We start from the raw sequence: 57671 nt of genomic DNA on the forward strand, positions 1-57671 counted from the left end.
CCCCCGCGCCCCGCGCCCCGCGCCCCGCGCCCCGCGCCCCGCGCCCCGCGCCCCGCGCCCCGCGCCCCGCGCCCCGCGCCCCGCGCCCCGCGCCCCGCGCCCAAGATCCTCACAACATCAGGAATGTTGCTGCCTCCGAGACGCGCGAGACAGCAACATCCCTGTTTTTGCGCGGATCTCGACGGACCTGAACCCCGACCGACCCAGCCAAACCGACGTCGAAGCACCCTCTGACCTTCAGATCGCCCTCGAACCAGGATGTAGTGGCCACGAAGCGCCGGGAAGCCACTACATCCTGGTTCGAGCACGAGCTTCGTGGCGCGACCTCTGCGATCGGCGGGACCGGAGGCCCGGGGTGGCGCGGACCTCCAGTGCGCGCGAAACGCCGGACCGCCAGCGCGCACGAGACGCCGAAGCGAGCGGTGCACCGGGACGAACGGGCGAGCGGAAAATCGAGGCTGGCGGACGATCGGGGCTGGGCTCAGCCTGCGGTTGGCGTACCCGTTGCGGCTAGATCGGCCGAGACCTCGCCAGCGGAGGCGGGGTGGGACGTCACAGCAGCGACGGCGGGAGCGGCGGCAGGCACGACCGCGCCGGCGGAGGCGGCGGCAGGCACGACCGCGCCGGCAGACACGCCGGCGGCTTCGGCGCGGGCGCGGCGGGTACGGCGTAGGGCGCGCACGGCGAACACCAGGGCGGCGAGCCAGCCGGCGGCCAGCAGGGCGTAGATGGCGGGGCGGGTCGGGCCGTCCAGTTCGGCCGAGCGGATCAGGGTGCGGGCGTTCGTCAACACGATCACGCCGCCGACTGCCGCGCCGAGCAGTTGGGCGGGCACGATTCGCACCAGCCAGGCGGCCAGCGGGGCGGCGATGAGCCCGCCGATGAGCAGTGCGGCGACGGTGGGAAGCAGGAATCCCTCCGTACCCAGTCCGATCAGGAAGCCGATGCTGGCCGCGCCGGCCACGACGAACTCGGCGGTGTCCACGGAGCCGATGACCTTGCGGGGTTCCATGCGGCCGGAGACCAGCAGCGCCGGAGTGGCCACCGGACCCCATCCCCCGCCGCCGGTCGCGTCGACGAAGCCAGCCACCAGGCCCAGCGGGCTGAGGAAGCGGCCGCGGAGCCGCCCGCCGACCCGGTCGGTGCGCAGCGGTCGGGCAAAGCGGATCAGGAGGTACGCGCCGAGCGTGAAGAGGATGCCGGCCATCCACGGTGCGGCGGATTCGGTGGAGATCGAGCTGAGCACGGTGGCGCCCGCGAAGGCACCGATCGCGCCGGGCAGGGCGATGCGCGTCACGACCCGCCAGTCGACGTTGCCGAACCGCCAGTGCGCGAATCCGGCGGCGAGGGTGGTGCCGATCTCGGCCAGGTGCACCGAGGCCGAGGCGGCGGCCGGGGCGACACCGGCGACCAGCAGCAGAGTGGAGGAGGTCAAGCCGTACGCCATGCCGAGCGAACCATCGATCAGTTGCGCGACGAGCCCGACCAGAGCGAGGACCAACAGCTTGCGCACGAGCGCCCCCTGACTTTTCGGCATCTCCTATCGACTTGGTCGACAATGCGGGATGAGGCAGCCAGGGTCAAGCCCCTGATCGGTGGATGGGACGCGGATGGCCGGTGCGCCGGGTCAGCCGTCGGTGCCGCAGCGCCGGGACTTGGGCCTGCGCTGCCGTCGGTGCCGCAGGGCCGGCGCGCACACCCGGGCCCGCCGCAGACCAGGCGACGCGAACCCGGAACCAGGCCGGCGCGGGCACACCCAGACGCACCGCTGACCAGACGACGCGAACCCGGAACCAGGCCGGCGCGGGCACACCCAGACGCACCGCAGACCAGACGACGCGAACCCGGAACCAGGCCCGTGCGCGCTCGGACTCGCCGGATCAGCGGCCTGGTGACGTGGGCCCGGGAATGAGCCGGCGATCAGATCCAGGCGCGCGGGTCGGCCGCTAGCTCGGTGACGCGCGGGGGCAGGGTGCCGGCGGCCACGTCGGCGACGCTCACCAACTCCAGGATCTCCCGCTCGCTGGCCCGCAGCGCGATCCAGACCTCTTGCAGGGAGCGCGCCGGACCGTGGTAGCCGAGCTGTTCGGGGCGTTGCCCGCGGACGTGGGCGAGCGGTCCGTCGATCACCCGGATGACCTCGGCGAGGGAGATCTCCTCGGCGGGGCGGGCCAGCCAGTAGCCGCCCTCCGGGCCCCGCTGGGCGTGCACGATGCCGCCCCGGCGCAGTTGCAGAAGGATGCTCTCCAGGAACTTCGGCGGAATCTCCTGAGCGCGGGCGATCTGGTCGGCCGTGACCGGCCGGCCGCGCCCGGGGCCGCTGGCCGTGGCGGCAAGCTCGGCGGCCGCGCGGAGGGCATAGTCGACCCGGGCGGAGAGGCGCATGCCGGCAAGGTTAGTCGCTGGTCAACCGGGCGGGCGGGCGACCCTCGGCCGTTTGGGCACGCATCGATGGGAAGCGAGGCCGAGCGACCATCGTTCGGGCCGCCGCCGACCGCCTGTGGAGTACGTCATGATCGACCGCGCGGTGGCGGCCGAAATGCTGGTTCGGAGCGTCCCTATGCTGAGCGGGAGTGCGAATGTCTGGCCGTTTGGTCGGCCGCCAGCAACATATTGATAAACACCCGGGTGCGCTCGGGGGGAAGGCACCATGATGACCGATGTCGCCACACGCACCTGGGATGGCATGACCATCCCGGTCGCCGGCACCTATCTTCTCGATCAGGCGCACAAGCGGATCGGTTTCCTGTCCCGGCACATGATGGTGAGTCCGGTGCGCGGCGAGTTCGCTGAGGCCACGGCGCAGGTGGTGGTTGCGCAGGACCCGCTGCTCTCCTCGGTGACCGCCACCATCATGTCGGCGAGCATCACCACCGGGAGCGTCGACCGGGACACGCATCTGAAGAGTGCCGACTTTCTCGACGTGGAGCGCTTTCCCACCCTCGAATATCGAAGCACCGGAATCAAATGGCAGGGCAACGAGGACCCCATATTCCAGTGGGCTCGGTTGCGCAACCACAGGTTGGGTGGACGAGGCCGGAGTCACATTGTTCCGCCGCAGTCCGAGGGCATTCCCGGGCGATTCGTCCTCACCGGCGAGTTGACAGTGAAGGGGATCACCCGGGCCGTCGACCTTGAGGTGAATTTCGGCGGCGCCCGTCAGGATCCGTACGGGCAGAACATCTTCGGATTCAGCGCGACGGCCGACATGAACCGCGAGGACTACGGCCTGCTGTGGAATGTCGCCCTGGAGAGCGGCGGGGTGCTGGTCGGCAAGTCGGTGCGCATCGAGATCGCCGGGGAAGCCATCCACCAGGCCTGACCACCACCAGGCCTGACCACCACCCCCGTCAGACCCCTGGCGGGAACCGGCGACATCCGCCCGGCAGCGGGACGGGCCGCGCCCTGGCGGGGGGGTGAGCGACAGCGTCAGGCGCCGACGCGGCGTAGCAGGCCCTCCTGGACGGCGCTGGCGATCTGCTGGCCGTCCGTGGTGAACATCCGTCCGGTGGCCAGCCCGCGTGCGCCGGACGCCGACGGGCTCAGGCAGTCGTAGAGGAACCACTCGTCGGCCCGGAACGGCCGGTGGAACCAGAGCGCGTGGTCCAGGCTCGCGCCGACCAACCCGCCCGGCCCCCACACCTCCCCGTGTGCGGCGAGCACCGAGTCCAGCAGGGTGAGGTCCGAGGCGTAGGTGAGCGCGCAGGCGTGCAGCAACGGGTCGTCGGGCAGCTTGCCGTCGATGCGCATCCAGACGCGCTGGTGCGGGTCGGCGGGCCGGTCGCCGGGGCGGACCCAGCCGGGCTCCCCCACGTAGCGCACGTCGATCGGTCGCGGGATCTGACCCCAGATGCCCAGCCGTTCGGGGTAGCGGGAGAGCCGGTCGGTCATCGTCGGTACGTCCTGCGGCGGGGGGACGTCCAGCGGGGCGTTGGCCTGGTGGTCCAGACCCTCCTCGGCCCGCTGGAACGACGCCGACATGAAGAAGATCGGCTTGCCGTGCTGGAGGGCTACCGCGCGGCGGACCGAGAAGGACCGGCCGTCGCGGATGTTCTCCACCTCGTAGGCGATCGGCTCGGCCGGGTCGCCGGGGCGGACGAAGTAACCGTGCAGCGAGTGCACGAACCGCTCCGGGTCGACGGTGCGGCCGGCGGCGACCAGGGCCTGGCCGGCGACCTGGCCGCCGTACACCCGTTGTGGGCCGACCGGGGGGCTCATCCCCCGGAAGGTCATCTCCCCGGTCGGGTCGAGGTCGAGCACCTCCAGCAGCTGGTCCACCGCCGCCTGGCCGACCGCGACCCGACCGTCGCTCACTGCAGGGCCCGCGCCGACGCGGCGTCGACGAGCGACCCGAGCTGGTGTACGCGAAGCGTGTTGGTCGAGCCGGGGGTGCCGGGCGGGCTGCCCGCCACGATCACCACGTAGTCGCCGGGGTTGGCCCGGTCGAGGCCGAGCAGCGCCTGGTCGACCTGGCGGAACATGTCGTCGGTGTGCTGCACGAACGGCATCAGGAAGGTCTCCACGCCCCAGGTGAGGGCGAGCTGGTCGCGCACCTCGGGGACCGGCGTGAAGGCCAGCAGCGGCAGGTCGCAGTGCAGGCGGGACAGCCGTCGCACGGTGTCACCGGTCTGCGAGAAGGCGACGAGTGCCTTGGCGTTGATGGCCCGCGCGATCGACGAGGCGGCGACGGTGAGGGCGCCACCGTGGGTACGCGGGTCGTGCTGCAGCCGCGGCACCCCGATCGAACCGGCCTCGGTGGTGGTCACGATCTTGGCCATGGTGCTGACGGTGAGCACCGGGTACTTGCCGACGCTGGTCTCGCCGGAGAGCATCACCGCGTCCGCGCCGTCGAGCACCGCGTTGGCGACGTCGGACGCCTCCGCGCGGGTGGGGCGGGAATTCTCGATCATGGAGTCGAGCATCTGGGTGGCCACGATGACGGGCTTGGCGTTCTCCCGGCACAGCTGCACGGCGCGCTTCTGCACCAGCGGGACCTCGTCCAGCGGCATCTCGACGCCGAGGTCACCACGGGCGACCATGACGCCGTCGAAGGCCAGCACGATGGCTTCGAGGTGCTCCACCGCCTCGGGCTTCTCGACCTTGGCGAGCACCGGCCGGTACACGCCCTCCTCGGCCATGATGTTGTGGACGAGCTTGATGTCCTCGGCCGAGCGGACGAACGACAGCGCCACCAGGTCGACACCGAGACCCAGCGAGAAGCGCAGGTCCTCGGCGTCCTTGTCCGACATGGCGGGCACGCTGACCGCCACGTTGGGCAGCGACACGCCCTTGTTGTTGGAGACCGGGCCGCCCTCGGTGACGAGGCAGCGGATGTCGTTGCCGGTGACGTCGGTGACCTCGACGGCGACCCGACCGTCGTCGATCAGCAGCCGGTCGCCGGGCTTCACCTCCTGCGGCAGCTTGGTGTAGGTGCAGGAGACCCGCTCCTTGGTGCCGATGACGTCGTCGCCGGTGATGACGACCGAGTCACCGGTGCGCCACTCGTGGGGGCCGTCGGCGAACCGACCGAGCCGGATCTTGGGGCCTTGCAGGTCGGCGAGGACGGCGACCGGCTTACCCGTTGCCTCCGACGCCTCCCGGACCAGTCGGTAGACCGCCTCGTGGTCGGCGTGGCTGCCGTGGCTGAAGTTGAGCCTCGCCACGTTCATGCCGGCCTCGACGAGACCCCGGATGCGCTCCGGGGACGAGGTGGCGGGACCAAGAGTGCAGACGATCTTCGCGCGGCGTGTCACGCCCATCAGGCTAGTCTCTCCTTCAGGTCGGACTCGGGGCCGACCCCTTGCAGGCAGTGGAACAGGTGTCCAACGACGCGCGGCGCGCGTCGGGCCGGCGGGCGGAACCGCACCGGGAACGTTGTGGCGACGGGCATCAGCGACCGCGCGCCCGGAATCGTACGCCTCTGCTGACGTGCGCCGTCGGGGTGCTCCCGGCGGCGGGTCACCCCGACCAGTCCGGGAGCGGCGGACGGCGGCGCGCTCCGACCACCTCGGGAGCGGCGGACAGCGCTCGTTCCGGCCGCCTCCGGGGGCGGCGGACGGCGGCTCACTGCGGGTGCCCGGGAGGCGGCAGAGTGGGCACCGCGTGCAGCAGGTCGCGGGGGTCGTAGCGGCGCTTGGCGTGGCGCAGCCGCGCCCAGTTGGGGCCGTAGGCGAGCCGGACCCGGTCGGTCTCCTCCGGGGCGAGCAGGTTGGGGTAGCCACCGGGCAGGGCGTGCGGGGCGAGCGCCGCCGAGGTCCGGTCGGCCCACTCGCGGTGCGGGTCGGCCTGGTCGCCGGGCGCCCACACGGCGATGATCTCGGCCATCAGGTGGTCGGTGCGCAGCCCGAATGCCGTGTCGCCGGGTCGGACCCGGGTCGCCGCGCCGTGGAAGTGGTGTACGGCAAGCGCGGAGAACGGCGAGCTGACCTGCCGGGCCGCGTCGACGAGCGGGGCCACGGCGCGGTCGGTGAGCGCGGGCAACCACCGGGTCCGTAGCAGGTAGTGGTTGCCGTCGACCATCCCGCCGTCGAACATGCGCAGCGCGTCCGCGTACGGCATGGGGTTGATCTGGTCGACGATCGGGGTGCCGAGCGCGCGCAGCCGATCCATCCACGGCGCCCCGGCGGTCAGGGCGGGGCCGCTGTAGAACGGGCAGACGAAGATCACCGGCTCGCCGGCCGGGCCGGGTAGGAAGCCGGTCATCACGGTCAGCTCGTCCGGAGCATCGGCGACGAGCGCGCCGTAGCCGCCCAGCACTGCCGGCGCCTCGGAGAGCGCGAACATGATCATGCCGGCCAGGACGCCGGGCAGCCGGTGCGCGCGGAAGCGCAGCTCGGTGACGATGCCGAGGTTGCCACCGCCGCCACGCAGCGCCCAGTACAGCTCGGCGTCGTGCCGGGCGTCGGCGGTGACCCGGCGGCCGTCGGCGAGGACCACCTCCGCGCCGAGCAGACTGTCCAGGGCGAGACCAAAGCGCCCGCAGAGCGGGCCGTACCCGCCGGCGAGGGTGAGCCCGGCCATCCCCACGGCGTCGACCACGCCGGTGGGGACCACCAGGTCGTACGGGCGGGTGGCGGCGAGCAGCTGAGCCGCCGTGGCACCGCCGCCGATGGTCACCGTGGCCTCGTCCGGGTCGACCCGGACGGCGCGCAGCCCGGTCAGGTCGAGCACCAGAGCGCCGTCGCGCAGCGCCCGACCGGCCCAGTCGTGCCCTCCGGAGCGGACCGAGACGGGCAGGTGGCACCGGGCGGCGACACGGACCGCCCCGGCCACCTCGTCGGCGTCGAGGCAGTGGGCGACAAGTGCGGGTGTCCGGGTCGCCGCGCCGTTCCAGAGCCGGGTGGTGGCGGCGTAGCCGGGGTCCCCCGGCTCGTGCAGCCGGTCGCCGAGCAGGGCACGCAGTCGGGCGGTGGCGGACGCGACGTCGGGGGTGGGGGCGGAGGCCATGGCGACTCCTCGACCGGGGCCGACCCACGACACCGGGTACGCCCCGGCGGCGGCCCGCGCAGGGCGCGACGGTAGCACCGGCGGGCCGGCGAGCGCCGTCACCATCACGACAGCCGCCGATGGAACGGCGTCTCAGCTCCCCGCCTTGACCAGCGGGAACTCCAGGGAACCGGCCGGGCAGAGGAAGGTCAGCACCTCCACCCGGTAGAGCCCGGCCTGTACCGCCGGGTCTGCCTCGAGCACGCTGCGAACGTCGTCGACGCTGCCGGTGCGGGCCAGCCCGAACCCGATCGGCGGGTCGGGCTCGCGCGCCGGCCCGTCCACGGAGCCGGCGACCAGGACGATGCCGCGGCGCTGCAACGCCCGCATGTGCTCGGCGTGCTCGGCCTGCAACCGCTGGACGGTCTCGGCGGGTAGGGCCCGTCCGGCCGCGCCGGGATAGATCACGATGCACTCGTACGTGTCGAGCGCGAAGTTGACCTGCGGCACTCCCATGGGTGCTCCCTCCGCCGTCCCGCCGGAACGCACCGGCTCCGGCCAGCGTCGCACGGACACCCCGGTCGCATCGGGTGCTTCCCGGCAACTCGGCGCGGCGCGGCCAGCGCGTATCCGCGCCCACATCCGGCCGACCGTCGGCATGGCGGCGAGGTTCCGGGGGATGATCCATCGGTGGCGGGTGGGCTCTTCACGCCTGCGGCGTCCACACCCGCCACGACGAGATGATTGGGGATCGGCAATGGCGACAAATATCAGTGAACAGCCCGCGAAGGCGTCCGGCACGTACCGGATCGGTGGCGACGTCACCGTCAACCGGCTCGGTTACGGCGCCATGCAGATCACCGGCCCGGGTGTCTGGGGTGACCCGAAGGACCCGGCCGAGGCGGTCCGCGTGCTGCGCCGTGCGATCGAGCTGGGCGTGACGTTCATCGACACCGCCGACTCGTACGGGCCGTTCGTCTCGGAGGTGCTGATCCGCGAGGCTCTGCACCCGTACGCCGATGACCTGGTCATCGCGACGAAGGCGGGACTGAGCCGCTCCGGCCCGGGCGACTGGCGTGCGCTGGGCCGCCCGGAGTACCTGCGCCAGCAGTGTGAGTTGAGCCTGCGCCACCTCGGCCTGGACAGCATCCCGCTGTACCAGCTGCACCGGATCGACCCGAAGGTGCCGCTCGCCGATCAGCTCGGTGAGCTGGCCCTGCTGCGGGAGGAGGGCAAGATCCGGCACATCGGGCTGTCCGAGGTGAGCGTCGCGCAGATCGAGGAGTCCCAGGCGATCACCACGATCGCGTCCGTGCAGAACCTGTACAACCTCGCCAACCGCAGCGCCGAGGACGTGCTGGAGTACTGCGAGCGCAACGACCTCGCGTTCATCCCGTGGTTCCCGATCGCGACAGGTGAGCTGGCCCGTCCGGGCGGCCCGCTGGACGCCATCTCCACCGCGCACGGCGCGTCGCCCGCGCAGCTCGCGCTGGCCTGGCTGCTGCGCCGCTCGCCGGTGATGCTGCCGATCCCCGGTACGTCCTCGGTGGCGCACCTGGAGGAGAACGTGGCCGCGGCCGACGTGCGGCTCACCGACGACGAGTTCGAGGCGCTCGCCAAGGCGAGCTGACCGACAGGTCCGGACGCCGCCGGGTCGACCGGTGGCGTCCGGAGCCGGGCTCCCGGGCGGCGCTGGCTCAACCGGTGGCGTCCGGACCGGATTCCCGGGCGGCGCGCAGCGCCTCGGTCGCCTGGGCCAGCAGGCGGGCGGAGTCGGTCCGGCCGCTCACCTGAAGCTCCACTTCGGTGTCCCCGCTCTGGATCCGGATGCTGGCCTCGGTGCGCTGCTGGTCGACCCAGGACTGCAACAGGTTGAACAGCCCCGGGAGCAGGCCCTGGGCCAACACCGCGATGATCACCGCGTCGCTGAAACCCGGCCGGCCCCCGCCCCCGCCGCCCGCGCGGACCACCGGCCGGTACTCGGGGCGGCGATGGATCCAGGTCAGCAGGTCGACCGAGGCGGGCTGCCGCTGCCGGGGGTTGATGGTCAGCCGGACGGGCAGCCGGGCTGCGGCGTCGCTGTCGGTCACAGTCAGTCTCCCGATGAGTCGGCGGCGGGTCGGAAGGTCACGCTGTCGCCGTCGGCGGTGGCGACGCCGGCAACCGTCAATCCGTCCTCGTCCTTGAACGGTGAGCTGCCGCCGAAGTAGGTGGTGGTACCGCTGACCTGCACCTTGCCCTGGGTCTCGTACGGGGTGGAGACCTGCGCGCTGTTCGGGCCGGTGAGTTCGACGGTGAGCTTCGGGTACTCCAGGATCTTCCAGGTGACCTTCTGCGTGGAGCTGCCGTAGTAGCGGAACGGGCAGCCGGGTGGGGCGGCGACCGTCTGCTTGGCGCACTCGTCCAACCAGGCGCGTACCCGGGCCTCGACGGCGTCGATCGCCTGCGGCTTGAGCACCGGCGCCAGTTGCAGGGTGGCGGCGCTCGCCCCCGCGCCGACGAGCACCGTCGCGCTCGGCGTCTCGCTGAGCGCGCTGGACGGGCCGGTCGCGGTGTACCCGCCGGGCAGCAGCACCAGCGGAGGGCCCTCGGTGGCAACCGGCAGCTCCACCCCGTTGAGGCGTACCCCAGGGTCCGCGATCGAGGCGTTGAGCGGGGTCGGCCCACCGCTCACCCGCCAGCCGTGGAAGAGGCCGGCGGTGGTCTCGTCCTCGCGGCGCAGGGTGACGGTGCTGGTCTGGCGCGCGTCACCCAGCCGGTACGCCACGGTGGCGGTGGCGGTGTCGCCGTCGCGCTCCAACGAGCTGATCTCGACGTCGGTCGGTGGTTGGTAGCCCTTGCCGCGCAGCAGTTTGGCGAGCAGGTCCCGGTCGGTGCCGTTGCCCTGGTCGGTCAGGTGATCGAGGGCGGCCTCGCTGTCCCGGTCGGCGAGCGCGGAGAAGTAGCCGTCGACCGCCGCCTGCGGGCGGAAGAACGCCCACTGCACCACGCCGAGGCCGCTGGTGCCCAGGCAGGCGGCGAGGGTCAGGGCACCGACGAGCAGCCAGGTGCGGCGGGTGCCGACCGGGGCGGAGTCGTTGAACAGCCGGTCGACGGTGACGGGCGCGGTCGCACCGGCGGGCACACCGGCCACCGAGGCCCGCTCCAGCGCGTCGAGCCGCAGCTCGTGCGGTGGGTGGGTGGCGCAGACCGCCTCGTCCCAGCCGCTGCGGCCGGTCTCGAAGGACAGCCGCCGTTCCAGGATGCGCCGCATCCCGTCGACGTGCCCGGTGAGCACGGCGCCGAGGTCGGCCCGGTACTCGGCCGCGCGCACGTCGCGGGCGTGCAGCGGCAGCACCACGTACCGCATGGTGAGCAGCACCGGCCAGAAGAACACGAAGACCACGAAGTTGGTGGCCGGGTGCGGGAACGTCCGCATCAGCCAGGTCGGCAGGGCGTGCGCGAGGGTCAGCGGCAGGCCCACACCGCGGACGAAGGCGCTGGTGACCTCGTCGCCGGTGCGCCAGTGCACCAGCTCGTGGCTGAGCAGCGCGGCCACCTCGTCGTCGGGTTCGGTCAGCACGGCGGTGGTGACCACCACGTGCCGGGCGTACGTGCGGGCGTTGCTCAGGACCGGGTCGTCCTCCATCAGCAGCCGGGGCACGCTGGGCAGGGCGAGCCGTCGGGCGCAGTCGTCGAGCACGGGGCGCAGCCGCGCGTACTCGCGGCGACTGGGCTGGCGCGCTCCGGACACCACGAGCAGGCGCGGTTCGAGCAGCACCCGGTAGAGCGTGTAGAGGACCCCGATCAGCGCCGCCGCGACGACGGTGCCGATCAGGCCGGTGAGCAGCCCGAACGGGTCGTCGGAGACGCCCAGCCAGGGCAGCGCCAGCACGGCGAGGAAGCCGACCAGGAAGCCGATGGCGAAGCCGGCCACGCCGCCGAGCACCCCGCCGGAGCGGGTCAGGAACGCCTCGATCAGCGAGCCGATCAGCGGGGCGTCGCGCAGCACCTCGGGCACCTGGTCGTCGGCGCCGGTGCCGGCGGCGAAGAGCCCGACGACGGCGAACGAGAGACCACCCCAGAACGCCAGGAGCAACGCCACCGGCAGGTAGAACCAGGTGGCGACGAATGCGCCGAGCACGCCGCGCCAGTCCCGCAGGATCCCGGCGCGCAACCAGACCAGCGCGCTGGGGAAGCCCGGTGGACGGTCGGCGAACCCGCCGGCGGGCGGTGGGGTGTCGGCCGACGGCGGTTGGGCGGCCCGGACGTCGAGCTGCGGCACGGTCGGCGGGGTGTTCTCCGGCGGCACGGTGGGCGGCTCGCTCATGCGCGCTGCTCCCTCTCGAAAGATGGCGTCCACTGTCGGGAATGGACAGCCGGAGCAGGCTATCGAGCGCGTCTGATGTCTGCCACACCGTTTCGAGGGATCGTCGCGCACCCGACACTCTGCGTCGCGGACCCGGTGCGGCGGTCCCCTGCGGGACCGCCGCACCGGGAAGGGTCAGACCGCGAGGCAGTTGGGCCGCACCGGGCCGTCGACCAGGGCGCCCCGCACGATGGTGTACGCCGTGCCGTCGAGCACCAGACCGAGGTGCCCGACCACCCGCAGCGGGCAGTGCGACTGGATCAGCACGTTTGTGGCGCCGTCGTTGACCGCGGCGTTGCCGGTCGGCCGGACCAACTCGTCCTGGAGGGTGCGGATGGTGGTGTAGCGCACCGCGCCCGGGGTGTCGTCGCCGGCGTTGAGGTCGGCGAGGAACGCCGAGCCGATGGTCATCTGCTGGCAGGCCACCACGCCGGCGCAGCTGCCCAGGCCCAGGAACGCCACGATGTTTGCGACGTACGTGCCGTACTGCGGTGTGCCCAGGCTGACGTACCGGCCGACGGTGGCGGTGCCGCCGAGCCGCTTGAGGTAGTAACGGCTGACCAGGCCCCCTTCGGAGTGGGCGACGAGGTCCACGGTCGCCGCGCCGGTGCTGGCGCGCACCTGGTCGACGTAGCCGGCGAACGCGCGGGCCGAGGCGGGGATGTCACCCAGGCCCAGCCCGGGGAGTTGGTAGATGAAGGTGCGGTAGCCGTCGGCGCGCAGCCGGGCCGCGATCGGCTCGTACGCGACGGCGATGCCGCTGAGCCCACCGACCACGATGACGGGGTTGGCCGCCGCCGCGGCGAACGGCGTCGTGGTGGTGGTGGCCGGGGCGGGGTCGGCGGGGGCGGCGGTCGCCGTGGCGGTGGACGCGAGCAGCGCGGTGGTGGCGAGGGCCAGGACGAGGGCGGTCTTTCGGAGCAGCATGGCTGCACCTCCGGGGGGAGGCACCCGGCGAACCGGGCAGGTGGGTGGGGGTGTCCGGTCGACCGTGCGACGATCATGCCCGCTGTGATTCAGAAACGTCAATGACTTGTTACGCGCCGGTAACCCGTTGTTCCGGCGAGGGTGCAAACGGTCAAACCGCCACGCTCCATATCGGATGTCAAGGGTGGCTGGCATGCTGTGGCCGTGGCTGTCGACGAACCCACCGAGCGCGAGCTGCGGGTGATGCCCTGGTGGCTGGCCCTCATCGGCCTACTTGTCGCCGTCGCCCTCGGCTGGCTGGTGCTGGACCTGCTGCTCACCGAGGCCGACCGGGCCAGCCAACCGGACACCCGCGCCACGCTGCGCATCGACGCGATCCGCACCGGCCTCACCGTCGTCGCCGGCACCGGCGGCGGGCTCGCGCTGCTGCTCGCCGCCCGCCGTCAGTGGATCGCCGAACGCGCGCAGCGGCACCAGGAGAGCGTCGCCGTACGGGACCAGGCGCACCGGGACCGGGTGCAGGCGCACGCCGAGGCGGTGGCCGAGGCCGCGCAGCGCCACCAGGACCGGCAGTCCGGGGCCGTCGAGCACGACGCGGCGGAGCGCCGTCTGACCGAGCTGTACACCCGGGCGGTCGAGCTGCTCGGCAACGACAGCGCCGCGGTACGCCTCGGCGGCCTGCACGCCCTGGAGCGGCTCGGCCAGGACAACCCGGGGCAGCGCCCGACGATCGCGGCGGTGCTCTGCGCGTACCTGCGGATGCCGGCGCCCGACGACGAGCCGCGCGAGACGGAGGTCCGGCGCAGCGCGCAGCGTGTGCTCACCCGGCACCTGCGCGCGGACGACGCGGCGCACTGGCCGGAGCTGACGCTCGACCTGGCCGGTGCCGCGCTCGTCGACTTCGACGCCGCAGGTTGCACGCTCGTCGACGCGAACTTCACCGGGGCGGTGTTCACCGGCACGACCACCTTCGCGGGTGCGACGACGCGGGGGCGTCTCCTGCTCGGGGCGGCGGCCTTCGGCGACGTGGTCTTCGACAACCTCGCGGCGGAGGGCGAGGTGCTGCTCGACGACGCTCGGGTCGGCGGTGTTGCCAGCTTCGACGGGGCCGTCTTCGCCGACGGCCTGTCCTGCCGGCGGTCCGGTTTCACCGGCCCGGCCTCGTTGGGCCGGGCGACATTCGGTCAGCCGACAAGCTTCGACGCGACCCGCTTCGAGGATGCCGTGTCGTTCCGGGAGGCCGTCTTCGACGGCGCCCTGTCCATGGAGCACACCGAGTTCGGCAGGTCGGCCGGCTTCCACTCGGTCCGCTTCACGAACATGGCGCTGTTCCGGTGGACCGTGTTCGGCGCGGAGGCGCTGTTCGACGGAGCCCGCTTCCTCGACGCCGCGAACTTCGGCCGGGCCCGGTTCCACAGCATGGCCAGCTTCCGCGACACACAGTTCAACCGGCCGCCGCAGGTCGAGCAGGCCCGGGCGGTGGCCGACGGTGGTCACCGTTGGCCGGCGGGCACGACGCTGGAACCCCTCGACGACGAGTGGCTGCTGCTCGTCGACCGCTGAGCGGCCGGGTGGGCGTCGCGCCCGGCCGGACGGCTGGCGTCGCGCGCGGCGGGCCCGTCAGCGCGGCGGGGCCGTCAGCGCGGCGGGGCCGTCAGCGCGGCGGGCCCGTCAGCGCGGCGGGCCCGTCAGCGCGGCGGGGCCGGTGGGCGCAGGCCGTCCAGGGCCACGCCGAGCACCCGGTCGCGCTGCTCGGGTGACGGGAACTGGGCCATGGTGAGCCCACTGATCAGCCGCACCACGTCGTCGAAGCCGATGTCGTCGCGGACCACGCCGGCGCTCTGCGCGCGGCGCATCAGCGGCTCACCTGCGGAGAAGATCTCCGCCCGGCAGCTGGTGAAGATCTCGGAGTCGTGCAGCAACTGCTCGGCGAGCGCCCGCTTGGTGGCGACGTACGCGACGAAGCGGTGCAGCCAGGCGACGAGCGCGTCCCAGGGTGGCAGCTCGGACAGCCCCTCGGCGGAGTGGCAGAGCGCGCGGACCTCCTCGACGTAGACGGCCTCGAAGAGGTGCCGGCGGGTCGGGAAGTTGCGGTAGAGCGTGCCGATGCCCACGCCGGCCCGGCGGGCCACGTCCTCCAGGGAGGCGGCGGCGCCGTTCTCGGCGAACGCCTTACGCGCCGCTGTGATCAGGGCGTCGTAGTTACGCCGCGCGTCGGCCCGCTTAGGCCGCTGGGCGAAGACCTCGGGCGCCTGCCCCGCGCTGGTCATGACGTGCGTCACCTCACCCTGGTTGCATCCGGAGGCAACCCTCCGCTAGCTTAGTGGAGGCACCCCTCCGGAATCCCGGAGGCCTGCCTCCGGTTAGCTTACCCCGGGATCCGCCCGATCGCCGCCTGGCCACCCCGATCGCCCGGACCCGACAAGCCCGCCCGCCAGAGACGACGGGTGACACACCTCCCTCCGTACCGTTATCAGGAGTCTTCTCTCGTGGCAGTGACCTCCCGACGCAGCTCGCGTCGGCTCACCTTCACCGTGCTCGCGGCCGGTGCCGGGTTCTTCGCGATGCTCCAGTCGCTGATCACCCCGGTGCTGCCGACCATCCAGCAGGACCTGCACACCTCCCAGAACACCGTGACCTGGGTCCTGACCGCCTACCTGCTCAGCGCGTCGATCTTCACGCCGATCCTCGGACGCGTCGGCGACATGGTCGGCAAGGAGCGGATGCTCGTCGTCTCGCTCGCCGCCCTCGCCCTCGGCTGCCTGCTCGCCGCGATCGCGCCGAACATCGGCGTGCTCATCCTCGCCCGGGTCGTGCAGGGCATCGGCGGAGCGGTCTTCCCGCTCTCCTTCGGCATCATCCGCGACGAGTTCCCGGCCGCGCGGGTCTCCACCGCCGTGGCCGCCATCTCGGCGATCGTCGCCGTCGGAGGTGGCCTGGGCATCGTGCTGGCCGGCCCGATCGTCAGCACGCTCGACTACCGCTGGCTGTTCTGGATCCCGATGGTGGTGGTCGGGCTGACCGCGGTGGCCGCGCACCTGTTCGTGCCCGAGTCGCCGGTCCGTACCCCCGGTCGGATCGACTGGCGCGCCACCCTGCTGCTCTCCGGCTGGCTGGTCGCCCTGCTGCTGCCGATCAGCCAGGGTGCCGCCTGGGGCTGGACCTCCACCCGGGTGCTCGGTCTGCTCGCGCTCGCCGTGGTGCTGCTGGTCGGCTGGCTGGTCACCGAACTGCGGTCGACGAACCCGCTGATCGACATGCGGATGATGCGCCTGCCCGGCGTCTGGACCACCAACCTGGTCGCCCTGCTCTACGGCGCGTCGATGTTCTCCGTGTACGCGTTCCTCCCCCAGTTCGTGCAGACCCCGACCATCGCCGGCTACGGCTTCGGGGCCAGCATCAGCCAGGCCGGTCTGCTCATGCTGCCGATGCTCGTGGCGATGTTCGTCGCCGGCATCGTCGCCGGCCGACTCCAGGCCGTCTTCAGCGCGAAGGCGCAGCTCGCCACCGGCGCCACCTTCAACGTGGCCGCCTCCGCGATGCTCGCCGGCGCGCACGACACCCGCTGGGAGGTCGCCGCCGCCGGTGGTCTGGTCGGCCTCGGCATCGGCCTGGCGTTCGCGTCCATGGCCAACCTGATCGTCGCCAGCGTGCCGGCCAGCCAGACCGGCGTGGCGACCGGCATGAACGCCAACATCCGCACCATCGGCGGCGCGATCGGCGCAGCGGTGGTCAGCGGCGTGATCACCGCGCACCCCCAGGCCAACGGCCTGCCCCGGGAAGCCGGCTTCACGACGGGGTTTCTCGTCCTCACGGCGATCGCCGTGGCCGCCGCGCTCGCGGCCCTCGCCGTCCCGTCCGCCCGGCGGGCGTCGGCCGGTCGCCGGCCGTCCGCCGCGACGATCGTCGAGTCGGAGCTAGCCGGCGAGTTCGCCACGATGCCGGCGACCCGCTGACGAATCGTGTCGAGGCCCGGGTGGTTCGCCACCCGGGCCTCGACGTCTGCCGGAGTACGCTGGCCGTCTTCTTGCCTCATTGACCTCGGGATGCGCCCATGTCCGACCTGCTGACCGCCGACCGCATCGAGGAGATCGGTGCGCTCGGCTTCGAGAGCCCCGACCCGGCCGCGCTCGTCGCCGAACTGGTGAGCGCCGTCGACGAGGGGCGGGTGGCGGATCCCGCCGACACCGGCTACGCCCTGCTGGTCGCCGTGGACATCCTGGAACAGGCCGGTGACCTGGCCGACGCGCTCGCCCTGGCCACCCGCGCCATCGCTGAACAGCCGGACGACAACGCGTACGCCCGAGCGGTGCGCGGCGGCCTGCTGCTGCGCAACGGCCGCTCCGACGAGGGCATGGCCGAGCTGACCGCCCTGCGTCCGCTGCTGGAGACCGACCCGGCAGCGGTCTACCTGATCGACGAGCTGGCCGAGTCCGGCCGCGGCGACACGGCGGTGGAGTGGCTCACCGGCGCGCTGGACGCCATCCTGGAACGGACCCGGACCCAGCAGCACGCCTCCGAGGACGCCCAGGACGAGGCCGCCGCGATGATCTACGGCCTGGCCCAGCGGCGGCACGACCTGCGCGAGGAGCAGGGCCTCCCCCACGACGAGTACGACAACCTCGCCGACCGGTTGCGCGCCGCGAGCAACCACGCCCTCGATGCCCTGGACGACGGTCCGGCGACGCTGCTGTTCTGGCCGAAGGCGGAGTTCGACGCCCTGCTGGTGCGGTGGCCGGCGATGGCCGACAGCCACCCGCCCACCTGGGACGAGCACCGCATCACTGTCGAACGTGCCCTCGTCGAGACGTCCGCGCGAGGCGGCACCGACCTGGGCCTGGTCAACGGCACCGTCGACGGTCTGGCGGCCTTCGCGGAACGCGCCGGCAGCGACCCCACCGACGAGGAGACCCTCGACGAGTACGCCGACAGCCTCGACGACGCGGGCATCACCTCATGGCCGCCGGGCCGCAACGACACCTGCTGGTGCGGCTCCGGCGCCAAGTACAAGAAGTGCTGCCTGCCCCGCTCGCGCGGCTGAGCTATTGCGGGACGGCGCTATTACGGGACGGCCACCGCGGCGTCACGCCGTTAGGCTCGTCGTATGACGACTGCCGGACAGCACGAGACGATCGAGGACAGCCCGGTCGGCTGGGTCGCCAGCCACATCCGGCGCTACGTGCAGACCGACGGCGCGGACGGGGGCACCTTCCACGGCGTACCCTCGCTGCTGCTCACCACCCGCGGACGCCGATCGGGCAAGCTACGCCGCACGGCCCTGATGTACGGGCGCGACGGCGACAACTACGTGCTGGTGGCGTCGAACGGTGGTGCGGCCAAGCACCCCGCCTGGTACCTGAACCTCAGCGCCGACCCGGCGGTGGAGATCCAGGTCGACGCCGAGCGGATCACGGGCCGGGCCCGGACCGCGACCGGCGAGGAGCGCGCCCGGCTGTGGCCGGTGATGACGAAGGTCTTCTCGACGTACGCCCGCTACGCGAAGGGGACCGACCGCGAGATCCCGGTCGTCGTCATCGAACGCGAACCCGTTAGCGATTGATGCCTTTCAGTGCCAGCGAGGGCTAGGGTGACCGTAGGCAAGCACCCCACTCCAACAAGGAGGCCGTCGTGCGCCGCATCATCACCGCTACTGCACTACTCGGGCTGACACTCCCCGTCATGCTGGGGCCGACGTCGGCGAGCGCGGCCAGCACCGTCGAGGTCACGTCGGCGAAACTCGTCGCACGCGGCGTCGCTGTTGACATCACCCTCACCATAAACTGCGATGCCGGTCGATCCGGTGGCGTGGAACTGAGTCTGCGTCAGCGCTCCGGCAACAACGTCGCGTACGGCAGCAGCTCGACGCCCCTCACCTGCACCGGAGCAGCGCAGGCCGTGACCGGCCGGGTGTACGCGGAGACCGGCGGCTTTGCCTTCAACCGGGGCGTGGCGCTCGCCACCGCGATCATCGGGCTGTGTAGCGAGGTCGAATGCGACTACTCGCCGCGCTTCGAGGACGAGGTCCGCGTCACCCGCTGATGCCCGTTCCCGCCGCCACCGCCGTTGCGCGACGTCGTGCGCATCGTCATCCCCGCGAGCCCGGGCACCCTCTCGGCGGTTCGGAGGATTTCGGGACGTAGCCTAGGCGGTTGAAGCGAAAGAACCACCAAGAGCGATGGCCTCGGGGCTTACCCGTTCTCTGCGCGTTGGACTCGGCGCCTCGGCAGCACTCTGGTCTCGGAACGCAGGAGACAGACCGCTGGCGCTGGGCGTAGCGGCTGCTGCTTGGCTTGGTACTGCGGGTCGCAAGGTGACGCCGGCTGCCGCGGGTGGCTGGTGGATTACGCTGCCACCACCCGGGGTCAGTTTCCCAGCGCTCGGACCTTGGCGATCGTCTCCTGCACGTGTTGCTTGGCCGGGTCGCCACCCTGGGACGCCTGCGCAAGCGCCTGACGGTACGAATCGATCATGCCGACCAGTGGACCGGCGGCCACACCTTCCAGCGCACCGGCGACGAGTGCTCGCGCTTCGGCCGCGTCCTGGGCTGCCGCCGCCGTCTTGGCCTTCGCCTCGTCCAGCTTCTGCGACGCCGCCGCCAGTCTCGCGATGATCTGTGCTGCGCTCACGCGTACCTCCCCGTGGTCGACCATCGCCTCCGCCACCGCACCGGCAGAGACCACATGGGAGCGTACGAGATCTGCGCACCCAGCGCGACCGGCCGCTCGCTCCCCCGTCACCATGGTGGCGGTGGTCGCCCCCCACCAGCAGCTCCGGCAAAGTGTGCCGACCGAACCCCGACCAAGTCTCTTGGTGACCGAGATCTTGGACAGTTTCCGTCCGCACGGAACGGAAACTGTCCAAGATCTAGAGTAAAACCACGAGATTGGGACGCTTCAGCGCTCAGCGACGAACACCCCGACGCCACCAACGCCTTCCACCAAGCCCTCGATCTTGAGCGCGTTGATGGCCTGACGAACGACGATCGCCGAGACGTCGTGCTGACGGCACAGTTCAGATGTCGAGGGCAGCTTGTCGCCCGGCGCAAGTTCGCCGGACTTGATCTGAGCGCGGATGCCGTCGGCGATCAGCGCCCACTTCGCTTTGGCGGGCATTGGTGTCTCCCAGGTCTGCCCTGCCATTCGATCACGATGGAACGCTACGACGCGACCGGGCGCGACGTCGACCCGGCGCTGGCCGAGGCGCTGGTGTGGGCGGCGCTCGGTGAGCGTCCTCCCGTGCCCCACAACGCGGCGGCGATGGTCGCGCGGACGGTGCTGCTGCTCGGCCTGCTCGAAGACGAAGGTCTGACCGACCGCGAACTCGACGAAGTCCTGGTGGCCGCCGCACTCGCCGCCGACGACTCGAAGCACGGCACGGATCCCCAGCAGCTAGGCGCACCGACCGGATCCGACCGGCGGTGAGCGCCACCGGGTGGATGATCGACACGAGATAGCCGAAGTCGGGGTGTCCCGCTGGCACGGACACCCCGACTTCAAGAAGCCCGAGTTGATCATGCCCGCCGGCCGGCCGCCAGCGGGCCAGGCCGTCGACCCGCCGGCGGGCCAGGCGACGGGCCAGGGCGGCGGGCCAGGGCGGCGGGCCAGGGCGGCGGACCAGGCGGCGCGCTACGCCGACGGCGGGCCGTTCTGTGCCCGGGTGATCAGGTCGTGCAGGGGCTTGGTGCCGCTGCCGACCATCACACCTGTCACGACGGCGTCGACCCAGACCGCGACCCCGTTCCAGTCGCCGCCGGCGACCGCGTGCAGGACGTAGAACCCGCCAGCGCTCGACGCCACGGTGGCCATCCCGCTGGCGAGGCCCCACGCGACGATGGTGCGGTTCGCCTTCGCCCGCGCGACCTTCGCGGTGGCGACGGCGACCGCCGCACGGTCGGTGTCGGTGGGGCCGCCGATCCGACTGTTCACGTCGGTCACCGTCTGGGAGAGCGCGGCTTCGGCGGCGCGTCCCGGCAGCCACCGCGAGAACGGTTCGAGGATTCGCTCCACCGCTGCGGCGAAGACCAGCAGGGTGAGGAACACACCGGTGGTGTCCTCGGGTTGGATCTTCGCCGCGGACGCGCCGCTGCGCCAGATCGCCCAGCCGGCGACGGCGCCGACGGCGATCAGCCCGAAGCCGGCGACCACCGCTCCCGGACCGGCCTGCTGCGTGGCGGCGACGACCGACTGCGCGGGCTCCTGGTCGGAGCGGGGCGCTGCCGCTTCGGCGTCGACAGTCGGCGCGACGGCGGTCCCGCCCCCTGTCGACAGCGGCTCACGGTAAGTGGACGTGTTTACCTGCAACGTTCTGACCAACCTTTCGACCTACCGCTCGCCGGGGGTCGCCGCACCCCCGGGCCGCTCAGAGGCGGGCACCCGGGCGTGACGAACCGGTGTCCGAGGCGAGCGGATGACGCACCTGCTGCGCTCGGGGCGCGAGACTACGGCCCCCGGCGAACACAGTGGACCACCGGGGTGGGCGGTAACCGGCATGATCGACACGGGTTGCAGGATGTCGAGGTGTCCCGCCGGCTTGGACACCGCGATCTCCGGGAAGCCGAGTGGATCGTGTGCGAGGCCAGCCGGGCGGGGTCAGCGCAGGCCGCGCACCATCAGCAGGTAGGCGCAGTAGGCCATCGGCACCACCAGAAAGCAGATCAGGAACCCGAGCGGCAGGTACCGCGGTGGGGTGCCGGCCACCATGGCGGGCCGCCCCCACCGGCCCAGCACCAGGTACCCGCCGAAGAACGCCACCGCCGGCAACCCCGCGCAGATCCACGCGCCGAGGGTGAACCCGTCGACCAGGCCGACCCCGGAGGCGAGCACCAGCATCAGCACGAGCACCCCGGCGGCGGCCCCGCACCCGGCGTAGACGGCGACCGCGCGGGCAAGCGGCGACCACGTCGGCAGCAGCGCCGGCCGCTGCGCCAGCAATTCCGCCTGCTGGCCGTGCCGGTCGGCCTCGTCGGCCATCCGCCGGGCCAGCTCCAACTCCACCACCGGGTCGGCCACCGCCGCACGCTGCGCGGGCACCCCGCCGCCCGCCGGGCTCACCGCCGTCGGCAGCGCCAGCCGCGCCTCCCCCGCCGGCAGCCGGGGGTACGCCCCGACCCCCGACCGCCCCGGCGCGCCGGCTGCGCCGTCGGGTTCCCCGTCCCCGGTTCCGGGCACGGTCGGAGCGCCGGCAGCGGAGGGCGGGGCGGGCCAAGCGGTCGTCTCGCCCGACTTCCCCGTCTCCTGACCCGCGCCGGGGCCAGGCCAGGCGGCGGTCCCACCCGGCGATCCCGTCCCCGGACCGGCGTTCGGGTCGGGAGGAGCGGCGGGTGGTTGGTCGATGCCGATGGCTCGGCCGAGCTGGTCGAGGCGCTGCCCCTGGGCGGTCAGCCGCTGCTGGAGGTAGTCCGCCGCGGCGTGCAGGTCACGGCGGCGCGCGGACTCGGCGGCGGCGTGCTGTTGGCCGGCGTGGTGCTGCGCGGAGAGTTGTCGGGCCAGCGCCGCGTACTCCTCGAAGGACACTGTCACCGCTCCCCGTCCGATTCGGGCCCGTCGCCGACGAACGGCACGATCAGCCGGATGCGCTGGTCGTGCCTGTCGATCAGCAGCGCCCGGTCGGGGCGGGGCGTGTAGGCGAGGTCGTGCGCTCCGAGGTGCAGGGCCAGCTCGGCGCCGGGCACGTTGAGCGCGACCAGGCAGGCGACGTCGTCACGGTTCTGGGTGCCGCCGAGGTCGTCGGCGAGCCGGCGCAGCCCTCGCCACCAGCCGAGCAGGTGCACGCCGTGCCCGGGGCCCTGGCGCAGGACGGTCCGCAGGTCGTCCAGGCCGGAACGGAAGGTGCCCGGGTCGCTGGCCCCGAGGACGGGCGCGGCGGCGTCCACGCCGAACACCACCAGGTACTCGCGGCCTGCGGGTTCGGCGGCCAGCGCGGCGATCCGGTCGCGCAGCCCGGTCGCGTCGAGGCGGCGCACCGGGTGGCCGGCGGCGCGCAGCACGGCTTCGGTGTCGTCGGCGACCGGGTCGGCGGCACCGACCAGGCAGGCGAGCTGGAACCGGACGTCGCCGGGGGTGTGCTGGCGGGCCAGGCTGAGCGTGGCGGCGCGCAGCACGTCCGCGCCGGTCGGGGCGGTGCCCACCACGGCGAGGTGCCGGCCGGGGGTGGTGTCCATCAGGAACAGTGCGGTGGTGCCGTGCACGTCGACGGTCCGGCCGACCAGGGCCATCGGGCGTCGACCACCGGGGCGCAGCCCGGCGAACGTGCTGTCGTCCTCGATCCGCGCGGCCTCGTACCCCTTGAAGACCGCCGGTGCGCGCGAGCCCGGCGGGCGGGCCTGCCACAGCTCGTGGCGCAGCGCGGCGAGGTCCGCCGCGGCGGCATGGGCGTCGGGGAAGCGCAGCACAGTGTCGGCGCCCACCGCCCCGGCAGCGGTGTTGACCACCGCGGAGCCGATCGGCAGGGCCGCTGCGGTGTCGTTGAGCTGGTCGAGCACCCCACCGCCGCCGGGCAGCGCCACCCGCAACGCGAACTGCCCGAAGATCGCCTCGGCCCGCCCGTAGAGGGCTTCGATGCCGGTCATGCTCTGGCTGGCCAGCACCAGGTGGATGCCGTACGAGCGGCCCTTGCGGGCCAGCTCCTCGAGCAGGTCGACGGACTCACGGGCCAGCGCGTCGTTGCCGGCGAGCAGCACGTGGAACTCGTCGATGACCGTCACGATGCGCGGCAGGGGATTGTCCCGGGGGAGGTCGGCGAGCTTGGTGACCCCGTGCCGTTTGAGCGCGGTGGCCCGGCGCTGCGCTTCGCGGCGCAGCTCGCGCAGCACCGCCAGGCCGTACTCGCGGTCGGACTCGATGCCGACGGCACGCGCGTGCGGCAGCCAGGACGGGTCCCGGCTGGTGGGCACGAACTCGGTGAAGCTCACCCCCTCCTTGAAGTCGAGGAGGTAGAGCTGCAACTCGCCCGGCGAGTAGCGGGCGGCCAGCCCGTAGAGGACGTCGAGCAGGAAGACGGTCTTGCCGGCGCCGGTGCGCCCGCCGACCAGCCAGTGCGGGGTGGCGTCGTCGAAGGCGAGCGTCAGCGGGGTGTCGGCGGCCGCACCACCGCCGGCCCGGCCGATCACCGTCCGCAGACCGTTGCCGGCGGACTCGGCCCAGCGTCGTTCGGGCAGCAGGTCGGTGAAGGGCAACGCGTCGGCGCGGCGGGTGGCCGCGCCGAGGTGCTCGGCGAGCGCGCGTACCGAGGCGGGCGGCGGGTCGCCGTCGAGCAGCACGGGTGCGGCGAGCCCGCTGCCGTCGGCGCTGAACGGGGTGCCGGGCGGGTCGCCGACGTGCGCGTACCCCTGGTGGAGCTGGACCGCTGTGGTGCCGCCGAGCGGCGGCGCGGTCTCGCCGGGCTGCCGGGACGGGTGGCCGGCGAGCAGCACGCACACGGCGGCGGCCGGGCCGGCGTGGGTGAGCGCGGCGAGCCGGGCCAACTCGCGCGGCGGTGGTGCGGCGGTGGCGACCACCACAAGCAGGCGGCGAGCGGCCGGCCGGCCGTGCTGGGCGGCGCGGGCGTGCTGCTCGGCGGCGTCCAGCAGTGCCGCCACCTCGGCCTCGCCGGTGGCCGGCGGGTCGAGCACCCCGGCGTCGAGCAGTGGGCGCAGCGGGCCGAAGGTGGCGCCGAGCGCGGCGGTGTCGATGCCGGCGACCCGGACCTGACCGGGCGGCGCGGTGGCGACCAACCGCAGCACCAGAGCCCGCAGCAGCCCGGCGACCTGCGGGTCCCGGGCGTCGGTGTCGAGGGCCAGGTGGTGGCCACCGCCGAGCGGAACCAGCACCGGGAAGCCGCCGTTCGAGGTGGACGCCTCGCCGATCCGCACCGCGGCCGGCTCGTCAGTCAGCGGCGTGACGCCCGGGGCGGGCGTCGCCAGGGCGGCGCCGAGGCGGGCGAGGCGGGCCACCAGGTCGTCGGCGCCGACGGGCGCGGCGGCGGTCGGTGCCGCCCCCAGGGCGCCGCGGGCAGTGTCCAGGTGCGCCCGAGCCGCCCGGTGGGAGTTGACCGCCTGCCCGTACGCCGACGCGAGCCTGCCCACCCTCTGCCCCCAACGCCACGGCCGCCTGGTCCCAGGAACCCTAACGGACGCCGGCGGCACCCGGACAGTCCTGCCAGGACGTGTCCCGCCGGGTTGGTCAGGCGGGACCGCACACCGCCGGGCCGGACGCGTCGGCCGCCCCGCACCGGAACACCTCCACCGGCGCCGTCGACACGTCGGGCACCTGCTCCACCCGCATCAGGGCCAGCCGTTTGTCGACCGGCTCCCCCGAGTCGGGCGTGAACCGGATCAGCCCGGCCACCCCCGGGTAGCCCTGCCCGGCGTTCTGCCGGAGCACCTCGGCGTGCACGCCCACCGGGTTGACCGAATCCGGTTCCCAGCGTTGCCGGGGGTTGGCGGGGTGCAACCGGGCGGCGAGGCTCTCCACCGCCCGGACCATCATCATCGACGCGTCGTAGGCGAGGCTGACCCGCTCGCCGACCTGCTCCTCGGAGCCGGGCCGGCAGCGGGGCGGGTCGAGCAGGTCGTCGGCCTGGATCCAGGACAGGAAGCTGGCCCGGGCGTCGTCGCGCCGGTCCTGGGCGGCCCGCAGCAGCGCGCAGGTGGCCAGGGACGCCTTGGAGACGTACGTGACGGGCAGGTTGCCGGGCGCGGCGGCGCGCAGCCCCGGGTTGGCCATGTACCTGTTGACCGAGTCGTCGGCGACGAGGTGTCGGGGTGGGTTGCCGCCGCACTCGCGCAGCGCCCGCAGGAAACCGTCGAACTCCGACCACCGGCCGGCGTAGAAGAGCAGCCCGGGGTAGCCGCACTCGTCGGTCAGCCGCTGCCCGGTGCTCCACTCGTCGAGGCGGGTGATGCGGGGGCCGAACTGTTTGCGGAGATCGTCGACGAGGGTGCCCACGTAGAGGTCCTCGGTGAGCGAGCTGCCCTCCAGGAAGGTGTAGAAGACGTGCGCCTCGTCGACCTTCAGCACCTGCCGGGCGTACGTGTCGACGAGCTTCACCTGATCCTTGTTCGGCGCGGAGATCTGCAGGTAGAGGCGGGAGTTGGCGTCCATCTTGTCGGCGGAGAGCGTCGGGGCCAGCACCGGCAGGCCGACCCGGTTCAGGTCGCGCAGCGCGCGGGCGGTGCTGCTCCGGCTCTCCACCAGCCCGACCACGCCGAGCACCGTGGGGTCGTCCCGGGCCAGCTCGGCCAGCATCGCCACGGCCCGGTCGGCGTAGGTCATCTGCCGGCCGCCGTTGGCCACCACGATCCGCAGCAGCGCCGCACCGCCCGCGCCGGCCGACTCCTTCAGCAGCGCGTACTGGGCGGTGGCCATGCCTTCGAGCTCCTCCCGCTCGGAGACGTACGACTCCTCGTCCGCGCGGGTCAGATTGCCGGTCAACGTGCCCAGGTAGACGAGGGTCAGGAGGGGCCGTCGTCGCTCGCTGCGCTGCCAGACCTCCTCGGCGGCGCGGTTCTGCGCGAAGATGCGCTTTTGGACGGTGCGCAGCCGCTCCTGACCGGGGTCGTTGTTGAACACCTGCCTGGCGCTGTCGCTGTAGCCGACACACTCGCCGCTGCCCATCACCTCGACCGACACCTGGCCGGTCAACGAGGGGTGACAGCCCAGCCCCCACCGGCTCGTCACCCAGAGGCCGAGCGTCGCCACCAGCACCAGAGCGAGCGCCGTCGGCAGGAAGCGCCGCGACCACCACGGCGGGTCGGGCGCGGAGAAGGGCCGCAGGCCGCCACGGGACGGTGGGCCGGTGTCGGTCTCGTCGGGCCGCAACGCCACCAGCCAGGTGGCTGGGCGGCGCAGCCGGCGCATCTCCGGCAGCGCCCCGGCCCACTCGTCGTACGCCTCGTCGGCCTCGGTCAACGGGTGCGGCTCGGGCAGGTCCGGTGGCGGTTGCCCGCCGGACGCGACAATGAGCAGCGGGTCGTTGCGGCCGGTCTCGGTGCGGACGTCACCCACGAGGCAGACCAACTCGCCGCCGACGTTGCCGGGGGCGACGTGGTCGAGCAGCAGCGCCGGGTACGCGGTGCGCCGCCAGTCCGACGGACGCCACGGCCGACGGCGGTACGCCTGCCGCAGGTCCTCCAGGAACGCGTGCAGCAGCAGCTTGTTGACCTGGTCGGGTTGCTCCCCGTCGCGCCAGCCCGCGGTGAGGCGCTCGGCAAAGCCGAGGAAGGTGACCGACTGCCGGGGCGCCAGGTACTGCTGGCGCATGAACCAGTTGTAGTGCCGACCGAGGACCGGCACCCGACCGGAGACGGCGGCCCGGAAGACCACCCCCGGCACGGCGCGACGGACCAGCCAGAGCAGCACCTGCGAGACGATGCTGACCGCGTCGCCGCCGGAGGGCAACGCCTCAGGCGTACGCGGGCCCCGGCGGTCGCGCAGGCGGCGGACCAGGGCGGCGCGACTGTCGTCGGCGTCGACGCCCGCGGTGAGGCTCTGCTGCATCAGCCAGTCGGCGAGCGGGTAGTGCCGGAAGCGCAGCCGGGCGGCGCCGAACGCCTCCAGGGAGAGCTGCCGGTGCAGCTCCCGCAGCAGCGCCGGCACGTCCCCGGCGCCGGGCGGCGCGTCGGCGTCCAGCACGGCGTGCGGGACCCGCCGCCGGGGGCCCTGGCCGAGGAACCGGCGCAGCGGCAGCATCAGGTCCGCGGTGTCCGAGCGGACCAGCCACAGCAGCGGCAGCCGACGGTCACCACGACGGGGTCGCCGCAGCAGCCGGGCCAGCAGCGCGAACAACTCCAACCCGCCGGGTGGCAGCCGCTCCCGGCCGGCGGTGGGCTGCCGCTGGCCGATCAACTCCCGGTTGGGCACCTCCGACCGACGCACGCGTCACCTCCGATGCACACAGTGTCACCTTGCGGTGCAACATACGCCAGAGATCGACCGACGACCGGCCGACGAGGTTCACAGTTGTCGATTAGGTTGACGTGGCGAACACCCGATGGAGGGAGTCCACCCCGTGCGACGAGTCCTCACGGCGGCCACCACCGCCCTGACCCTCACCACCGCCGGCACCATGCTCGCCGGCACCCCCGGCCAGGCAGCCCCGACGGCCTGGGGCCGTCCGGTCGTCTCCGCAGCGCCGCAACCCGGCGCGCCCGGACTTGGCGACAGCTACTTCCCCGACTACGGCAACGGCGGTTACGACGTCGGGCACTACGACGTCCGGCTGCGCTACGAACCGGCCACCGACCGGCTCACCGGCACCACCACCATCCTCGCCACCGCCACCCAGGACCTCTCGACGTTCAATCTGGACTTCCTGCTTGACGTGGAGTCGATCCGGGTCAACGGCTGGGCGGCGACCACCAGCACCGCGGGTACGCACGAGGTGGTGGTCACCCCGGCCCGCACGGTGACCAAGGGTCAGCAGCTCACCATCGTCGTGCGCTACTCCGGCGTCCCGTCGGAGGCCCTGGTCGACGGTTACACCGGCTGGACGCGTACCGACGACGGCGCCCTCGCGGTCAACGAGCCCGAGTCGGCGTGGTGGTGGTTCCCGAGCAACGACCACCCGTTGGACAAGGCCACCTACGACATCTCGGTGTCGGTGCCCACCGGCGTCGAGGTGATCAGCAACGGCGTGCAGCCGACGCCACCGCTGGCCGAGGCCGGCAACCGCACCCGGTGGAGCTGGCGGACGACCTCCCCCACCGCCACCTACCTGGCATTCCTGGCCATCGGTCAGTACGACATCGTCACCGACACCAGCCCGGGCGGTCAGCCGGTGATCAACGCGTACAGCACCTCGCTGGGCGCGCGCGGGCCGGCGGCGCGGGCCAGCATCGGGCGCACCGCCGAGATCCTCGACTGGGAGAGCGGGCTCTTCGGCCCGTACCCGTTCGAGGCGCAGGGCGGCGTCGCCGGGCCGGTGGACGGCATCGGGTTCGCGTTGGAGACGCAGACCCGGCCGGTGTACGGGCCAGGCTTCTGGGATGGCGGCGCCAACACCTACGTGGTGGCCCACGAGAACGCCCACCAGTGGTTCGGCGACTCGGTCTCGGTGGCCGAGTGGCGCAACATCTGGCTCAACGAGGGTTTCGCCTCGTACGCCGAGTGGCTCTGGTCGGAGGAGCAGGGCGAGGGCACCGCGCAGGAGATCTTCGACTTCGCCTATGCCGGCTACGGGGCCAACCAGGGGTTCTGGCAGGTGCTGCCCGGTGACCCGGGCGCCGGCCGGATCTTCCACCCGGCGGTCTACGACCGGGGCGCGATGACCCTGCACCAGCTACGGCTGGCCGTCGGCGACGACGCGTTCTTCGAGATCCTGCCGGCGTGGACCGCCGAACACCGGTACGGCAACGGCACGATCGAGCAGTTCCAGGCCCTGGCCGAGCGGATCTCCGGACTGGACCTGGACGACCTGTTCACCGCCTGGCTGTTCACCGCCGGCCGACCCGAGCTGGCCACCACGGCCCGCAAGGCCGCCCCGCCGACCGAGCCGAAGTCCTGGGACAAGATCCGCGAGGCCCACAATCTGATGTCGCACTAGCCCCACCCGCCCGCGTCGATCATGGAGTTGTGGTGCCTCACATATCAGGCAAGGGCACATCTTCTGCCCACCACAACTCCATGATCGACCGGCAGGGCGTCGCGCGGCCCGGCGCCGGCGGCGGGGTTACCGGGTTGCGGCTTCGACGGCGCGGATGTGCCGGTACGCGAACCAGAGCGGCGGGAACGCCCCCACCGCGAAGGACAGGTCGACGAGCGTCCAGAACCAGGGGATGTCCCGGATCGGGCCGCAGATCAACGCCAGCGGGACGATGCCCGCGCAGGCGATCATGCCGACCTGCACCACCCAGACGTTGCGCACCGGGTCGCGCAGCGGCCCCCAGAACGCCACCGCCAGCACCAGGTGGGCAAAGGCCAGCCAGTCGGTGCCGTAGAGCAGGAACGGGTAGTCCTCGCCGGCCGTCACGAGCCCGGTGTGCACCCGCTCGATCCAGGCGACCAGTGCGGGCACGTGGTCGGCGAGCGGATCCAGTACGCGCAGCAGCCAGCGCACCTCGATCTCCAGCGGAAACGCGGTGACACCACTCAGGAAGAGCCCGATCAGCACGACCCACAGCCACCGGCGAGTTCGCCGCAGGCGCTCCTCAATGTCCATGATCGCAGCGTAACGATGATCTTCGTGTCATCCTGCCCCGGAAGTGGGCCGGCGAGGCGTGAGCGCCGTCTCAGCGGTTCGGCACCGGCCCGGCGGTGGCCAACTCCCGGAGCCGCACCCCGCTCGACCGCACCGCACCGGCTTCGGCGGGCACGATGACGCAGACCGCACCTGTGGGCCGGACGATGCGGGCGGCCCGGAACGCCGCTCGTCGTACCGGATGGCGGGGTCGCGGCACGACGAGCGCGAGGGTCGCGGCGCGGCCACGCTCGCGGTCCAGGGCGACGCCCGCGGCGACGGTGGCGATCGCCGCGACGGATCCGGCGAGGACGAGCGTCTGCCGGGGGCCGGCGTGTTCGGCGAGCCAGCCGAGCAGCGGAGCGCCGACCGCGGCGGAGACCGAGCCGGTGACCGCCAGGGCGGCGAGCACCCGGCCCCGCATCGCGCCGTCGGTGTCGAGTTGGGCGCGGGTGCCGACTGTGGTGTCGATGACCACGGCGGCGGCGGCGATGGGCAGGATCACCGCGGCGAAGCTCAGGGTGCCGGGTGCCAGCCCGGCGACGATCTGCAACCCGCTGGCGAGCAGGCCCGCGACGACGAGCGTCCGGTAACCGAGGGATCGCCGCCGGGCCGCGACGAGCGCGCCCACCACCGTTCCGACGGCGAACACGGTCGACAGCAATCCGTACCCGGAGGCACCGGCGTCAAGCGGCCCGGCGCTCATCGCGGCCATGGTCACCTGGTAGTTGCGGCCCAGGCTGCCGAGCACGAACGACAGGGCGAGCGCGACGAGCAGCACCGGCTGCCCGCGCAGGTAGGCGAACCCGGCCCGTACGCCGCTGCGGGTCGCGCCGGCGGCGCTCACCGCCACGCCCGCCACCGCCCCGGGGCGGACGGCGAAGAGCGCGACCACCACGGCGGCGAAGCTCGCCGCGTTGATGCCGAACAGCAGGGCGGGGCCGACGGCGGCCACCACCACGGCACCGAGACTCATGCCGAGGATGCGGCCGGCGGAGTTGGTGAGCGAGCCGAGCGCCAGGGCGTTGCCGAGGGTCTCCCGGTCGACCAGGGACGAGGCCCAGCGGCCCATCACCGGACCTTCGATGGCCGAGACGGCACCGGTGACAAGCGAGATCGCGAAGATCAGCGGCAGTCCGCCGACCCCGGTCAGGGCGACCGCCCCCAACCCGGCGGCGAGCAGCGCGTGGGCCACCTGGGCGGTGATCAGCAACGGGCGGGCCGGCAGGCGGTCGGCAAGCACACCGCCCCAGACGCTGAGCAGCAGGGTGGGTGCCGCCTGGAGCAGCACGGCGAAGCCCATGGACGTCGCCGAGCCGGTCTCCTTCAGGACGTACCAGTTGACCCCGAGGACCTGCATCCAGGTGCCGATGACGGAGACGAAGCCGGCGAGCGCCCAGATCCGGTAGTTGCGGTGGCGCAGCGCGGCGAAGGTGGCACCCGTGGCCACGACGAACCTCCAGCGATCGGCAGCATGATCATTCAGGCCGATCGCGGCGCGGTTCGGCAGCCGACAAGTCTTGCCGGCTTAAACCTCTTTGCCCACCTTTGTGAGCGTCTTCACCAGCGGGAATGTCCGGTCGGTGCGGTGGCGGACCTACCGCACCGACCGGACGCCCACGACTCAGCGAGCAGCGAGGGCCTGCGCGGCCGGGCCCACCGGGGCCGGCAACACGCCGACACCGCCCAGGTAGCCGTGGATGGCGGCGGCTGCCGCGCGCCCCTCGGCGATGGCCCAGACGATCAGCGAGGCGCCCCGGTGCATGTCACCGGCCACGAACACCCCGTCGGCGTCGGTCTGCCAGTCGTCGCGGGCGTCGACCGCGCCCCGCGGGTTGCGGGCCACGCCGAACTGCTCCAGCAGCGGCTGCTGCTCGGTGCCCTCGAAACCGATCGCCAGCAGCACCAGATCCGCCGGAAGCTCCCGCTCGGACCCCGGCACCACGGTGACGATGCGCCGGCCGTCGCGCTTCTCGACGGTCACCTCGGCGATCCGCACCGCCCGCACCTGGCCGGTGCCGTCGTCCACGAACTCCTGCACCGCCGCGGCGAAGACCCGCTCGCCACCCTCCTCGTGCGCCGGGTAGCTGCGCAGCACCCACGGCCAGGTCGGCCACGGGTCGCGGGCCTCGTCGCGCTCCTGCGGCGGCTCCGGGTACAGGTCGAGCTGGTGCACGCCCGCCGCGCCCTGGCGGTGCGCGACACCGAGGCAGTCGGCCGCCGTGTCGCCGCCACCGATGATCACCACGTGCTTGCCGGCCGCGTCGATCGGGGTGCCGTCCGGCAGCACCGCCCGCGCCAGCCGACGCTCGGCGGCCTCCTCGGTGGTCGCGGTGGCGACCGCCCGATTCGCCGCGACCAGGTGTGCCATCGCCTGGTGTACGCCCCGAAGCGCCCGCCCCGGGGTCTCCGGGGTGTCCCGGCCCTGCAACGCCCCAGCGGCGAGTAGCACCGCGTCGTGCTCGGCGCGCAACTGCTCGGCGGTGACGTCCACCCCGACGTTCACGCCGGTACGGAAGCGCACCCCCTCGGCGGTGAGCTGGGCCAACCGGGCATCGATGTGCCGCTTCTCCAACTTGAAGTCGGGGATGCCGTACCGGAGCAGGCCACCGATCGCGTCGTCGCGCTCGTACACCGTCACCGCGTGACCGGCGCGGGCCAACTGCTGGGCGGCGGCGAGGCCGGCGGGCCCGGAGCCGACGACGGCGACCGACCGGCCCGACGGCGCCGGCACCGGGCGCGGGGTGAACCCCCGCGCCGCGGCGGCGTCGGCGATCTCCACCTCGACCTGCTTGATGGTCACCGGTTGACCGCCGGAGATGCCGAGCACGCAGGCCGCCTCGCAGGGCGCCGGGCAGAGCCGGCCGGTGAACTCCGGGAAGTTGTTGGTGGCGTGCAGCGACTCGATCGCGGCGTCCCAGTTGCCGGTGCGGACCCAATCGTTCCAGTCCGGGATGCGGTTGCCCAACGGGCAGCCGTCGTGGCAGAACGGGATGCCGCAGTCCATGCACCGGGTGGCCTGCTCACGGATCAACTCCTCGCCGGCCGGCGGGTACACCTCCCGCCAGTCGCTGATCCGCACCGGCACCGGGCGGCGGGCCGGCAACCGCCGGTCGTAGCGCAGGAAACCGTTCGGGTCAGGCACGTGCCACCTCCTGGGCAGCCACCCGCGGCGCGGGCGGCACCGGCGCGACCGGCGCGCTCAGCGCGCCCATCACCGCGTCGTCGACGTTGCGGCCGGCGGCTTCGGCGGACCGCATGATCTCCAGCACCCGGCGGTAGTCGCGAGGGATCACCGCGGTGAACTCGGCGACGGCCTCCGGCCACCGCTTGAGCAGCTCCTCGGCGACCGCCGACCCGGTCTCGGCCACGTGCCGTTGGACCAGCTCGTGCAGGAGCGACTGCTCCTGATCGCCGAGCGGCATCAGGTCGACCAGCTCCGCGTTGACCCGGGCCCGGTCCAGGTGGTGCACGAAGGCCGTACCGCCGGACATGCCGGCAGCGAAGTTCCGGCCGGTCGCGCCGAGCACCACCACCGTGCCGCCGGTCATGTACTCGCAGCCGTGGTCGCCGACGCCCTCGACCACCGCGACCGCGCCGGAGTTACGCACCGCGAACCGCTCCCCCACCCGGCCGCGCAGGAAGACCTCGCCCGCCGTGGCCCCGTACAGGATGGTGTTGCCGGCGATGATCTGGTCCTCGGCCCGCCGTCCGGGCTCGGCGTCCGGGTGGAGGAACGGCGCGGCGGCGTCCGGACGGACGATGAGCCGGCCCCCGGAGAGGCCCTTGCCCACGTAGTCGTTGGCGTCGCCGTGCAGGCGCAGGGTCACCCCGCGCGGCAGGAACGCGCCGAACGACTGCCCAGCCGTGCCGTGCAGCACGAACTCGATGGTGTCCTCGGGAAGGCCGGCGCCGCCGAAGCGACGGGTCACCTCACCGCCGAGCATCGCGCCGACGCTGCGGTGCTCGTTGCGCACCGCCACCTCGACCCGCACCGGAGCGCCCTCGGACAACGCCGGGCGGGCCAACGCGATCAGCTCGTTGTCGAGCGCCTGCTCCAGGCCGTGGTCCTGGGCTCGGACCCCGCGTCGCGCCGTACCGGCGGGCAGCTCCGGCAGGTGCAGGACGGGTGCCAGGTCCAACCCGTGCGCCTTCCAGTGCGTGAGCGCCGGGGCCACGTCGAGCAGCTCGGACTGCCCGATCGCCTCCTCGATCGACCGGAAGCCCAGCTCGGCCAGGTAACCCCGGACCTCCTCGGCGAGGAAGAGGAAGAAGTTCTCCACGAACTCCGGCTTGCCGGTGAAGCGTTCCCGCAGCACCGGGTTCTGGGTGGCGATGCCGACCGGGCAGGTGTCCAGGTGGCAGACCCGCATCATCACGCAGCCCTCGACGATCAGCGGCGCGGTCGCGAAGCCGAACTCCTCCGCGCCGAGCAGCGCCGCGACCAGCACGTCCCGACCGGTCTTGAGCTGGCCGTCGACCTGCACCGTGACCCGGTCGCGCAGCTTGTTGAGCAACAGCGTCTGCTGCGCCTCGGCAAGCCCCAGCTCCCACGGGGTGCCGGCGTGCTTGAGCGAGTTCATCGGGGACGCGCCCGTGCCGCCGTCGTGGCCGGAGATCAGGATGACGTCCGCCTTGAGCTTCGCCACACCTGCGGCGACGGTGCCCACGCCGACCTCGCTGACCAGCTTGACGTGCACCCGGGCCGCCGGGTTGACGCACTTCAGGTCGTGCACCAGCTGGGCGAGGTCCTCGATGGAGTAGATGTCGTGGTGCGGCGGCGGGGAGATCAGACCCACGCCGGGGGTGGCGTGCCGGGTCCGCGCGATCCACGGCCAGACCTTGTTGCCGGGCAGCTGACCACCCTCGCCCGGCTTGGCACCCTGAGCCATCTTGATCTGGAGGTCGTCGGCGTTGACCAGGTATTCGCTCGTCACACCGAACCGGCCGCTGGCGATCTGCTTGACCGCCGAACGGCGGGCCGGGTCGTGCAGCCGCTCGACGTCCTCGCCGCCCTCGCCGGTGTTGGACTTGCCACCGAGACGGTTCATGGCGATGGCGAGCGTCTCGTGCGCCTCCGCCGAGATCGACCCGTACGACATGGCGCCGGTGGCGAAGCGCTTGACGATCTCGGTGGCCGGCTCGACCTCCTCGATCGGCACCGCCGGGCGAACCCCGGTGCGCAGGGTGAACAGCCCGCGCAGCGAGCCGGCCTGCGCGGCGAGCGCGTCGACCTTGGCGGTGTACTGCCGGAAGACGTCGTACTGCCGGGTGCGGGTGGCGTGTTGCAGCAGGAACACCGTCTCCGGGTTGAACAGGTGCAGCTCACCCTCGCGCCGCCACTGGTATTCCCCGCCGACCTCCAACCGGTCGGAGACGGCGGTGCCGGCCGGCGGCCAGGCCAGCGCGTGCCGGGCGGCCACCTCGGTGTGCACGCCCGCGAGACCCACCCCGCCGATGCGGCTGGGGGTGCCCCGGAAGTAGCGCTCGACAAGCCGGCTGTCCAGTCCGACCGCCTCGAAGACCTGCGCACCACAGTACGAGGAGACCGTCGAGATGCCCATCTTGGACATGATCTTCAGGACGCCCTTGCCGAGCGCCTTCGCGTAGTTGCGCACCGCGGTGGCCGGCTCCACACCCGCGAGCGCGCCGGCGGCCTTCACTCGGTCCGGAGCGCCACCCAGCGGCGCGGAGGCCGAGTTATGGCCGTGAGTGAGCATGTCCTCGACCGACTCGAACGCCAGGTACGGGTTGACCGCCGCCGCGCCGTACCCGATCAGCACCGCCGCGTGGTGCACCTCCCGGCAGTCGCCGGACTCGACGATCAGCGCCGCCTGCGTACGGGTCTGCTCGCGGACCAGGTGCTGGTGCACGGCCGCGGTGAGCAGCAGCGACGGAATCGGCGCCAGGTCGGCGTTCGAGTCCCGGTCGGAGAGCACCAGGATGCGCACGCCGTCCTCGATGGCCTCGGAGACGTGCCGGCAGATCTCGGTCAGCCGCGCCTTGATCCCGGCGGCGCCCTCGCGGATCCGGTACAGCCCGGAGACCCGGACCGCCTTGAAGCCGGGCAGGTCACCGTCCTCGTCGATGGAGAGGATCTTGGCCAGCTCGTCGTTGTCGATGATCGGGTGCGGGAGCACGATCTGCCGGCAGCTCGCCGCCCCCGGGTCGAGCAGGTTGCCCTCCGGCCCGATCGTCGACGCCAGGCTGGTCACCAACTCCTCCCGGATGGCGTCCAGTGGCGGGTTGGTGACCTGGGCGAAGAGCTGGTGGAAGTAGTCGTAGAGCAGCCGCGGCCGGGTGGACAGCGGTGCGATCGGAGTGTCCGTGCCCATCGAGCCGAGCGGCTCGGCGCCGGTGCGGGCCATCGGCCCGAGCAGGATCTTCAGCTCCTCCTCGGTGTAGCCGAACACCTGCTGCCGACGCCGCACCGAGTCGTGCGTGTAGACGGTGTGCTCGCGGGCCGGCAGGTCGTCCAGCTCGATCAGCCCGGCGTGCAGCCACTCGGCGTACGGCTGGGCGGCGGCCAACTCGGACTTGATCTCCTCGTCGTGCACGATCCGCCCGGCCACCGTGTCGACAAGGAACATCCGGCCCGGCTGGAGCCGCCCCTTCGCGACCACGTGGGCCGGGTCCAGGTCGAGCACGCCCGCCTCGGAGCCGAGCACCACGAGACCGTCGTCGGTCTGCCACCAGCGCCCCGGGCGCAGCCCGTTGCGGTCCAGCACCGCGCCGACGATCTCGCCGTCGGTGAAGGCCACCGAGGCCGGGCCGTCCCACGGCTCCATCAGGCTGGCGTGGAAGCGGTAGAAGGCACGCTTGGCCGGGTCCATCCCCGGGTCGTTCTCCCATGCCTCGGGGATCATCATGAGCACCGCGTGCGGCAGGCTGCGCCCGGCCAGGTGCAGCAACTCCAGCACCTCGTCGAAGTTCGCCGAGTCGGACGCGGCCGGGGTGCAGACCGGGAAGACCCGCCGGATGTTGCCCGGCACGTTCGGCGAGCGCAGCAACGCCTCGCGGGCCTGCATCCAGTTACGGTTGCCGCGGATCGTGTTGATCTCGCCGTTGTGCGCGATGAACCGGTACGGGTGCGCCAGCGGCCAGGACGGGAACGTGTTCGTGGAGAAACGGGAGTGCACCAACGCGATGGCGCTCTCCACCCGCTCGTCGCGCAGGTCCGGGTAGAACGCCGGCAACTGGTCCGGCGTGAGCATGCCCTTGTAGACCATGGTGCGGCTGGACAGCGACGGGAAGTATGCCGCGACACCCCGCTCGGCGGTCTCCCGTTCGGCCTGCTTACGCAGACAGAACGCCACCCGGTCCAGTTCGATGCCGCGCAGCGGAGAGCCGGCCGGGCCGTCGGGCGCGTCGGTCAGGCGGTGTGCGGCAAGGAAGAGCTGCCGGACCCGGGGCATCGCCGCCAGGGCGGTCTCGCCCAGGTCACTCGGGTCGACCGGGACGTCCCGCCAGCCGAGCACGTCGGCGCCCTCGACGAGCGCGTACTTCTCGACCACCCGGCGCGCACGCGCCTCGGCGGCATCGTCGTCGGGAAGGAAGACCAGCCCCGTGGCGTACTCGCCCGCCGGGGGAAGCGCGACGTCGGCCACCGCACGCAGGAACGCGTCGGGCACCTGGATCATGATGCCGGCGCCGTCGCCGGTGTTTGGCTCCGCGCCACGGGCGCCCCGGTGGTCCAGCCGACAGAGCGCGCCGAGCCCGTTGGCGACGACCGAGTGGGAACGCCGGCCGTGCAGGTCCGCCACGAAGGCCACGCCGCAGGCATCGTGCTCCTGCGCTGGGTCGTAGAGGCCCTGGGCGGACGGACGGGGGTGGGGCGTCGGGGACGCCTGCGGGCTGTGCGGGTGCGGGTGTGCTGTTTCCGCGTACGGCTGAGCCACCGGGCCTCCTGTCGTCACTCAGGTTGGATCATGGTGGGGACGACGTCGGCCCGTGGGTCTATTGAGTCTACGTTAGGGCCAGGGCCGCACGGCCACCCGAGATTGATCACACCGTCCACTGGCTGGGACGTGTAGTCTCGCGCGGTGGATCCGTCACACAAGAACGTCTTCGACCGGTTGGAACGCTTCTACGACGCGGTGCCCCGCGACGTCGCCGGTGCGGAGGAGCATGGCGGGCTGGTGCTGTTCGTCCGCGAAGGCGCCGGCTGGCCGTTCTACGCCCGCCCCCGGATCGACGCCACCGAGCCGCCGTCGCTTGCCGACGTCACCTCGGTCCGCGAGCGCCAGCGCAAGCTGGGCCTACCGGAAGCCTTCGAGTGGGTGCACGAGACCACCCCCGAGTTGCTGGCGGTGGCCCGCTCGGCAGGGCTCAGCGTGCTGGAGGCGCCGCTGATGGTCCTCGACCCGAGCGCGCTGCCCGACCCGGCGACGCTCACCGCCGCAGCGGTGCGGGTGCTCGCCGCGGACTCCCCCGACTTCGCCGCCGATGTCGCCGCCCGGCGTGCCGTCGCGGCGGTGTCGTTCGCGGCCGCCGGCACCGCACCAGGCGAGGCCGGCCCGGCCGAACGCGACGCCGCCGTCACCGAACTCGAACTGGCCGCACTCGACGAGGAGCGCGCCCGGATCGCCGACGGTCGCCGCATCTCCGCCCTGGCCGGCACGCCGACCGAGGGCGCGCTGGCAAGCGGAATGGCGATGCGAGTGGACGACGTCGCGGAGATCGCCGGGGTGGCCACCCTGCCGTCCGCCCGACGTCGCGGGCTGGGCGCCGCGCTCACCGCCACCCTGGCCCGGGAACTCCTCGCCGCCGGCACCGAGCTGGTCTTCCTCTCCGCGGGCAGCGAGGAGATCGCGCGGGTCTACCTGCGGGTCGGCTTCCGCCGAATCGGCACCGCCTGCATCGCCGAACCCGCCGCCCTCATCCCCTGACCGGGGTCAGGTCGGCGGACGCCACTGCGCGGCGGAGGCCGCGGCGCTGGAGAGCAGTCGCGAGTTGATCGTGCCCAGTGCGGCATCCCGGGCGCGCAGCGCCAACCGGCCCCGGGTCTGCAGCACCGCCGACATCCGGCGGGTCTGCCGGACCACCGTCGCCGCCCGGGGACGGCGCACCCGGTCGTACGCCTGGACGGCGTCGGGGAGCCGGGCCTCGCGCAGCAGCGACGCGAGCGTGGCCGCGTCCTCGAACGCGAGGCAGGCGCCCTGCCCGAGGTGCGGCGGCATGGCGTGCGCCGCGTCACCGAGCAGCACCACCCCGCCCGGCCCGACCGGAAAGCCGTACGCGCGGGGCAGCGGGCGCAGCTCGCGAACCTCCTGCTGGACGAGGTCGCTCGGGTCGGTGGCGTCGAGCAGCGCGCCGACCGGAGCAGGCCAGCCCGCGTACCAGCGGCGCAGCAGAGCGAGCTGGGTCTCCGGTGGCTCCGGGCGGGGCGCGCCGGCGGCGGTGGCCACCCAGTAGATGCCACCCCGGGTGGACCCGCCCGAGGATCCGCGCTCGCCGAGCGACGCGGCCACGAACCGGTAGCCCGCGCCGAGAATCTCGCCGGCCAGCGGCTGGTCGTCGGGGAGGCGAGGTGCCTGGTACCAGGGGATGACGGCCCGCCAGGCGGCGCACCCGGAGCTGACCACCCGGGACTCGGGGGCGAGCTGGCGGCGGACACCGCTGTCCGTGCCGTCGGCGGCGACCACCAGATCGGCCTCGATGGTGTGCCGTCCGTCGCTGACGCCCGGTCGCTCACCCGGCTCGACGCGGACGTGGCGCACGGTCACCCCGGTCCGCAGCTCGACCCGGTCGCCGAGACCGGCGATCAGCGCGTCGTGCAGATCCTCCCGGTGTACCACCACCGGCATCCGGTCGGCCGGGACCGGACGGGGCTGCACCAGCCAGTGCCCGTCCGGGCGACGGACCCCACCGTCGGGCAACGGGGTGGCGATCGCGGCCAGGCCGGCGCCGAGACCGAGGGCCTGGAGCGCGCGGACGCCATTGGGCCAGAGCACCACGGCGGTCGGCTCGGGGCGGACCCGTTCGGCGCGTTCCAACAGGGTGACCTGCCAGCCGGAACGGGCCAGCGCGCCGGCCACCGCGAGGCCACCGACCCCTGCGCCGACCACCACCGCGCTTCGCATTGGTGTCGCCCCCGCTCAGCTGTCCCGGTCGGCGGGACGCGCGCCCGTGGCGTCGGCCCGGTCGGCACGAACGGTGGACTCGTCGTCCGCAGGAGCGTCGTCGCTCGACACCGGATCGGCGGCCACCGGGGTGTCGGACCCCTCGTCGTCGACCGGCCGGGAGTCGTCGTCGGCCGTCGGCGGCACGACGCCGGTGTCCTGCCAGACGGCGTACTGCTCCTCGCTCACCACCCGGTAGCCCTCCGGCGCGGCAGCCCGGGTGGGGGTCTCCCGCTCGGAGAGGTCGACCTGGGACAGGTCGGACGTGGGGGGCGGGGTCGGCGTGGCCGCCGTACCCAGCGGAATCAGGTAGTCCCGAGGACCCCGCACCCGGACGAAGTAGATGAGCGCGCCGAGGAAGACCAGGGCGGCGGTCCAGACGTTGAGCCGGACACCGAGGATCTGGTTGGCGTCGTCGGTACGCATCAACTCGATCCAGAACCGACCGACCGTGTAACCCATCACGTAGAGCGCGAACGCCCGGCCCTTGCCGAGCTTGAGCCGGCGGTCGAGGACGAGGACCAGAGCCGCGACGCCGACGTTCCACAACAGTTCGTAGAGGAACGTCGGCTGGTAGAGACCCGGTTCGAGGATCGGCTGCCCGGCGTCGTCGCGGAGCGCGTGGCCCGGGTTGTCCGGGTCCATCCGGTGGATCTGCAGACCCCACGGGAGGGTGGTCCGGCCACCGAACAGCTCGTTGTTGAACCAGTTGCCGAGCCGACCCACCGCCTGGGCCAACGGCAGCCCCGGGGCCAGCGCGTCGGCCACCACGCTCAACGGAATGCCGAGCTGCCGGGCCGCGATCCAGGCACCGACCGCGCCACCGGCGACCGCGCCCCAGATGCCGAGACCGCCCTCCCAGATGGCGAACGCCTTCATCGGGTCCCCACCAGCGCCGAAGTACTTCTCCGGTGAGGTGACCACGTGGTAGATCCGGGCGCCGATGATGCCCGCGGGCACGGCCCACACGGCGATGTCGAGCACCGCGCCGGGCGCGACGCCGCGTCGCCGGAGCCGGCGCTCCGTCACCCAGCAGGCCAGCACGATGCCGGCGATGATGCAGAGCGCGTAGGCCCGGATCGGCACCGGCCCGAGCTGCCAGACCGCGGTGCTGGGACTCGGCAGGGCCGCCTGGGGGGAGAGCGAGGCGAGGGTCACGGGTGCACACGCTACCGCTGCACACCCCCGCAGCGGCACCCCGGGCCGCTGGAGCGCGCAACCCGGTGACTTCTGGTTTGCACCGCCGTAGGCTCTTTGTCCATGAGCGCGCTCACCTGGGCGGTCGCCGCGGTCGTCACCGACGACACCGGCCGGGTGCTGCTCTGCCAGCAGGGCCGGGGCACGCGCCGCTACGCGCTGCCCGGCGGACGACTGCGCCCGGCCGAGGGCCCGGTGCGGGCGGCCCTGCGGGACATTCGCGCGGAGACCGGCTGGGACATCGAGCTGATCGACCTGATCGGCGTCTACCAGTTGACCGGCCCGGGAGGGGATGCCGCGGCCGGGCGCGCCGGGCCGCAGCCGGACGTCCTGGTGCACGTCTTCCGGGCTCGCTCGGCCGGGGTCCGACCCGCCACCGACCCACCGCCGGGCTGCCGGTTGTCCTGGCACTCCCCCGCGGCGCTGCCCGAGGTGCTCACTCCACTGACCCGGGCCGCCGTCACCGACGCGACCGCCGGCCGCTCCGGCGTGCTCCGCGACGTCCCCTGCGTGCCCGACACCGCAGACGCCCCGCCGCGCCACGGGACGGGACAGCCCCCGGAGCAGCGCGGCGAAGCCGCGGACACCTCCCTGCGCCCCTGACCCTCCGGAGGACCGGCGGGCGCTCAGCGGGTGGGGTTACGGACGCCCTCGGCCAGCTCGGCGCTGAGCGTACGCAGGGCGGCCAGGCCCTCGGCCTCGGTGGGCGCGTCGAGCAGACACCGGATCAGCGCGCTGCCGACGATCACCCCATCGGCGTAACCGGCCACGGTGCCGGCCTGCGCCCCGGTGCCCACACCCAGCCCGACGCCGACCGGCAGATCGGTGACCGCGCGGGTCCGGGAGACCAGCGTCGGGGCGGCGGCGGAGGTCCGCGCCCGGGCGCCGGTCACCCCCATGATGGCGGTCGCGTAGACGAAGCCACGGCAGTGCTGCACCGTCATCGCCAGCCGGGCGTCGGTGGACGACGGCGAGACCAGGAACGTACGGTCCAGCCCGTGCGCGTCCGAGGCGGCCAACCACTCGTCGGCCTCTTCGGGAATGAGGTCCGGGGTGATCAGGCCGGTGCCGCCGGCGGAGGCGAGGTCGCGGGCGAAGACGTCCACACCGTACCGCTCCACCGGATTCCAGTAGGTCATGGTGACCACCGGCGCGCCGGTGGCCGCGACCGCCTCGATGATGCGCATCGTGTCCGCGGTGCGGACGCCCCCGGCCAGCGCGATGTCGCTCGCCTTCTGGATCACCGGCCCGTCCATCACCGGGTCGGAGTAGGGGATCTCCACCTCGATCACGTCGACGCCAGCCTCGACCATTGCGGTCATCGCCGCGATGCTGCCCTCGACGGTGGGGAAACCGGCCGGCATGCAGCCGACCAGCAGTGCCCGCCCGTCGGCGCGGGCCTTGTCGAAGGCCACCCCGATCCGGCTCATCTCACTGCTCCTTGTCGAGGATGCCGAAGTAGTCGCCGGCGGTGTGCACGTCCTTGTCACCCCGGCCGGAGAGGTTGACCACGATGGTGGGCTCCCGACCCAGTTCCGCGGCGAGCTTCGGTGCCAGCGCGACGGTGCCGGCGAGCGCGTGGGCGCTCTCGATCGCCGGGATGATGCCCTCGGTACGGCACAGCAGCTCGAAGGCGGCCATCGCCTCGTCGTCGGTGACCGGCAGGTAGTTCGCCCGGCCGGTGTCGTGCAGCCAGGCGTGCTCGGGCCCGACGCCGGGGTAGTCCAGGCCGGCGGAGATCGAGTGCGACTCCAGGGTCTGCCCGTCGGCGTCCTGCAGCACGTAGGTGCGCGTGCCGTGCAGCACCCCAGCGGAACCGCCGGTGATGCTCGCCGCGTGCCGGCCGGTGACCACCCCGTCACCGCCGGCCTCGAAGCCGTACAGCCGCACCGCGTCGTCGCCCACGAACGCGTGGAAGATGCCGAGCGCGTTGGAGCCGCCGCCGACGCAGGCGGTGACGGCGTCCGGAAGCGAGCCGGTCAGCTCCAGGCACTGCTGGCGGGCCTCGTCACCGATGCCCCGGACGAAGTCGCGCACCATCGCCGGGAACGGGTGCGGGCCCGCTGCGGTGCCGATCAGGTAGTGCGTCTCGTCGACGTTCGCCACCCAGTCCCGCATCGCCTCGTTCATCGCGTCCTTGAGGGTGCGCGAACCGTTGGTGACCGGGACGACCGTCGCGCCGAGCATCCGCATCCGGGCCACGTTGAGCGCCTGCCGCTCGGTGTCGACCTGGCCCATGTAGACCACGCACTCCAGGTCGAACAGCGCCGCGGCGGTCGCGGTGGCGACGCCGTGCTGGCCGGCCCCGGTCTCCGCGATCACCCGGGTCTTGCCCATCCGCTTGGTGAGCAGCGCCTGACCGAGCACGTTGCGCACCTTGTGCGCACCCGTGTGGTTGAGGTCCTCCCGCTTGAGCAGCACCCGCGCGCCGACCTTCGCGGAGAACCGCCGGGCCTCGTAGAGCAACGACGGCGTGCCGGCGTAGTCCCGCAGCAGCGCGCCGAACTCGGCCCGGAAGGACTCGTCCGTCATCGCCGTACGCCACGCCCCGTCGAGCTCGTCCAGCGCGGCCACCAGGGCCTCGGGAACGAACCGACCGCCGAAGCGGCCGAAGTGGCCGGCGGAGTCGGGCTGCGGGCCGGCCACCGGGGCCAGCGCGTCGGCGCTCATCGGGAATCCTCTCGGTGGGGCGTCGGGCCGGCGCGGTCTCAGCGCACCGGCCGGGGCGTTGCCGGGTGGTTGCCGGCGTTGACCAGCTCGGCGACCGCCTCGCGTGGGCTCTTCTGGGTGACCAGGCCCTCGCCCACGAGGACCGCGTCGGCGCCCGCCGAGGCGTACCGGATCAGGTCGTGCGGACCACGAACGCCGGACTCGGCGATCTTGACGACGCTGCTGGGCAGGCCGGGCGCGATCCGCTCGAACACCGACCTGTCGACCTCAAGGGTACGCAGGTCACGGGCGTTGACCCCGATCACCTGCGCGCCGGCCTCCAGGGCGCGGTCGGCCTCTTCCTCGTCGTGCACCTCGACCAGAGCGGTCATGCCGAGCGACTCGATCCGCTCGAGCAGGCCCATCAGGACGTTCTGTTCGAGCGCGGCGACGATCAGCAGGACCAGATCGGCGCCGTGCGCGCGCGCCTCGTGGATCTGGTAGCTGGAGACCACGAAGTCCTTGCGCAACACCGGCACGGTGACCGCGGCACGGACGGCCGCCAGGTCGTCGAGCGAACCGCCGAACCAGCGCCCCTCGGTCAGCACGCTGATCGCCCGCGCCCCACCGGCCGCGTAGTCGACCGCGAGATCGGCCGGATCGGCGATCTCGGCCAGCCGACCCTTGGACGGCGACGAACGCTTCACCTCGGCGATCACGGCCACGCCGGGCTTGCGCAGCGCCGCGTACGCGTCCATCGGCGGTGGCGCCGCTGCCGCCAGTTCACGGATCCGCTCCAGCGGAACCTGCTCCTGACGTCGGGCGACGTCTTCACGTACGCCAGCCAGAATCTCGTCGAGCACGCTTACGGACGCTGCCTGGCCGGCCTCGTCCCCCTCCGCGTGCGCATGCTCAGCAGTCACGAACGGACTCCCCTCTCCGGGCGTCATGGGCCGATGCTAGGGGCAGCCGACAGGCGCCGAATGCCGGGGGTATGGCGCTGCTCACGAAAAGGGCTGCGGCATAATGGCCGACTTGCCGTGAAGAGGTTGTCACGCAGCGCCACCTCCGGTATCGACCGCCGTCACGCGGTATGGAGCCCGGCGGCCACAGTCAGACCGGGCCGATGCATCGATCATGCCACCAGTTCCCGGCCGGCGCCCGACGACAGCGACGCGGGTCGATGCTGTGAGCAAGCTCAAGGCCGCACGAACGGTCCCTGGTCACGGCCGGGAAGAGACAGTTGACCGGGCGGTCACCACGACGAAACGTCGGCCGGCGAGCATCGTCCTCGGGCAGACTCGATGGCGCGCCTGCCCCGACCGCCGCAACTCCTCGTGCGAGGTGACCATGAGTAGCTTCGAGCCGCACCCGACAATCGGACTGACCACCATCTCGCGGACTGTGGCATCGCTCGCCGTCGGCGTGGTGCACACGGTGGAACGGGCCGTGGTGGGCGAGGGACGGATGCGGACGGCACGGGGCAACGCCTGGGAGGCGGTCTGCGCCGACCGGGCCCGCGCCGACCAACGCGCCGAGCTGAACCGCCTGGTCGCCGAGCTGACCGCCGCCCGTGCCACCAGCCACCGCGCCCAGTGGGAACGCCAGCCGGTCGGCTGAAACGCCCGGCCCACAGCGCCAGCACGTCAGTCGTCCGTCGGGTCCTCGCCCCGGTCCAGCGCGTCCCACGCCTCGGTGGTCCGCCGCCCCGCCAACGGCGTCGACGGCTCGGCGGGGTCGCGCGGCGTCGACGCGACCGCCGGAACGGCCCGCGTCGGACGCTCGTAGCGGGCGCCCATCGCCGGCCAGTCACCCCCGCGCAACGCCGTCCACCAGCCACCCACGGCGGCCAGCAGACCACCGATCAGGCAGAGCGCCGGCCACTGCCGGCTCACCGGGCCACCCAGGTCGGCCACCAGCCCGTACCCGCCGCCGGCCGCCACCGCCAGACCGAGCACACCGAGCAGCGCACCGAGCACCCGCCGCAGGTGACCCCGGGTGGCCAGCACCGCGCCGCCCCCGGCCAACGTCACCAGGGCCAACGCCGGCAGCCAGGGCAGCATGCTCGCACCGCTGCGGGTGTCGCGCACCGGCGGCAGCGGCGCCGGGCGTAGCGTCAACTCGACCGACCAGCTACGCGTCGCGGCCCAGAGCGCCAGGCCCGCGCCGGCCAGGCAGAGCAACACGGCGTACGTCAACGCCCGCCGGCCCGTCACGGACCGCCGCCCACTCACTGAATGTGCCCTTCGTTCGCGACTGCGGGGCTCCGCTGCGCTGCACTCCTCGCGCTCACCGAGCCCGCCCTTCGTTCGCGACTGCGGGGCTCCGCTGCGCTGCACTCCTCGCGCTCACCGAGCGGGCCGGAGGGTTTCGGCGGCGGCGATCGCGGCCAGCACGGCAGCGGCCTTGTTCCGGGTCTCCTGGTCCTCGGCGGCCGGGTCCGAGTCCGCGACGACCCCCGCCCCGGCCTGGACGTAGGCGCGACCCTCGCGGACGAGCGCCGTCCGGATGGCGATCGCCATGTCCAGGTCACCGCCGAAACCGAAGTAGCCGACGGTGCCGCCGTAGAGGCCCCGGCGGACCGGCTCCAACTCCTCGATGATCTCCATGGCGCGCACCTTCGGCGCCCCGGAGAGCGTGCCCGCCGGGAAGGTCGCCGCCAGCGCGTCGAAGGCGGTCTGGTCGTCACGCAGCGTGCCGGTGACGGTGGAGACGATGTGCATGACGTGGCTGTACCGCTCGATGGTGGCGAACTCGGGCACCTCCACGCTGCCGGGCTGACAGACCCGACCCAGGTCGTTGCGGCCGAGGTCGACGAGCATCACGTGCTCGGCCCGTTCCTTGGGGTCGGCGAGCAGCTCGGCGGCGAGGGCGGCGTCGGCGGCGGGGGTGCCGCCGCGCGGCCGGGTGCCGGCGATCGGGTGCAGCAACGCCCGGCGTTGCCCGTCCGCGGCGGCGGTGACCTTCAGGTGCGCCTCCGGGGACGAGCCGACGATGTCGAACCCGTCGAAGCGCAGCAGGTACATGTACGGGCTGGGATTGCTGGTGCGCAGCACCCGGTAGATGTCGAGCGGGTCGGCGTGGGTCGTCCGTTCGAAGCGCTGGGAGAGCACGATCTGGAAGCACTCGCCGGCCCGGATCGCCTCCTTGGCCGCCTCGACCGCCTTCGGGTAACCACCCTCGGGCGTACGGCACTGCACCTCGCCGGCCGGCGGACGCTCGACCGTGGAGATCATCGGCGGGATCGGGCGGGAGAGCGCCGTGGTCATCGCGTCCAGGCGGCCCACCGCGTGGTGGTACGCGGCGGCGACCTGCGGGGCGCGGTCCGGGGCGTCCAACGGCGGCAGCACCGCGTTGGCGACCAGGATCGCCGAACCGTCGTAGTGGTCGAGCACCACCAGGTCGGTGGCGAGCATCATGCCCAGCTCGGGCACGCCCAGGTCGTCCTCGGTCAGCTCGGGCAACCGCTCGAAGCGCCGGATCAGGTCGTAGCCGAGGTAGCCGACCATGCCCCCGGTCAGCGGCGGCAGACCGTCGGACGGGTCCCCGATCGGGCCGGCGAGGGCGGCCACCGTCTCCCGCAGCATCCGCACCGGGTCGCCCTCGGTGGCCAGCCCGCTCGGCGGTTGGCCGAGCCAGGTCGCCACGCCGTCGCGTTCGATCAGGGTCGCGCTGCTGCGAACGCCGATGAACGAGTACCGCGACCAGGCCATGCCGGCGGATCCGACGCCCTGCTCGGCCGACTCGAGCAGGAACGTGCCCGGCCCGCCGGCCAGCTTCCGGTAGACCCCGACCGGGGTCTCCGCGTCGGCCAGCAGCCGCCGGGTGACCGGCACCACCCGCCAGGCGGCGGCCAGCTCGGTGAAGGTGGCCAGGTCGGGGCTGACCGCGCCGTCGGTCATGGGAGCGCCTCCGGGGTGACGACGGGCAGCTCGGTGTAGAAGCAGGTCCGGTGGCCGGTGTGGCAGGCCGCGCCGACCTGGTCCACGCTGACCAACAGTGCGTCCCCGTCGCAGTCGAGCGCGACCGACCGCACGTACTGGTGGTGCCCCGAGGTCTCGCCCTTGACCCAGTATTCGCGTCGGCTGCGCGACCAGTAGGTGGCCCGGCCGGTGGTGAGGGTGCGGTGCAACGCCTCGTCGTCCATCCAGGCGACCATCAGCACCTCGCCGGAGTCGTGCGCTCGTACCACGGCGGCGACCAGGCCGTCGACGGTGCGGCGCAGTCGGGCCGCGATGGCGGGGTCGAGCCGGGACGGACGCGCGAGCGTGGGCGCGGGCAGCTCGTTCGGATCGCTGGGGACGCCGGTCACCGGCGGGTCAGGTACGGGCACAGTCAGCAAGTCTCCCGCACGCGGCGCCGGCGCCGCAGACCGCTCCCGCCAGGACGGCGGCACGGGCCCCGCGGGCCGGGGCGGTGGTGGGGGTCCGGCCGGTCGGGCGAGCTGGGCGACATAGCGGTCCAGCCTGCCGTCCACCAGGGCGGCGGCCAGGTCCGCGCCGGCGGTGTCGGCGATCTCCTCGGCGTACGGCCGGATCAACGGCAGTGTGCCGGCGACCAGCCGGACGGCGGCGGCCCAGAGCTGCCCGGTGGCGCCCGGACGCAGCCCGAGGCAGAGCAGCATGTCCGTCCGGTAACCGGGTGGGGCCACCGGCAGTTCCAGGGCGGCCGCGAAGGCGGCCCGGCGGGAGTGGACCCGTACCGACGGGTTGGCCGGGCGCAGCACGGACGGGCAGAGCCGCGCCAGGTCGGCGACGGCGAGCCGGACCCCGAGGCGGTCGCTTGCCGCGCGGGCAGCGGCGGCCTTACCCAGCGTGGCGATCATCTCTTCCAGTCGGGGTGGTTCGGCCGGCTGGCAGAGCACCGGCAGGTCGATCCGGGGCCGCCAGTGCGGGTCGGCCCAGAGCAGCCGCGCCGGCGCGGTGACCGGCAGTCCGAACGCCCAGTCGGCAGGTTCGCCGAGTCGGTGCACCCAGGACCGGACGTCCCGGGCGGCCACCGAGACGTGGGTGACCTGGCCTGCGGACTCGTCCAGGTAGGCCCGGCGGGCCGCGTACGGAGCGCCGCCCACCAACACGTCGAGGTCGACGTCGCTGTGTGCGGTGGCGGCGCGGCGGGCGTGACTGCCCCGTAACAGGATGCCGACGACCGGCCGCTCGGCGGCCTGCCGCAACCGCGCGGCCCAATCCTCGAGAAAACCGCTGTCCGGTAACGGAGCGTGACCCACGGCGCCATCGTGCCGTACGTCCGATCAGTACGCAATGCCCGTTGGCGGACTTCGTGTCCGGTCCGGAACCTGCTGCCCGTTCTCGCGGTGTGCGCGATGGTCGACGGGCGGACACCGATCCGGCCCCGTTGCGCGCGGCACGATATTTCATCTAGCGTTGAGTTCAACAAGTGATGAGTTTCTGTGGAGGTGCACGATGGACGATGCGATAGCCGTCCGGGACCTGGTCGTCGACCGGGGTGGGCGGCGGGTGCTGGACGGCATCAGCTGCCGCGTCCCGCGCGGCGCGGTCACCGGGCTGCTCGGCCCCAGCGGCAGCGGCAAGACCACGTTCATGCGTGCGGTGGTCGGGGTGCAGCTGGTCAGTGGTGGGGCGGTCACCGTGCTCGGCCGACCGGCGGGCACCCCCGCGCTACGGCACCGGGTGGGCTACCTGACCCAGGCGCCGAGCGTCTACGCCGACCTGACCGTCCGGGAGAACGCCCGCTACTTCGCGGCCCTCTACGGGCGTGGGCGGGTCGAGGCCGATCGGGCGATCAGCGACGTCGGGCTGGCCGAGGCCGCCGGCCAACTGGTCGCCACCCTCTCCGGCGGTCAACGCAGCCGCGCCTCGCTGGCCTGCGCCCTGGTCGGCGAGCCGGAGCTGGTCATCCTCGACGAGCCGACGGTCGGTCAGGACCCGGTGCTGCGGGCCGACCTGTGGGCCCGGTTCCACGCGATGGCCGCCACCGGCACCACCCTGCTGGTGTCGAGCCACGTGATGGACGAGGCGGCGCGCTGCGACCAGCTGCTGCTGATCCGCCAGGGGCGGCTGATCGCCGACGACAGCCCGGCCGCGGTCCGCGCCGCCGCCGGGGTGGACGACCTCGACGAGGCGTTCCTGCGGCTCATCCGCGCCAGCGAGGCCGCCGCCACCACCGACGCGTCAGTCGCACGGGAGACAGCATGAACCCGCGAATCCTCGCCGCCACCACCGGCCGCATCCTGCGTCAGCTCCGGCACGACCGGCGGACCATCGCGCTGCTCGTGGTGGTGCCGGCCGCCCTGCTCACCCTGGTCTACTTCATGTACGCCGACCAGCCGACCCCGCCCGGCCAACCGACGACCTTCGACCGGATCGCGCTGGTGATGCTCGGCATCTTCCCCTTCGTGATCATGTTCCTGGTGACGAGCATCGCCATGCTGCGGGAACGCACCTCGGGCACGTTGGAACGCCTGCTGACCACCCCGCTGGGCAAGCTCGACCTGCTCTTCGGGTACGGCATCGCGTTCGGGCTGGCCGCCGCCGTGCAGGCCGCCGTCGCCGCCGCCGTGGCGTACTGGATCTTCGGTCTGGAGACCGCCGGCAGCATCGGGCTGGTGATCGGGATCGCGGTGCTCGACGCGGTCCTCGGCGTCGCCCTCGGGCTGCTGTGCAGTGCCTTCGCGCGCACCGAGTTCCAGGCAGTACAGTTCCTGCCAGTCGTGGTGGTCCCCCAACTACTGCTCTGCGGGCTGTTCGTGGCCCGCGACCAGATGGCCGGCTGGCTCCAGGCGCTCAGTGACGCCTTCCCCCTGTCGTACGCCATCGAGGCGCTGCAGGAGGTCGGCGCCCACGCCGAACCGACCGGCCGGATGTGGCGCGACGCCGCGGTGGTGCTCGGCGCGGTGGTGCTGGCGCTCGTGCTCGCGGCGGCCACCCTGCGTCGGCGCAGCGGCTGACCGCGAGCGTCGGGGGCGGCGGCCGGCGCGGGCAGCCGCCACCGGCGCGGGCGCGGGCCGGGCCACGACGGGCCAGGCGGACGAACGAAGGGCGGCGATGACGCGGCGGACCGGCCGGCGACCCGGCAACCCGGGCACCCGGGAGGCGATTCTCGACGCGGCGCGCACGGCGTTCGCCGACCGTGGCTTCGACGCCGCCTCGATCCGGGCCATCGCCGGCACGGCGCAGGTCGACCCGGCGCTCGTGCACCACTACTTCGGCAGCAAGGACCAGCTCTTTCTGGCCGCGATGAACTTTCCGGTCGACCCCGGCCAACTGGTGCCGAAGGTGCTCGCCGGTGACCGGGACGGCGCCGGCGAACGGATGGTGCGCGTCTTCCTCGGCGTCTGGGACTCCCCCACCGGCAGCGCCGCACAGGCACTGCTGCGCTCCGCGGTGAGCAACGAGTGGACCGCTCGCCTGCTGCGCGAGTTCGTCACCACCCAGGTGCTGCGTCGGGTGCTGGAGAACCTCGACGTCGACCCGGTGGAGCTTCCGCTGCGGGGCTCCCTGGTCGCCACCCAGATGATCGGCCTGGCCATGATGCGGCACGTGGTACGCCTAGAGCCGGTCGCCTCGGCAGACCCGGAAACCCTGGTGGCCGCGATCGGCCCCACGATCCAGCGCTACCTGACCGCCCCCCTGCCAACCTGACCCGAAAGCGCTTGCCCTCCCGTCCTGCCCGCTCGGACGCCCCGCGCCGATCTTGCGCCTTCTGCTGACGGTTTACACGCAAATGCCCGCTATGCCGCGACAGCAGTTGCAAGATCGCGGAGACAGGCAACTTGGCGCCGTCGATCATGGAGTTGTGGTGCCTGGTTCGGTGCCTCATGGGCGAGTTGTCACCCACCACAACTCCATGATCGACGAACCAGGGGGCAGGGCGGGGCGCGGGTTAGCGCGGGGGGTGGGATTGGGCTTTGGGGCGTAGTGGGGGGAGCAGGTTCGGCAGCTCGGCGGGGTCGGCGACCGGGCCGGGGAAGGCCAGCCGGACCCGACGCCGGGCTCCGGGGCGGCCGAGGGCGACCACCAGCCCGTAGCGGTCGATCCGCACCACCCGGGGTGGACCGTCCGGGGCCTGCTCGGTCAGCCCGAGCTGCCGACGCAGGTACTCCGTCACCTCGACGCTGTGGCACTCGGCGAGGTCGGTGAGCAGCCGGGCCTCGACCGGGTGCACCGGGTCCGGCTCGGCCTCGGCGTACTCCACCGGGTCGATCCGGCGCACGACGCCGGCCCGCTCCCAGCGGACCTCGACCACCTCGAACCGGAACAGCCGGAACCGGGTGCCCAGGTCGAGCAGGTCGCCGGTCGGCTCCACCGTGGCGAAGTCGACAGCCGCGTGACGGGCCTCGTCGCCGCGCAGCTCGGCCGCCCAACCGGACACCCAGGCGCGACCCAGGCCGGGCGCGCCGGCCGCGGGCGGCAGGTCGAGCACGTCGAGCACCACCGCGACGTCGCTGCCGCCGGCCACCGGTTGCAGGGCGGCGGCCAGGTGGCTGGCCACCGGCACCAGCAGCAGCACCCGCCCGTCGGCGTCGGTGACGTGCCGGGCATGGTGCGGGCCCGGCCGGTGGGCCAGGTGCACCAGGCCGGGCAGGCGGCCGGCGACGAGGGTACGGACGATCTCGGCGGAGTTGGGCCGCATGAGCGCGACCTCCTTCGAAGGTTAGGCTTACCTAACCCGGAGCCTAGAGCACCCGCCCGCCCTCGTCCACCACACCGGCGCACCTCACCGGGTCTGCTCCAACCAGGAGGCGTAGAGCAGGCCGTACACCGAGTCGGCGTCGCGGACCAACTCGTCGTGCGAGCCGCGCTGGACCACCCGACCCCGGTCCACCACGATCACCTCGTCGGCGGCCTGCGCCGTGGAGAGCCGGTGCGCGATCGCGAGGGTGGTCCGACCTCGGGTGACCGCGTCGAGCGTCCGTTGCAACCGCACCTCGGTCGCCGGGTCCACCGCGCTCGTCGCCTCGTCGAGCACCAGCAGGTCCGGGTCGGCCACGTACGCACGGGCCAACGCGACGAGCTGGCGCTCCCCGACACTGAGCGCCTCACCACGCTCCCCGACCGGCGTGCCCAGACCGGCCGGCAGACCCTCCAGCCAGTCCGACAGGCCCAGCTCGGTGAAGGCGGTGCTGAGCTCTTCGTCGGTCAGCTCCGGCCGGGCGAACCGGACGTTGTCCCCCACCGTCGCGTCGAAGAGGAACCCGTCCTGCGGCACCATCACCACGCGGGAGCGCAGCGAGTCGAACCGGACGTCGGTCAGCGGCACCCCGGACAGCAGCACCGCGCCGGCCGACGGGTCCATCAGACGGGTCAGCAACTTGGCGAACGTGGTCTTGCCGCTGCCGGTCTCACCCACCACCGCCACCCGGCTCTTCGCCGGAATCTCCAGGTCGATGTCGTGCAGCACCGGCGGACCACCCGGGTAGGCGAACCGCACACCGGAGAACCTGATGTCCAACGGCCCGCCCGGCAGGTTACGCCCCTGCTCACCGGGGTCGGCCACGTCCGGGGCGACGTCCAGCACGTCAAGCACCCGACGCCAGCCGGCGATCGCGTTCTGCGCCTCGTTGAGCACCTCGGTGGCGATCTGCACCGGCTGGATGAAGAGCGTAACCAGGAAGAGGAACGCGGTCAGCTGACCGATCGACAGCGTGCCGTCCACGCCCAACAGCACGCCGAGCACCACCACGCCGGCCAGCGCCAACCCCGCCGCCAACTCACCTACCGAGCTGCCCACGATGCTGATCCGGATCGCCCGCTGCTGCGCCAGACGCTGGCTGTCGATCGCCTCGTCCAGCCGCCGCTCGGTGCGGCCGGCGATCCCGTACGCCCGGATCACCGGGGCGCCCACCACGCTCTCGCCGATCGCGCCGAGCAGCGTCCCGGTGCGTTGGCGCACCGTCGCGTACGCCGAGCCGAGGCGGCGTTGCAACTGCCGGATGACGAACACCGCCGGCGCGAACGCGGCCAACACCACAAGGGTCAACTGCCAGGAGTACGCCAGCATGACGGCCGTCGTGACCACCAACTGACCCAGGTTGACCAGCAGGATCACCCCGCCCCACTGGAGGAACTGGGTGATCTGGTCGACGTCGCTCGTCACCCGCGAGACCAGCGAACCCCGCCGCTCCGACTGCTGGTGCAACATCGACAGGTCGTGCACGTGTCGGAACGCCCGGGTCCGGACGTTTGCCAACGCCGTCTCGCTGACCGTGAACAGCCGGCGCATCATCAGATAGCCGCAGACCGTGGTGACCGCCAGGATCGCCGCGGTGATCGCCACCACCGACCAGACCACGTTCAGCTTCAGACCACCGACGAGGCCCCGGTCGATGCCCTGCTGCACGGCGACCGGCACGGCGACCCGACCGATCATGTAGACCAACGCCAGGCCCAACGTGCCGGCCAGACCGATGCGAAGCTCCGGCGAGAGCGCCAGGCCGCGACGAAGGGTCTGCCAGGTCGTCTCGGCCCTCTCGTCCCGCTCTTCGATCTTGACGCTCACCGGGCCCGCCTTCTCGTTCGCGACTGCGGGGCTCCGCTTCGCTGCACTCCTCGCGCTCACCGGTCCACCTCGATTTCCAGGCCCGACGGCAACGGCGCCACGTCGTCGTCGTACGAACTCTCCTGCGCGCGGTCGACCTCGGCCTGCTCGTAGGCGGTCACCAGGTCGACGTACCCCGGCACGGAGGCCAACAACTCGCTGTGGGTGCCCCGGGCCACCACCCGCCCCTGCTCCACATAGATGACCTCGTCGGCGAGCGCGATGGTGGCCCGGCGGTACGCCACCACCAGGATCGACGCGGCCGGGACCCCCGCCTCGGCGGTCGACGACCGCAGCCCCGCCAGGATGGCCGCCTCCACTCGAGGATCGACAGCGCTCGTCGCGTCGTCGAGGACCAGCAGGCGCGGCCGACCGGCGAGCGCGCGGGCCAGGGTGAGCCGTTGGCGCTGACCGCCGGAGAGCGAGGTGCCCCGCTCGCCGACCATGGTGTCCAGACCGTCGGGGAGCGCGGCGACGAAGCCGTCCGCCTCGGCCAGCCGCAGCGCCGCCCAGACCACCTCGTCGTCGACGCCGGGCCGGTCGAGGGCGATGTTGGCGCGGACGGTGTCGTCGAAGATGAAGGGCACCTGGGCGACCAGGGCCACCGTGCCGGCCAGCGACGCGGGGGTCAGCTCGCGTACGTCCACGCCGTCCAGGCACACCGTGCCGGAGTCGGGGTCGACGAGGCGCACCGCGAGCGACGTGATCGTGGACTTGCCGGCGCCGGTGGGCCCCACCAGGGCAACCGTCCGACCGGGCGGCACCGTGAAGCCGACCTCGCCGAGGACCTGCACGCCTGGCGGGTGCGCCTCGGCCGGCGGGTAGGAGTAGTGCACGTCGGCGAAGCTGAGGGTGGCCGGGCCGGAGCCGGCCGCGAGCACCCGCTGCCCGTACGGCATCTCGCCGGTGGCGTCGAGCACCCGGCGGACCCGGTCCCAGCCGGCGACGCTGCGCGGCAACTCGGCAAGCACCCAACCGATGGCCCGCACCGGAAAGGCCAGCACGGTGAAGAGGAATGCCACGCTGACCAGCTCCGTCACGCTGATCGCGCCCTGCCGCAGCCGGAACGCCCCGACCACCAGGACGGCGAGGGTGCCGAGGCTGGGCAGTGTCTCCAGCAGCGGGTCGAAGATGCCGCGCAGCCGGCCGACAGCGATCAGCGAGTCGCGCAGCTCACCGGCGCGGCCCGCGAACCGGGCGGTCTCCTGGGCCTCGCGGCCCATCGTCTTGACCACCAGGGCGCCGTCGAAGCTCTCGTGGGCGATCCCGCTGACCTCGGCGCGCAGGCGCTGCGCGCGGGCCTGCCGGGGGGCCATCCGGCGGGAGTAGACGACGTTGAGCGCGAACAGCGCGGGGAAGACCGCGAGACCGACCAGGGCGAGCGCCCAGTCGGTGGCGAACAGCGACACGATCGCGCCGACGAGCATCACCAGCGTGCCGACGGCGAACGGTAGCGGCGCGATCGGATACCACGCCGCCTCCACGTCCGAGTTGGCGTTCGACAGCAGGGTGCCGGTGGAGTTTCGGTGGTGCCAGGACAGCGGCAACTCCAGGTACCGACGGGTCACCCGGCGGCGGTAGGAGGCCTGGAGCCGGTACTGCATGTAGCCGGCGCCCAGCCGGCGGCCGAAGATGCCGGCCACCCGCAGCACGCTGATCCCGAACAACGCGGCCGCGGCCAGCGCCAGGGTGCCCGAGCCCACCTCGCCGCGTTCGATGGCCGGAAGCGCCACCTCGCCGATGACCGCCCCGACGACCCGGGCACTGACAATGATCATCCCGCCGAAGAGCACGCTGCCGACGACCGCCACCGCGAAGATGCGCGGCTGCTCCCGAATCGCCTGCCGCAGGACCCCCAGCCCTCGACTGAGAACGTCCCGACTTGTCTTGCTCGCCACGCTCTCCCCCGCCGTAAGCCGCAATTATCTCCCTCATCCTTACTGGTCGAGGCCAGCACCGCCGACCCCGACCGGATATGTCGACCATCACGTGCCGGTCGGCGGTGTGCCGCGGACGCCACCGGCGTCCGCCGCCGCGCGCCGACGGACCACCGGGCCTACGATCGGGCCATGCCGCGGTACGCCCGAGCCGAGCGCGAGGCGCTGGCCGACCTTCTCCTGGCCCTCGGGCCGACCGCCCCGACGATCAACGAGGGCTGGGCGACCCGTGACCTGGCCGCGCATCTGGTGCTGCGCGAGCGCCGTCCGGACGCGGCGGGTGGCATCGTGCTGCCGCCGCTGCGCGCTTACGCCGAGCGGGTCCGTCAGCGACTCGCCGCACGGCCCTACCCGGAGCTGGTGGCGCAGGTACGACGACCGCCGCTGTGGAGCCCGGTCAGCAACCCGTTGACCGACGAGGTGGCGAACACGATGGAGTTCTTCATCCACCACGAGGACGTCCGGCGGGCCGTCTCCGGGTGGCAACCGCGCGACCTGTCCCCCGGCCTGCAGAGCGCGCTCTGGAAACGGGCCGCGCCGATGGCCCGGCTGGCGCTGCGCCGCTTCGCCGCGGACCTCTTCGTGCAGGCCCCCGGGCACGGTGAGGTCTCCGTGGGTCGTGGCGGTGAGCGACTGCGCCTGGTCGGCGCCCCCGCCGAGTTGGTGCTGTTCTTTTCCGGCCGGCAACGGGTGGCCCGGGTCCAGCTCAACGGTTCGGTGGAGGCGGCTCGGCAGCTACGCGCCGCCAACCTGGGCATGTGACCGTGTGTGCGTAAACGGTCACCAAATAGCTGTGGAATTTCCCACACCCAGCGAAACACGCTGATACCTCCTCCCGTACGCTTCAGCGCGCCGCTCCGCGCCGGGCGGCACGAAGTGGGGGCGCACTGTGCGAAGTTTCGCGATCTCGGCGCTGCGGGAGCCCCCGTTTCCCACGGGGCGCCATGGCGCCACGGAGCAGGTGGCGAGCGAGAGCGTCGAGTGGGCGCGCGCATTCGGTCTGGTCGACTCCAGTCAACGGGTGCACCGCCTGGTGCGCGCCGACGCCGCCGGGCTGGCCGGGCGGGCCTGCCCGGACGGCTCGGTGGAGGGGTTGCGGCTCCTCACCGACCTGATCAGCTGGCTCTTCGTGATGGACGACGCCTGCGACGAGGACGGTCTCGGGGCCGACCCGGTCCGGCTCGGTCCGGCGATCAGCACCCTGCTCGACGTCCTCGACAAGTGCGGCGACCCGGACATCGTGCCGCCCGCCGTCGGGCCGCTCGGTGACGCGCTGCACGACCTCTGCCGCCGGACCCGGCTGCACGACCACGCGGCACTGCTGCTGCGCTTCGTCAGCCAGATGCGGGAGTACCTGTTGGCGCTGCTCTGGGAGGCCGGCAACCGGGAACGTCGGCG

48 protein-coding genes and 1 pseudogene (1 of these 49 running past the window's edge) are annotated in these 57671 nt (G+C 72.9%); 17 read left to right on the forward strand and 32 right to left on the reverse strand.

Annotated features, from left to right (window positions below; translation table 11 throughout):
* Positions 1-481 precede the first annotated feature (481 nt).
* The gene (locus tag AB0C15_RS22065) at positions 482-1513 is read right to left on the reverse strand and encodes a sulfite exporter TauE/SafE family protein (RefSeq protein WP_357354738.1); all 1032 of its coding nucleotides are present in this window, start codon (positions 1511-1513) and stop codon (positions 482-484) included.
* A gap of 407 nt (positions 1514-1920) precedes the next feature.
* Positions 1921-2385 carry an Rrf2 family transcriptional regulator gene (locus tag AB0C15_RS22070; RefSeq protein WP_357354739.1) on the reverse strand — a complete coding sequence of 155 codons (465 nt, stop codon included), beginning with the start codon at positions 2383-2385 and terminating at the stop codon, positions 1921-1923.
* 268 nt (positions 2386-2653) lie between these two features.
* Here AB0C15_RS22070 and AB0C15_RS22075 point away from each other — a divergent pair, with 268 nt between their 5' ends.
* The gene (locus tag AB0C15_RS22075; protein ID WP_357354950.1) at positions 2654-3322 is read left to right on the forward strand and encodes a YceI family protein; all 669 of its coding nucleotides are present in this window, start codon (positions 2654-2656) and stop codon (positions 3320-3322) included.
* 107 nt (positions 3323-3429) lie between these two features.
* On the opposite strand, the gene AB0C15_RS22080 is transcribed toward AB0C15_RS22075, so the two are convergent.
* The 4 genes from AB0C15_RS22080 to AB0C15_RS22095 form a co-directional block, all read right to left on the reverse strand.
* Complete coding sequence (locus AB0C15_RS22080) at positions 3430-4314, reverse strand: acyl-CoA thioesterase II (RefSeq protein WP_357354741.1); 885 nt, start codon at positions 4312-4314, stop codon at positions 3430-3432.
* Positions 4311-5759 carry a pyruvate kinase gene (gene pyk / locus AB0C15_RS22085; RefSeq protein ID WP_357354743.1) on the reverse strand — a complete coding sequence of 483 codons (1449 nt, stop codon included), beginning with the start codon at positions 5757-5759 and terminating at the stop codon, positions 4311-4313. Before pyk ends, AB0C15_RS22080 begins: the two co-directional genes overlap by 4 nt.
* Before the next feature lie 304 nt (positions 5760-6063).
* Complete coding sequence (locus tag AB0C15_RS22090) at positions 6064-7446, reverse strand: FAD-binding protein (RefSeq protein WP_357354745.1); 1383 nt, start codon at positions 7444-7446, stop codon at positions 6064-6066.
* Between the two features lie 132 nt (positions 7447-7578).
* Entirely contained in the window at positions 7579-7941 is a 363-nt protein-coding gene (locus AB0C15_RS22095; RefSeq protein ID WP_357354747.1) for a YciI family protein, read from the reverse strand.
* A gap of 241 nt (positions 7942-8182) precedes the next feature.
* Here AB0C15_RS22095 and AB0C15_RS22100 point away from each other — a divergent pair, with 241 nt between their 5' ends.
* Positions 8183-9055 (forward strand): aldo/keto reductase, encoded by an 873-nt coding sequence (locus AB0C15_RS22100; RefSeq protein WP_357354749.1) that lies wholly within the window; start codon positions 8183-8185, stop codon positions 9053-9055.
* 67 nt (positions 9056-9122) lie between these two features.
* On the opposite strand, the gene AB0C15_RS22105 is transcribed toward AB0C15_RS22100, so the two are convergent.
* From AB0C15_RS22105 to AB0C15_RS22115, 3 genes are all read right to left on the reverse strand, one after another.
* On the reverse strand, positions 9123-9515 hold the full coding sequence (locus AB0C15_RS22105) for a hypothetical protein (RefSeq protein WP_357354751.1): 393 nt from the start codon (positions 9513-9515) through the stop codon (positions 9123-9125).
* A gap of 2 nt (positions 9516-9517) precedes the next feature.
* Entirely contained in the window at positions 9518-11734 is a 2217-nt protein-coding gene (locus AB0C15_RS22110; protein WP_357354753.1) for a M48 family metalloprotease, read from the reverse strand.
* Positions 11735-11908: 174 nt separating this feature from the next.
* Positions 11909-12700, reverse strand: coding sequence for an alpha/beta fold hydrolase (locus AB0C15_RS22115; RefSeq protein WP_357354755.1), 792 nt, complete (start codon positions 12698-12700; stop codon positions 11909-11911).
* A gap of 204 nt (positions 12701-12904) precedes the next feature.
* Here AB0C15_RS22115 and AB0C15_RS22120 point away from each other — a divergent pair, with 204 nt between their 5' ends.
* On the forward strand, positions 12905-14263 hold the full coding sequence (locus tag AB0C15_RS22120; RefSeq protein WP_357354757.1) for a pentapeptide repeat-containing protein: 1359 nt from the start codon (positions 12905-12907) through the stop codon (positions 14261-14263).
* 125 nt (positions 14264-14388) lie between these two features.
* On the opposite strand, the gene AB0C15_RS22125 is transcribed toward AB0C15_RS22120, so the two are convergent.
* Positions 14389-14970 carry a helix-turn-helix domain-containing protein gene (locus AB0C15_RS22125; RefSeq protein ID WP_357354759.1) on the reverse strand — a complete coding sequence of 194 codons (582 nt, stop codon included), beginning with the start codon at positions 14968-14970 and terminating at the stop codon, positions 14389-14391.
* Positions 14971-15189: 219 nt separating this feature from the next.
* On the opposite strand from AB0C15_RS22125, the gene AB0C15_RS22130 reads away from it, so the two are divergent.
* The 4 genes from AB0C15_RS22130 (at position 15190) to AB0C15_RS22145 (ending at position 18739) form a co-directional block, all read left to right on the forward strand.
* Positions 15190-16656 (forward strand): MFS transporter, encoded by a 1467-nt coding sequence (locus AB0C15_RS22130; protein ID WP_357354761.1) that lies wholly within the window; start codon positions 15190-15192, stop codon positions 16654-16656.
* Between the two features lie 98 nt (positions 16657-16754).
* Positions 16755-17741, forward strand: a complete 987-nt coding sequence (locus tag AB0C15_RS22135; protein ID WP_357354763.1) for an SEC-C domain-containing protein — start codon at positions 16755-16757, stop codon at positions 17739-17741.
* A gap of 63 nt (positions 17742-17804) precedes the next feature.
* Positions 17805-18260: a nitroreductase family deazaflavin-dependent oxidoreductase gene (locus AB0C15_RS22140; RefSeq protein WP_357354765.1), complete on the forward strand. Its 456-nt coding sequence runs from the start codon at positions 17805-17807 to the stop codon at positions 18258-18260.
* 68 nt (positions 18261-18328) lie between these two features.
* Positions 18329-18739 carry a hypothetical protein gene (locus AB0C15_RS22145; RefSeq protein WP_357354767.1) on the forward strand — a complete coding sequence of 137 codons (411 nt, stop codon included), beginning with the start codon at positions 18329-18331 and terminating at the stop codon, positions 18737-18739.
* A 323-nt stretch (positions 18740-19062) separates the two neighbouring features.
* Here the strand turns inward: AB0C15_RS22145 and AB0C15_RS22150 are convergent, their stop codons facing one another.
* Positions 19063-19326 (reverse strand): DUF6244 family protein, encoded by a 264-nt coding sequence (locus tag AB0C15_RS22150; protein WP_030489032.1) that lies wholly within the window; start codon positions 19324-19326, stop codon positions 19063-19065.
* Between the two features lie 267 nt (positions 19327-19593).
* Positions 19594-19839: a winged helix-turn-helix domain-containing protein gene (locus AB0C15_RS22155; RefSeq protein WP_088949319.1), complete on the reverse strand. Its 246-nt coding sequence runs from the start codon at positions 19837-19839 to the stop codon at positions 19594-19596.
* A gap of 9 nt (positions 19840-19848) precedes the next feature.
* Here AB0C15_RS22155 and AB0C15_RS22160 point away from each other — a divergent pair, with 9 nt between their 5' ends.
* Positions 19849-20121: a hypothetical protein gene (locus tag AB0C15_RS22160; protein WP_357354769.1), complete on the forward strand. Its 273-nt coding sequence runs from the start codon at positions 19849-19851 to the stop codon at positions 20119-20121.
* Between the two features lie 204 nt (positions 20122-20325).
* Here the strand turns inward: AB0C15_RS22160 and AB0C15_RS22165 are convergent, their stop codons facing one another.
* The 4 genes from AB0C15_RS22165 to AB0C15_RS22180 all read right to left on the reverse strand — a co-directional run bounded on the left by AB0C15_RS22165 (position 20326) and on the right by AB0C15_RS22180 (position 27552).
* Entirely contained in the window at positions 20326-21000 is a 675-nt protein-coding gene (locus AB0C15_RS22165) for a hypothetical protein (RefSeq protein WP_357354771.1), read from the reverse strand.
* A 288-nt stretch (positions 21001-21288) separates the two neighbouring features.
* A complete protein-coding gene (locus AB0C15_RS22170; RefSeq protein ID WP_357354773.1) occupies positions 21289-22218 on the reverse strand; it encodes a hypothetical protein in 930 nt (309 codons plus the stop codon).
* Positions 22215-24761, reverse strand: a complete 2547-nt coding sequence (locus tag AB0C15_RS22175; RefSeq protein WP_357354775.1) for an FtsK/SpoIIIE domain-containing protein — start codon at positions 24759-24761, stop codon at positions 22215-22217. The genes AB0C15_RS22170 and AB0C15_RS22175 overlap by 4 nt, the downstream gene beginning before the upstream one ends.
* 97 nt (positions 24762-24858) lie before the next feature.
* On the reverse strand, positions 24859-27552 hold the full coding sequence (locus AB0C15_RS22180; RefSeq protein WP_357354777.1) for a hypothetical protein: 2694 nt from the start codon (positions 27550-27552) through the stop codon (positions 24859-24861).
* Between the two features lie 133 nt (positions 27553-27685).
* Here AB0C15_RS22180 and AB0C15_RS22185 point away from each other — a divergent pair, with 133 nt between their 5' ends.
* The gene (locus AB0C15_RS22185) at positions 27686-29218 is read left to right on the forward strand and encodes a M1 family metallopeptidase (RefSeq protein WP_357354779.1); all 1533 of its coding nucleotides are present in this window, start codon (positions 27686-27688) and stop codon (positions 29216-29218) included.
* Between the two features lie 126 nt (positions 29219-29344).
* Here AB0C15_RS22185 and AB0C15_RS22190 read toward each other — a convergent pair whose 3' ends face one another.
* The 4 genes from AB0C15_RS22190 to gltB form a co-directional block, all read right to left on the reverse strand.
* Positions 29345-29833 carry a hypothetical protein gene (locus tag AB0C15_RS22190; RefSeq protein WP_357354781.1) on the reverse strand — a complete coding sequence of 163 codons (489 nt, stop codon included), beginning with the start codon at positions 29831-29833 and terminating at the stop codon, positions 29345-29347.
* Between the two features lie 70 nt (positions 29834-29903).
* Positions 29904-31301: an MFS transporter gene (locus tag AB0C15_RS22195; protein WP_357354783.1), complete on the reverse strand. Its 1398-nt coding sequence runs from the start codon at positions 31299-31301 to the stop codon at positions 29904-29906.
* Positions 31302-31475: 174 nt separating this feature from the next.
* Positions 31476-32996, reverse strand: coding sequence for a glutamate synthase subunit beta (locus tag AB0C15_RS22200; RefSeq protein WP_357354785.1), 1521 nt, complete (start codon positions 32994-32996; stop codon positions 31476-31478).
* Positions 32989-37749: a glutamate synthase large subunit gene (gene gltB, locus AB0C15_RS22205; protein WP_357354787.1), complete on the reverse strand. Its 4761-nt coding sequence runs from the start codon at positions 37747-37749 to the stop codon at positions 32989-32991. The genes AB0C15_RS22200 and gltB overlap by 8 nt, the downstream gene beginning before the upstream one ends.
* A 144-nt stretch (positions 37750-37893) precedes the next feature.
* Between gltB and AB0C15_RS22210 the strand changes: the two genes are divergently transcribed.
* Positions 37894-38739, forward strand: a complete 846-nt coding sequence (locus tag AB0C15_RS22210) for a GNAT family N-acetyltransferase (RefSeq protein ID WP_357354789.1) — start codon at positions 37894-37896, stop codon at positions 38737-38739.
* A 6-nt stretch (positions 38740-38745) separates the two neighbouring features.
* On the opposite strand, the gene AB0C15_RS22215 is transcribed toward AB0C15_RS22210, so the two are convergent.
* Both AB0C15_RS22215 and lgt read right to left on the reverse strand, forming a co-directional pair.
* Complete coding sequence (locus AB0C15_RS22215) at positions 38746-39933, reverse strand: NAD(P)/FAD-dependent oxidoreductase (protein WP_357354791.1); 1188 nt, start codon at positions 39931-39933, stop codon at positions 38746-38748.
* Positions 39934-39948: 15 nt separating this feature from the next.
* Positions 39949-41130 (reverse strand): prolipoprotein diacylglyceryl transferase, encoded by a 1182-nt coding sequence (gene lgt, locus AB0C15_RS22220; RefSeq protein ID WP_357354793.1) that lies wholly within the window; start codon positions 41128-41130, stop codon positions 39949-39951.
* Between the two features lie 102 nt (positions 41131-41232).
* Between lgt and AB0C15_RS22225 the strand changes: the two genes are divergently transcribed.
* Positions 41233-41772 carry an NUDIX hydrolase gene (locus AB0C15_RS22225; protein WP_357354795.1) on the forward strand — a complete coding sequence of 180 codons (540 nt, stop codon included), beginning with the start codon at positions 41233-41235 and terminating at the stop codon, positions 41770-41772.
* A 23-nt stretch (positions 41773-41795) separates the two neighbouring features.
* Here AB0C15_RS22225 and trpA read toward each other — a convergent pair whose 3' ends face one another.
* From trpA to trpC, 3 genes are read right to left on the reverse strand one after another with little or no spacing between them, the layout of a single operon-like run.
* Positions 41796-42599: a tryptophan synthase subunit alpha gene (trpA, locus tag AB0C15_RS22230; RefSeq protein ID WP_357354797.1), complete on the reverse strand. Its 804-nt coding sequence runs from the start codon at positions 42597-42599 to the stop codon at positions 41796-41798.
* A gap of 1 nt (position 42600) precedes the next feature.
* Positions 42601-43839 (reverse strand): tryptophan synthase subunit beta, encoded by a 1239-nt coding sequence (trpB, locus tag AB0C15_RS22235; protein ID WP_357354799.1) that lies wholly within the window; start codon positions 43837-43839, stop codon positions 42601-42603.
* A 38-nt stretch (positions 43840-43877) separates the two neighbouring features.
* Positions 43878-44681: an indole-3-glycerol phosphate synthase TrpC gene (gene trpC / locus AB0C15_RS22240; RefSeq protein WP_030334428.1), complete on the reverse strand. Its 804-nt coding sequence runs from the start codon at positions 44679-44681 to the stop codon at positions 43878-43880.
* Positions 44682-45168: 487 nt separating this feature from the next.
* Here trpC and AB0C15_RS22245 point away from each other — a divergent pair, with 487 nt between their 5' ends.
* Positions 45169-45438 (forward strand): hypothetical protein, encoded by a 270-nt coding sequence (locus AB0C15_RS22245; protein ID WP_357354800.1) that lies wholly within the window; start codon positions 45169-45171, stop codon positions 45436-45438.
* A 26-nt stretch (positions 45439-45464) separates the two neighbouring features.
* On the opposite strand, the gene AB0C15_RS22250 is transcribed toward AB0C15_RS22245, so the two are convergent.
* From AB0C15_RS22250 to AB0C15_RS22265, 4 genes and pseudogenes are all read right to left on the reverse strand, one after another.
* Positions 45465-46034 (reverse strand): Trp biosynthesis-associated membrane protein, encoded by a 570-nt coding sequence (locus AB0C15_RS22250; RefSeq protein WP_357354803.1) that lies wholly within the window; start codon positions 46032-46034, stop codon positions 45465-45467.
* Positions 46035-46166: 132 nt separating this feature from the next.
* Positions 46167-47720 (reverse strand): anthranilate synthase component I, encoded by a 1554-nt coding sequence (locus AB0C15_RS22255; protein WP_357354805.1) that lies wholly within the window; start codon positions 47718-47720, stop codon positions 46167-46169.
* Complete coding sequence (gene hisI / locus AB0C15_RS22260; RefSeq protein ID WP_357354952.1) at positions 47717-48151, reverse strand: phosphoribosyl-AMP cyclohydrolase; 435 nt, start codon at positions 48149-48151, stop codon at positions 47717-47719. Before hisI ends, AB0C15_RS22255 begins: the two co-directional genes overlap by 4 nt.
* 207 nt (positions 48152-48358) lie before the next feature.
* Positions 48359-48643 (reverse strand): annotated as a pseudogene (locus AB0C15_RS22265) (phosphoribosyl-AMP cyclohydrolase); the annotation flags it as partial.
* Positions 48644-49241: 598 nt separating this feature from the next.
* Here AB0C15_RS22265 and AB0C15_RS22270 point away from each other — a divergent pair.
* From AB0C15_RS22270 to AB0C15_RS22280, 3 genes are all read left to right on the forward strand, one after another.
* The gene (locus tag AB0C15_RS22270; protein WP_357354807.1) at positions 49242-49994 is read left to right on the forward strand and encodes an ABC transporter ATP-binding protein; all 753 of its coding nucleotides are present in this window, start codon (positions 49242-49244) and stop codon (positions 49992-49994) included.
* Complete coding sequence (locus tag AB0C15_RS22275; protein WP_357354809.1) at positions 49991-50746, forward strand: ABC transporter permease; 756 nt, start codon at positions 49991-49993, stop codon at positions 50744-50746. Before AB0C15_RS22270 ends, AB0C15_RS22275 begins: the two co-directional genes overlap by 4 nt.
* Before the next feature lie 97 nt (positions 50747-50843).
* Complete coding sequence (locus tag AB0C15_RS22280; protein WP_357354811.1) at positions 50844-51440, forward strand: TetR family transcriptional regulator; 597 nt, start codon at positions 50844-50846, stop codon at positions 51438-51440.
* A gap of 241 nt (positions 51441-51681) precedes the next feature.
* Here AB0C15_RS22280 and AB0C15_RS22285 read toward each other — a convergent pair whose 3' ends face one another.
* The 3 genes from AB0C15_RS22285 to AB0C15_RS22295 form a co-directional block, all read right to left on the reverse strand.
* On the reverse strand, positions 51682-52431 hold the full coding sequence (locus tag AB0C15_RS22285; protein WP_357354813.1) for a DUF2470 domain-containing protein: 750 nt from the start codon (positions 52429-52431) through the stop codon (positions 51682-51684).
* Positions 52432-52515: 84 nt separating this feature from the next.
* A complete protein-coding gene (locus tag AB0C15_RS22290; protein WP_357354815.1) occupies positions 52516-54297 on the reverse strand; it encodes an ABC transporter ATP-binding protein in 1782 nt (593 codons plus the stop codon).
* Positions 54298-54353: 56 nt separating this feature from the next.
* Positions 54354-56234 (reverse strand): ABC transporter ATP-binding protein, encoded by a 1881-nt coding sequence (locus AB0C15_RS22295; RefSeq protein WP_357354817.1) that lies wholly within the window; start codon positions 56232-56234, stop codon positions 54354-54356.
* A gap of 171 nt (positions 56235-56405) precedes the next feature.
* Between AB0C15_RS22295 and AB0C15_RS22300 the strand changes: the two genes are divergently transcribed.
* Both AB0C15_RS22300 and AB0C15_RS22305 read left to right on the forward strand, forming a co-directional pair.
* Positions 56406-57035, forward strand: a complete 630-nt coding sequence (locus AB0C15_RS22300; protein WP_357354819.1) for a TIGR03085 family metal-binding protein — start codon at positions 56406-56408, stop codon at positions 57033-57035.
* A 199-nt stretch (positions 57036-57234) separates the two neighbouring features.
* Positions 57235-57671, forward strand: the beginning of a protein-coding gene (locus AB0C15_RS22305) for a terpene synthase (RefSeq protein ID WP_357354821.1). The gene runs 439 nt beyond the window's last position; 437 of the gene's 876 nt are visible here — the first part of the coding sequence; it begins with the start codon at positions 57235-57237; the stop codon falls past the right edge of the window.

This window comes from Micromonospora sp. NPDC048835 (assembly GCF_040649995.1).
GTDB lineage: Bacteria > Actinomycetota > Actinomycetes > Mycobacteriales > Micromonosporaceae > Micromonospora.

What these genes read in the sequence shown, in the direction of transcription:
- AB0C15_RS22075 (WP_357354950.1), top strand. Translation starts at nt 2,654, where the DNA reads ATGACCGATGTCGCCACACGCACCTGGGATGGCATGACCATCCCGGTC.
- AB0C15_RS22125 (WP_357354759.1), bottom strand. Translation starts at nt 14,970, where the DNA reads ATGACCAGCGCGGGGCAGGCGCCCGAGGTCTTCGCCCAGCGGCCTAAG.
- AB0C15_RS22280 (WP_357354811.1), top strand. Translation starts at nt 50,844, where the DNA reads ATGACGCGGCGGACCGGCCGGCGACCCGGCAACCCGGGCACCCGGGAG.
- AB0C15_RS22285 (WP_357354813.1), bottom strand. Translation starts at nt 52,431, where the DNA reads ATGCGGCCCAACTCCGCCGAGATCGTCCGTACCCTCGTCGCCGGCCGC.
- AB0C15_RS22190 (WP_357354781.1), bottom strand. Translation starts at nt 29,833, where the DNA reads ATGGACATTGAGGAGCGCCTGCGGCGAACTCGCCGGTGGCTGTGGGTC.
- trpA (WP_357354797.1), bottom strand. Translation starts at nt 42,599, where the DNA reads ATGAGCCGGATCGGGGTGGCCTTCGACAAGGCCCGCGCCGACGGGCGG.
- AB0C15_RS22215 (WP_357354791.1), bottom strand. Translation starts at nt 39,933, where the DNA reads ATGCGAAGCGCGGTGGTGGTCGGCGCAGGGGTCGGTGGCCTCGCGGTG.
- AB0C15_RS22225 (WP_357354795.1), top strand. Translation starts at nt 41,233, where the DNA reads ATGAGCGCGCTCACCTGGGCGGTCGCCGCGGTCGTCACCGACGACACC.
- AB0C15_RS22090 (WP_357354745.1), bottom strand. Translation starts at nt 7,446, where the DNA reads ATGGCCTCCGCCCCCACCCCCGACGTCGCGTCCGCCACCGCCCGACTG.
- AB0C15_RS22070 (WP_357354739.1), bottom strand. Translation starts at nt 2,385, where the DNA reads ATGCGCCTCTCCGCCCGGGTCGACTATGCCCTCCGCGCGGCCGCCGAG.
- AB0C15_RS22270 (WP_357354807.1), top strand. Translation starts at nt 49,242, where the DNA reads ATGGACGATGCGATAGCCGTCCGGGACCTGGTCGTCGACCGGGGTGGG.
- AB0C15_RS22245 (WP_357354800.1), top strand. Translation starts at nt 45,169, where the DNA reads ATGAGTAGCTTCGAGCCGCACCCGACAATCGGACTGACCACCATCTCG.
- AB0C15_RS22115 (WP_357354755.1), bottom strand. Translation starts at nt 12,700, where the DNA reads ATGCTGCTCCGAAAGACCGCCCTCGTCCTGGCCCTCGCCACCACCGCG.
- trpB (WP_357354799.1), bottom strand. Translation starts at nt 43,839, where the DNA reads ATGAGCGCCGACGCGCTGGCCCCGGTGGCCGGCCCGCAGCCCGACTCC.
- AB0C15_RS22300 (WP_357354819.1), top strand. Translation starts at nt 56,406, where the DNA reads ATGCCGCGGTACGCCCGAGCCGAGCGCGAGGCGCTGGCCGACCTTCTC.
- AB0C15_RS22155 (WP_088949319.1), bottom strand. Translation starts at nt 19,839, where the DNA reads ATGGCAGGGCAGACCTGGGAGACACCAATGCCCGCCAAAGCGAAGTGG.
- AB0C15_RS22140 (WP_357354765.1), top strand. Translation starts at nt 17,805, where the DNA reads ATGACGACTGCCGGACAGCACGAGACGATCGAGGACAGCCCGGTCGGC.
- AB0C15_RS22255 (WP_357354805.1), bottom strand. Translation starts at nt 47,720, where the DNA reads ATGACCGACGGCGCGGTCAGCCCCGACCTGGCCACCTTCACCGAGCTG.
- AB0C15_RS22095 (WP_357354747.1), bottom strand. Translation starts at nt 7,941, where the DNA reads ATGGGAGTGCCGCAGGTCAACTTCGCGCTCGACACGTACGAGTGCATC.
- pyk (WP_357354743.1), bottom strand. Translation starts at nt 5,759, where the DNA reads ATGGGCGTGACACGCCGCGCGAAGATCGTCTGCACTCTTGGTCCCGCC.
- AB0C15_RS22100 (WP_357354749.1), top strand. Translation starts at nt 8,183, where the DNA reads ATGGCGACAAATATCAGTGAACAGCCCGCGAAGGCGTCCGGCACGTAC.
- AB0C15_RS22110 (WP_357354753.1), bottom strand. Translation starts at nt 11,734, where the DNA reads ATGAGCGAGCCGCCCACCGTGCCGCCGGAGAACACCCCGCCGACCGTG.
- AB0C15_RS22275 (WP_357354809.1), top strand. Translation starts at nt 49,991, where the DNA reads ATGAACCCGCGAATCCTCGCCGCCACCACCGGCCGCATCCTGCGTCAG.
- AB0C15_RS22135 (WP_357354763.1), top strand. Translation starts at nt 16,755, where the DNA reads ATGTCCGACCTGCTGACCGCCGACCGCATCGAGGAGATCGGTGCGCTC.
- AB0C15_RS22160 (WP_357354769.1), top strand. Translation starts at nt 19,849, where the DNA reads ATGGAACGCTACGACGCGACCGGGCGCGACGTCGACCCGGCGCTGGCC.